Origin of the sequence: Pseudomonas sp. NPDC086112 (genome assembly GCF_044746425.1) — a bacterium.
Lineage (GTDB): Bacteria > Pseudomonadota > Gammaproteobacteria > Pseudomonadales > Pseudomonadaceae > Aquipseudomonas.
This window is the reverse complement of sequence record NZ_JBIVCD010000004.1, coordinates 1-57,671: the sequence shown is the minus strand read 5'-3', so window position 1 is coordinate 57,671 and position 57,671 is coordinate 1. Positions and strand designations below refer to the sequence as shown.

At 59.9% G+C, this 57,671-nt stretch carries 41 protein-coding genes (1 of these 41 running past the window's edge); 16 read left to right on the top strand and 25 right to left on the bottom strand.

Annotated features, from left to right (window positions below; all coding sequences use genetic code 11):
* The 3 genes from ACIPLA_RS04475 to ACIPLA_RS04465 form a co-directional block, all read right to left on the bottom strand.
* Positions 1 to 2,187: the beginning of an Ig-like domain-containing protein gene (locus ACIPLA_RS04475; RefSeq protein ID WP_401172058.1), read on the bottom strand. Its footprint begins 6,015 nt before the window's first position; the window shows 2,187 of its 8,202 coding nt (coding positions 1-2,187); the start codon lies at positions 2,185 to 2,187; the stop codon falls past the left edge of the window.
* 50 nt (positions 2,188 to 2,237) lie between these two features.
* Complete coding sequence (locus tag ACIPLA_RS04470; RefSeq protein ID WP_123498424.1) at positions 2,238 to 3,074, bottom strand: sulfotransferase; 837 nt, start codon at positions 3,072 to 3,074, stop codon at positions 2,238 to 2,240.
* A gap of 157 nt (positions 3,075 to 3,231) precedes the next feature.
* Positions 3,232 to 4,803: a glycosyltransferase family 39 protein gene (locus tag ACIPLA_RS04465; protein ID WP_401171812.1), complete on the bottom strand. Its 1,572-nt coding sequence runs from the start codon at positions 4,801 to 4,803 to the stop codon at positions 3,232 to 3,234.
* Positions 4,804 to 5,049: 246 nt separating this feature from the next.
* Between ACIPLA_RS04465 and ACIPLA_RS04460 the strand changes: the two genes are divergently transcribed.
* Together ACIPLA_RS04460 and ACIPLA_RS04455 are read left to right on the top strand one after the other, a co-directional pair.
* Positions 5,050 to 5,637: a phage tail protein gene (locus tag ACIPLA_RS04460; protein WP_218399301.1), complete on the top strand. Its 588-nt coding sequence runs from the start codon at positions 5,050 to 5,052 to the stop codon at positions 5,635 to 5,637.
* A gap of 55 nt (positions 5,638 to 5,692) precedes the next feature.
* Positions 5,693 to 6,004, top strand: a complete 312-nt coding sequence (locus ACIPLA_RS04455; RefSeq protein WP_218399302.1) for a DUF6916 family protein — start codon at positions 5,693 to 5,695, stop codon at positions 6,002 to 6,004.
* A 76-nt stretch (positions 6,005 to 6,080) separates the two neighbouring features.
* On the opposite strand, the gene tauC is transcribed toward ACIPLA_RS04455, so the two are convergent.
* The 6 genes from tauC to ACIPLA_RS04425 all read right to left on the bottom strand — a co-directional run bounded on the left by tauC (position 6,081) and on the right by ACIPLA_RS04425 (position 13,522).
* Complete coding sequence (tauC, locus tag ACIPLA_RS04450; protein ID WP_401171807.1) at positions 6,081 to 6,914, bottom strand: taurine ABC transporter permease TauC; 834 nt, start codon at positions 6,912 to 6,914, stop codon at positions 6,081 to 6,083.
* Positions 6,911 to 7,705: a taurine ABC transporter ATP-binding subunit gene (gene tauB, locus ACIPLA_RS04445; RefSeq protein WP_401171804.1), complete on the bottom strand. Its 795-nt coding sequence runs from the start codon at positions 7,703 to 7,705 to the stop codon at positions 6,911 to 6,913. The genes tauC and tauB overlap by 4 nt, the downstream gene beginning before the upstream one ends.
* A 16-nt stretch (positions 7,706 to 7,721) precedes the next feature.
* On the bottom strand, positions 7,722 to 8,699 hold the full coding sequence (gene tauA, locus ACIPLA_RS04440; RefSeq protein ID WP_192346438.1) for a taurine ABC transporter substrate-binding protein: 978 nt from the start codon (positions 8,697 to 8,699) through the stop codon (positions 7,722 to 7,724).
* Between the two features lie 238 nt (positions 8,700 to 8,937).
* The gene (gene gshA / locus ACIPLA_RS04435) at positions 8,938 to 10,521 is read right to left on the bottom strand and encodes a glutamate--cysteine ligase (RefSeq protein WP_401171800.1); all 1,584 of its coding nucleotides are present in this window, start codon (positions 10,519 to 10,521) and stop codon (positions 8,938 to 8,940) included.
* A 293-nt stretch (positions 10,522 to 10,814) separates the two neighbouring features.
* Positions 10,815 to 11,198, bottom strand: a complete 384-nt coding sequence (locus ACIPLA_RS04430) for a PaaI family thioesterase (RefSeq protein WP_401171797.1) — start codon at positions 11,196 to 11,198, stop codon at positions 10,815 to 10,817.
* Complete coding sequence (locus tag ACIPLA_RS04425; RefSeq protein ID WP_218399307.1) at positions 11,198 to 13,522, bottom strand: Tex family protein; 2,325 nt, start codon at positions 13,520 to 13,522, stop codon at positions 11,198 to 11,200. Before ACIPLA_RS04425 ends, ACIPLA_RS04430 begins: the two co-directional genes overlap by 1 nt.
* Before the next feature lie 361 nt (positions 13,523 to 13,883).
* On the opposite strand from ACIPLA_RS04425, the gene ompR reads away from it, so the two are divergent.
* Together ompR and ACIPLA_RS04415 are read left to right on the top strand one after the other, a co-directional pair.
* Complete coding sequence (ompR, locus tag ACIPLA_RS04420) at positions 13,884 to 14,624, top strand: two-component system response regulator OmpR (protein WP_007903084.1); 741 nt, start codon at positions 13,884 to 13,886, stop codon at positions 14,622 to 14,624.
* 114 nt (positions 14,625 to 14,738) lie between these two features.
* Positions 14,739 to 16,052, top strand: a complete 1,314-nt coding sequence (locus tag ACIPLA_RS04415) for an ATP-binding protein (RefSeq protein WP_401171792.1) — start codon at positions 14,739 to 14,741, stop codon at positions 16,050 to 16,052.
* Positions 16,053 to 16,155: 103 nt separating this feature from the next.
* Here ACIPLA_RS04415 and rimK read toward each other — a convergent pair whose 3' ends face one another.
* Both rimK and ACIPLA_RS04405 read right to left on the bottom strand, forming a co-directional pair.
* Positions 16,156 to 17,061 (bottom strand): 30S ribosomal protein S6--L-glutamate ligase, encoded by a 906-nt coding sequence (gene rimK / locus ACIPLA_RS04410; protein WP_007903081.1) that lies wholly within the window; start codon positions 17,059 to 17,061, stop codon positions 16,156 to 16,158.
* Positions 17,058 to 17,519 (bottom strand): ATP-dependent zinc protease, encoded by a 462-nt coding sequence (locus ACIPLA_RS04405; RefSeq protein ID WP_173667533.1) that lies wholly within the window; start codon positions 17,517 to 17,519, stop codon positions 17,058 to 17,060. The genes rimK and ACIPLA_RS04405 overlap by 4 nt, the downstream gene beginning before the upstream one ends.
* Positions 17,520 to 17,751: 232 nt before the next feature.
* Between ACIPLA_RS04405 and ACIPLA_RS04400 the strand changes: the two genes are divergently transcribed.
* The 3 genes from ACIPLA_RS04400 to ACIPLA_RS04390 all read left to right on the top strand — a co-directional run bounded on the left by ACIPLA_RS04400 (position 17,752) and on the right by ACIPLA_RS04390 (position 21,008).
* A complete protein-coding gene (locus ACIPLA_RS04400) occupies positions 17,752 to 18,159 on the top strand; it encodes an RNA-binding S4 domain-containing protein (RefSeq protein WP_007903079.1) in 408 nt (135 codons plus the stop codon).
* 225 nt (positions 18,160 to 18,384) lie between these two features.
* Positions 18,385 to 19,287 carry an Hsp33 family molecular chaperone HslO gene (gene hslO, locus ACIPLA_RS04395; protein ID WP_218399308.1) on the top strand — a complete coding sequence of 301 codons (903 nt, stop codon included), beginning with the start codon at positions 18,385 to 18,387 and terminating at the stop codon, positions 19,285 to 19,287.
* Between the two features lie 179 nt (positions 19,288 to 19,466).
* A complete protein-coding gene (locus tag ACIPLA_RS04390; protein ID WP_401171787.1) occupies positions 19,467 to 21,008 on the top strand; it encodes a phosphoenolpyruvate carboxykinase in 1,542 nt (513 codons plus the stop codon).
* A gap of 134 nt (positions 21,009 to 21,142) precedes the next feature.
* On the opposite strand, the gene ACIPLA_RS04385 is transcribed toward ACIPLA_RS04390, so the two are convergent.
* Positions 21,143 to 21,508, bottom strand: a complete 366-nt coding sequence (locus ACIPLA_RS04385) for a DUF1493 family protein (RefSeq protein WP_218399309.1) — start codon at positions 21,506 to 21,508, stop codon at positions 21,143 to 21,145.
* 235 nt (positions 21,509 to 21,743) lie between these two features.
* Here ACIPLA_RS04385 and ACIPLA_RS04380 point away from each other — a divergent pair, with 235 nt between their 5' ends.
* Genes ACIPLA_RS04380 through ACIPLA_RS04370 form a run of 3 tightly spaced genes read left to right on the top strand, consistent with a single transcriptional unit; the run spans position 21,744 to position 23,958 of the window.
* Complete coding sequence (locus tag ACIPLA_RS04380; RefSeq protein WP_401172055.1) at positions 21,744 to 22,592, top strand: MarR family transcriptional regulator; 849 nt, start codon at positions 21,744 to 21,746, stop codon at positions 22,590 to 22,592.
* Entirely contained in the window at positions 22,589 to 23,290 is a 702-nt protein-coding gene (locus ACIPLA_RS04375) for a hypothetical protein (protein WP_192346424.1), read from the top strand. Before ACIPLA_RS04380 ends, ACIPLA_RS04375 begins: the two co-directional genes overlap by 4 nt.
* Positions 23,287 to 23,958 carry a PP2C family serine/threonine-protein phosphatase gene (locus ACIPLA_RS04370; protein ID WP_192346422.1) on the top strand — a complete coding sequence of 224 codons (672 nt, stop codon included), beginning with the start codon at positions 23,287 to 23,289 and terminating at the stop codon, positions 23,956 to 23,958. Before ACIPLA_RS04375 ends, ACIPLA_RS04370 begins: the two co-directional genes overlap by 4 nt.
* A 98-nt stretch (positions 23,959 to 24,056) precedes the next feature.
* Here the strand turns inward: ACIPLA_RS04370 and ACIPLA_RS04365 are convergent, their stop codons facing one another.
* The 3 genes from ACIPLA_RS04365 to ACIPLA_RS04355 form a co-directional block, all read right to left on the bottom strand.
* Entirely contained in the window at positions 24,057 to 24,353 is a 297-nt protein-coding gene (locus ACIPLA_RS04365) for a hypothetical protein (protein WP_192346420.1), read from the bottom strand.
* Positions 24,354 to 24,691: 338 nt separating this feature from the next.
* Complete coding sequence (locus ACIPLA_RS04360) at positions 24,692 to 24,859, bottom strand: hypothetical protein (protein WP_401171782.1); 168 nt, start codon at positions 24,857 to 24,859, stop codon at positions 24,692 to 24,694.
* Positions 24,860 to 24,940: 81 nt separating this feature from the next.
* Positions 24,941 to 25,234, bottom strand: a complete 294-nt coding sequence (locus ACIPLA_RS04355; RefSeq protein WP_008076544.1) for a hypothetical protein — start codon at positions 25,232 to 25,234, stop codon at positions 24,941 to 24,943.
* 311 nt (positions 25,235 to 25,545) lie between these two features.
* On the opposite strand from ACIPLA_RS04355, the gene ACIPLA_RS04350 reads away from it, so the two are divergent.
* The 4 genes from ACIPLA_RS04350 to ACIPLA_RS04335 all read left to right on the top strand — a co-directional run bounded on the left by ACIPLA_RS04350 (position 25,546) and on the right by ACIPLA_RS04335 (position 30,321).
* Positions 25,546 to 26,040 (top strand): polysaccharide deacetylase, encoded by a 495-nt coding sequence (locus ACIPLA_RS04350; protein ID WP_123498167.1) that lies wholly within the window; start codon positions 25,546 to 25,548, stop codon positions 26,038 to 26,040.
* A gap of 285 nt (positions 26,041 to 26,325) precedes the next feature.
* Positions 26,326 to 28,260, top strand: a complete 1,935-nt coding sequence (locus tag ACIPLA_RS04345; RefSeq protein ID WP_123498165.1) for an ATP-dependent DNA helicase RecQ — start codon at positions 26,326 to 26,328, stop codon at positions 28,258 to 28,260.
* 226 nt (positions 28,261 to 28,486) lie between these two features.
* The gene (locus ACIPLA_RS04340; RefSeq protein ID WP_401171777.1) at positions 28,487 to 29,713 is read left to right on the top strand and encodes a 3-hydroxyacyl-CoA dehydrogenase NAD-binding domain-containing protein; all 1,227 of its coding nucleotides are present in this window, start codon (positions 28,487 to 28,489) and stop codon (positions 29,711 to 29,713) included.
* Positions 29,714 to 29,889: 176 nt separating this feature from the next.
* Complete coding sequence (locus tag ACIPLA_RS04335) at positions 29,890 to 30,321, top strand: thioesterase family protein (RefSeq protein WP_218399312.1); 432 nt, start codon at positions 29,890 to 29,892, stop codon at positions 30,319 to 30,321.
* Positions 30,322 to 30,390: 69 nt separating this feature from the next.
* On the opposite strand, the gene ACIPLA_RS04330 is transcribed toward ACIPLA_RS04335, so the two are convergent.
* From ACIPLA_RS04330 to ACIPLA_RS04295, 8 genes are all read right to left on the bottom strand, one after another.
* Positions 30,391 to 30,882: a glycine zipper domain-containing protein gene (locus ACIPLA_RS04330; RefSeq protein WP_218399313.1), complete on the bottom strand. Its 492-nt coding sequence runs from the start codon at positions 30,880 to 30,882 to the stop codon at positions 30,391 to 30,393.
* Positions 30,883 to 31,220: 338 nt separating this feature from the next.
* Complete coding sequence (locus ACIPLA_RS04325) at positions 31,221 to 32,087, bottom strand: ABC transporter permease (protein WP_218399314.1); 867 nt, start codon at positions 32,085 to 32,087, stop codon at positions 31,221 to 31,223.
* 19 nt (positions 32,088 to 32,106) lie between these two features.
* Complete coding sequence (locus ACIPLA_RS04320; protein WP_218399315.1) at positions 32,107 to 32,967, bottom strand: ABC transporter ATP-binding protein; 861 nt, start codon at positions 32,965 to 32,967, stop codon at positions 32,107 to 32,109.
* A gap of 5 nt (positions 32,968 to 32,972) precedes the next feature.
* Positions 32,973 to 33,998 carry an ABC transporter substrate-binding protein gene (locus ACIPLA_RS04315; RefSeq protein WP_218399316.1) on the bottom strand — a complete coding sequence of 342 codons (1,026 nt, stop codon included), beginning with the start codon at positions 33,996 to 33,998 and terminating at the stop codon, positions 32,973 to 32,975.
* A 15-nt stretch (positions 33,999 to 34,013) separates the two neighbouring features.
* The gene (locus ACIPLA_RS04310) at positions 34,014 to 34,925 is read right to left on the bottom strand and encodes a TauD/TfdA family dioxygenase (protein ID WP_218399317.1); all 912 of its coding nucleotides are present in this window, start codon (positions 34,923 to 34,925) and stop codon (positions 34,014 to 34,016) included.
* A gap of 301 nt (positions 34,926 to 35,226) precedes the next feature.
* Entirely contained in the window at positions 35,227 to 36,594 is a 1,368-nt protein-coding gene (locus tag ACIPLA_RS04305; RefSeq protein WP_063341962.1) for an HlyD family type I secretion periplasmic adaptor subunit, read from the bottom strand.
* Positions 36,584 to 38,740, bottom strand: a complete 2,157-nt coding sequence (locus ACIPLA_RS04300) for a type I secretion system permease/ATPase (protein WP_050682105.1) — start codon at positions 38,738 to 38,740, stop codon at positions 36,584 to 36,586. Before ACIPLA_RS04300 ends, ACIPLA_RS04305 begins: the two co-directional genes overlap by 11 nt.
* A gap of 39 nt (positions 38,741 to 38,779) precedes the next feature.
* On the bottom strand, positions 38,780 to 40,132 hold the full coding sequence (locus ACIPLA_RS04295) for a TolC family outer membrane protein (RefSeq protein ID WP_008074875.1): 1,353 nt from the start codon (positions 40,130 to 40,132) through the stop codon (positions 38,780 to 38,782).
* A 359-nt stretch (positions 40,133 to 40,491) separates the two neighbouring features.
* Here ACIPLA_RS04295 and ACIPLA_RS04290 point away from each other — a divergent pair, with 359 nt between their 5' ends.
* Both ACIPLA_RS04290 and ACIPLA_RS04285 read left to right on the top strand, forming a co-directional pair.
* Positions 40,492 to 54,327 carry a retention module-containing protein gene (locus tag ACIPLA_RS04290; protein WP_401171767.1) on the top strand — a complete coding sequence of 4,612 codons (13,836 nt, stop codon included), beginning with the start codon at positions 40,492 to 40,494 and terminating at the stop codon, positions 54,325 to 54,327.
* 147 nt (positions 54,328 to 54,474) lie between these two features.
* On the top strand, positions 54,475 to 54,813 hold the full coding sequence (locus ACIPLA_RS04285) for a tryptophan synthase subunit beta (protein ID WP_192346399.1): 339 nt from the start codon (positions 54,475 to 54,477) through the stop codon (positions 54,811 to 54,813).
* A gap of 156 nt (positions 54,814 to 54,969) precedes the next feature.
* Here ACIPLA_RS04285 and ACIPLA_RS04280 read toward each other — a convergent pair whose 3' ends face one another.
* Positions 54,970 to 55,242, bottom strand: a complete 273-nt coding sequence (locus tag ACIPLA_RS04280; RefSeq protein WP_401171764.1) for a DUF6124 family protein — start codon at positions 55,240 to 55,242, stop codon at positions 54,970 to 54,972.
* Between the two features lie 480 nt (positions 55,243 to 55,722).
* Entirely contained in the window at positions 55,723 to 57,669 is a 1,947-nt protein-coding gene (gene lapD / locus ACIPLA_RS04275) for a cyclic di-GMP receptor LapD (protein ID WP_401171761.1), read from the bottom strand.
* Positions 57,670 to 57,671 lie beyond the last annotated feature (2 nt).

The following is a 57,671-nucleotide window of genomic DNA, read 5'->3' as shown; positions in this document are numbered from 1 at the left end:
CAGCGAGGTTTCGCCGACTCTCAGCGCCGTGTCGGTGAACACGATGCTGGCGGTCGGGCGTACGGTGTCGACCGTGTAGTTATTGGAGTTGGTGGTGCCGACGCCGGCGGTGCCCAGAATGTTGATCACACCGGTGTTGTCCAGAGTGATGACGTTGCTCGTATCGGAAATGCTGGCGGACGGGGTGAACGTTGCTGTCCAGGTAATGCCGCCATCGCCGCTGCTTACCGCGGTCAAGGTGCCGTTGGCGATGATCAGATCCGCATTGGTGAGACCGGTCACCACCTCGGAGAAGGTAATGGTCACCAGGGACGTTTCGCCGATGCTCAGTGTAGTGTCAGCGACCACAATGGTCGCGGTCGGTGGCGGCGAATACGCGGTGTTGAGTACACCACCGTCGTTGTAGATGGTCGCGACAGAGGTCGGCGAGGTGCCGGTTGTACCTCCGCCCTGCGCGGTACCGCCGGCACCACTGGCCGCGGCATTACCGGCCAGGGCCGCGAAGTTGGCGGCTGTGATCAGCAGCGTGCCTTTGTTCCAGATCGCACCGACGCCACGGCCACCAATGCCGCCATTGCTGGCATTGCTGCCTTGGCCACCACCACCGCCCCCACCGCCGCCGGCACCAATGTTGTTGCTGATGGTCGAGGTGCCGACGATGGTGATGGTGCCGCTGCTGGCGTTGTAGATCCCGCCCACCGCGTTGCCGCCGGCGCCACCCACCTTGTCCCAACCGGCCCCGCCGCCACCGCCGCCAATGGAAATCGTGCCATTGGTGGCCGTCGCACCGTTACCGCCGTTGCTGTAATAGGAAACGCCTACGCCGCCAGCCCCGCCAGTGGTGGTACCGCCGCGACCGCCCATGTGGGTGGCGTCATAACCGCCGCCGTAACCACCGACACCGCCGCCGCCCGCCTGACCGCCCAACGTGCCGGTGCCCGGCCCTGCCGAACCGCCATGCCCGCCGCCCTGGCCGCCCAAACCACCGCCACCACCCCCCCCACCGCCGTAAAAAGCGCCGGTGACGCCGCCGCCGCCACCGCCACCGGAAGCGCCGTTGGACGTCACGCTGACGTTGTTCAGGGTCAGAATCCCTGCGTTGAAAATCCCCCCGGCCATCGAGCCCGTGGCACCGTAGCCACCGTTGCCACCGTTGCCCGACACCAAGCCACGGGTGATCACCAGCCCATCAAGCGTCACGATGCTGCCAGACGACACTTCAATCACTCGGGTCCTGTACTGACCGTCGAGAATCACGTCAGCCGCACCGTCGTTGTTCAAGTCGCCATCAACGGTGATGTTCTTGTTGATTAGCAGCTCGGACGTCAGCTGCACCGTCATGCTGCCGTTGAAGGTGACAATATCGCCGTTCTGCGCCGAGGCTATGGCGGCACGCAACGAACCGACGCCCGTGTTGGCGTTGTTGGTGGCGGTCCAGGTGGCCAGACCCCACTGATAGTCGGTCATGGCCGTGGTCGAGAGGACATTGGCGCTTTCAATGTTGCCGGTGGCAATTTCCAGATCCCAGTCGCCACCGAGCCCGGTGCGATCGCTGGAGGCGGCTACATCGCGGCCGGTCAATTGAGCCAGCGAGTCGATAAAATTCAAGCCTCGCTCGCCTTCGGCGGTGTAGCAGCCGTAGATCAGGATGTCGCCGCCAACGTTCATGTCCTTGCCGATTTCCGCCAGTACCGCGCTGCGGGCCGCGACGTTGTCGGCCGACAGATAACTGTTGCCCAGCCACAAATCGCCCGCGTTGCCGTGGGCGATAATCTGCACCGAGCTGATGCCCTGATGGCCGTCCAGATAGTCAGCGATTTGTTGCAGGCCATCTTTGCTGGCATCCAGCTGAACCACCTGGGTACCGGGAGCAATACCCTGAAGCAGAGTGCCAGCGTCCTTGACCCGCGAATCGACGAACACCACGCTCTGCCCCGGCACCGCGGCGGGTGCTGGCGCCGGTGTGGCATCGGCCTGGCCGTGGGTGTCCTTGCTGGCGACCGGTTGATCGGCCGTTGGTGCCTTGACCGCCTCGGCGGTGGCATGGCTGTCGGCCTGGGCAGTGTCGGCGACCGTGGCGGCCACCGCGCCATCGAACAGCATGCGCGGCTCCAGGGACATGATCATTGGCGAGGCCAGCGCTCGTGCGCCTTCGGTAACCCGCGACTTGCCTTTGCTCCACCACATGCTGCTCACCCGGACTCGAACTTTCTGAGGCATCAATGAAAACGCCGCGATCAACTGATCGCGGCGTCGGCCTTCATACGAATGACATTGGCGGCGCTGGCTGAGCCATCGAGCCAAAAAGACAACTCGGCGTACTGCTTGAACAGGTCCGGCGGCAGGATCGTTCGCCTGGATTGCAATTGGACCTTGGCCTTCACCTTGTGCAGCCCTGAGAGGCCAAGAGCCTGGTCGAATTCCGGGGCGTCGTAAGCCAAATGATCGAAGTCATGTTCGAACCAGGGTTCGCCAATGAAATCGTAGACCAGGCGCATCACCCGCTCAGGCGCCTGGCTCAGCAGGTCGTAATCGATGATCAGCAACGAGTCGGCGTGTTCGCCGTAATAGGCTTCCTTGAGGGCGGCCCAGGAAAACCCCACCAGCCGATTGCGCTGGGCCAGGGTTTCGCAGCGGCTATAGACCGTGTTGCGTTCGACCGCATCACCGAACAGCTTGGTGTTTTCGAAGGGGTTGGCGCGGTACAGGCGCTCGATGCTGTCCATGACCCAAGCGACATTGCGCACGCAGGCAATGATCTTGGCTTGAGGGAACAGATCGCTGATCGCCGGCAGGCGCGAACTCCACAGGCGGTTCGTGTCGAACACCACCGGTTTGTCGGCCTTGTCGGCGTAGTAAGAATCGAACAGGCCGCGCAACAGACGGCGACGCAGGTCGGTGTCGATCACCGCACCGAATTCGCTGCCGGCGCTGCATTGTTCCAGAACACCGGAAAAGAGCGCACCCACGGGGCTGGTCATGCCGGCATGGAAGCGCGGATTCTGCAAAAGAATCGCAGAAAGCAGGGTCGAGCCTGAGCGCGGCAAGCCGGAAATAAAGTGAAAGTGCTGCATCCATTCACCCGTCATAAGTCCTTTTGTATGACGAGCGTAGACCATGAATGGTGTTGCGACTAGTGGTGCTTTGATATCAAATCGGAGCTAAATCGACTGGAAAACACGCCAGATATAACGACCTGAAAGATGAATCGTTTTAGCTCTGAATGACGGGCTACTTCAGCACATACAAGCGTGCCTTCGCGCCTCCAGCCTGGGTCTCGCTGACGCGTTGCCAACCCTCGGGCAAGGGAGCGAATTCGTCCGGCACATCGACAGTACCGATCAACCACACTCGACCATTGCCTTTGGGCAAGCCGCCGAGGTTATCCAGGTAAATGTCATTGGTCACCAGCGTGCCGAAACCGTAAGCGTTCGGCCGGCCCGACCTGCCATCAGCCAGCGGTGGCGTATAGAGCATCGGTTTGGCGTCAGTCCGGTTGTAATAGACATAACTCAGGTACCAGAGCATGTCGCTGGTGACAATCCGGTCGCCGGGCGTGAAGTGTTGGTTCACGTAGTTGACCATGACGCTGATCTGATCGTCGGTGTCCACCGTGGCATTGTTCTTCAGGCCCACCAGTTCGACGCCGACAAACATCATCAACACGGCCAGCGCCACTACCTTGAAGTCCGCGTACAACCGATCGATGGCCAGCGCCACAAGCATCGGCAAGCCCAAGGCATAAGCGCTCAGGTAGCGTTCGATGAATACCGGCGATATGAACGACACCGCAAATACCAGCAACAACGGGAGAACGGTGTAAATCAGCGCCAGCGCACTGCCACGGAAAACACTGCGATCGCGCGCCAGCGCCACGCCCGCCAATGCCAGCAGCGCCAGTGGCAACGCAATAAAAATCAGTGTGGGCAGGCTCTCGCCATCGTCCTGGATCAGGAACAACCAGATCATTGAAGGCAGTGAGCCGAGCGTGACGGACGCCTCCCACCCCACATCGCCATTGGCTTTGAGCTGATCCATGTGCTGCACCAGATCGAACAGATTGGGCAGCCATGGCAGGTACAACGCCACAATCGCCACATTGGCCAGCCACCAGCCAGAGCGCTGAATGTGCCGCAATCGGTAGCCTGGCTGCACACGGATCAATCCCAGATACAGCCAGTGACACAGCACGCACAGCGCCGTGAAGTAATGGGTGTAGAACGCAGCACTCATCAGCAGGGTGTACATCACCAGATAGCGCGTGCGTTGCGGCCGCCTGATCCAGTACATCAAGGCGATCGTGGCGCCGATCAGCCACAGGCCCAGCAGCGAATACATCCGCACTTCCTGGCTGTAACGCACCGCCGTGGGCAGCAGCGCCAGCAGGACCCCGGCCAGCAACGCGGCGCGGCGGGTCGCGAGCAGGTCCACCAGCCAGACGCCGAGTCCCACCATGGCAATCCCCGGCAGCGCACTTAGGCAGCGAATCGAAAAAATGCCGTCGCCGAACAGGCCAATCCAGCCGTGCAGAAGCATGAAATACAGGGGTGGATGCACATCATGAGCCGCATGTTCCCAGATCCCGGCCAGGGAATACTGGCTCAGCAACAGGCTAGACCCTTCGTCGCCCCAGATCGCCGCCGCTGTCAGGTCGTAAAAACGCGCCAGCGCGGCCAATACCAGGATCGGCAACAGCCAGTGCTCCCGCGCCCATTGCAGCAAGCGACGGACAGCCGCCCACAACCCCGGCATCGCATGCGGGTCCTGGGTATCGCCCAGCGATGTTTCTCTGCGCGCCTCCATTACCTCCCCTTGCAACGGCCATGTGAAAACCGAAGCTTCCCCAGCACTGTAGGACAGGCGCGAGCCCGACGTCGATGCTGGCCTTGCGACGGACGACGTCCGGCAATCACTCCGATCAGCGTCTACGCTTTGGCGTGGCGTGACCCAGCCACGGAGATGAAAGGAGTCGGCTGATCAGCGCGAACTGCCCGGTTAACCGGGCCTGCAACGTGACGTATCAGACACTAACCTGAGGGATGAGGAACCATGGAAGTATTCATCGGCACTATTCAGTCTTTCGCCTTTAACTTCGCGCCCAACGGCTGGGCCCTGTGCAACGGCCAGACGCTGAGCATCGCGCAATACAACACAGTTTTCGCACTGCTGGGAACCTACTACGGAGGCAATGGCACCACCAATTTCATGCTGCCCAACCTGCAAGGTCGCATGCCAGTCGCCATGGGCAACGGCTTGGGCCTGACCCCGCGCGTCATCGGCGAAGCCTCCGGGACCGAAAACGTCACCGCGACCATCACTAACCTGCCCAACCACACCCACGCCTTGTCCGGGCTCACGGCCACCACCACCCTGCAACTGGCCAGCCCGGCGAGCAACCCGGTCACCAACCCGACCGCCACCAACGCCTACATCGGCGCCTCCGGCGGCGGGCCGGGCTCGGCGAGTATTTACTCCGATCAGCAAGGTGCCGCGGCCGTACCGCTCAAGGGCGTGGCCACTACGGTAACGGGGGAAATCTCGTCCGCCGGCAACGGCTTGCCCATGGAGGTGATGAACCCGTTCCTGGTGCTCAACTTCAGCATCGCCCTGAACGGTCTTTTCCCTTCGCGCAACTGAGGGTCTGGCCGGGGGATGCAAATCCCCCGGCCACTTTTGCTGATGGAGTGATGCCATGCTGCAACAGGTTCAAAGCCAACACTTTCAGGCACTGCTGGGCAAGACGGGGACGCTGCGGCTGCCCGATGGCAGTGAACTGCCGATCCATATCGACACCCTTGCAGAAACGCCCCGCTCACAGCTGCCAAACAGCGAGCGCATGCCATTCAGCGTCGGGTTCAATAGCCTGCAACCCACTGACTTTGTCGATGGCTTGTGTGTGATGGAACTGCCGGAACTGGGCCGGGTGAAAGACATTTTCGTGTCGAGGGTCCCCCCGATGGGGCGGGATCCACAGCTGGGCTACTTCTACATCGCGTTCAATTAAAGAGCGACGCAGATCCTACGCGAGATTGTGGTGGGCTCAACCCCAGGGCTTGCCCCTCGCCATAGACCCGCTCTACTCAGTGAGCCTGACCATGCCACGGCACCAGTTTGCGTTGCAGAGCACGCAGGCCCATTTCCATGGCGAAAGCGATCAGCGCGATCACCAGAATCCCCAATACCACCACATCAGTGACCAGGAATTGCGCGGCCGATTGCACCATGAAGCCCAAACCGCTGGTGGCGGCGATCAATTCAGCGGCCACCAAAGTCGACCAACCCACACCCAGGCCAATCCGCACGCCGGTCAAAATGTCCGGCAAGGCACTGGGCAGAATCACATGCCGAATCAACTGCGCCCGAGTCGCGCCCAACGACTGGGCGGCGCGCAATTTCGCCGGGTCGACGGTGCGTACGCCAGTGGCGGTGGCTATCGCGATCGGCGCGAAGATCGCCAGGTAGATCAACAAGACTTTCGACAACTCACCGATACCGCACCAGATCACGATCAGCGGTAGATAGGCCAGCGGTGGAATCGGGCGATAGAACTCGATCAGCGGGTCAAGAATGCCGCGAGCGATGCGGTTGTGGCCGATGGCAATGCCGACCGGCACGGCGGTCAGCACGGCGAAGCCCAGGCCCAGGCCTATACGGCGGAGGCTTGCGCCCAAATGCTGCCACAAGGTCGAATCCATGTAGCCAGTGGTTACCAGCAGCCAGCCTTTTTGCAGCACGGCGGACGGCGGCGGCAGGAACAGCGGTTCGATCAAACCTGTGGCCGTGACGGCCCACCAAATGGCAACGAGAGCGACCAGTGTCAGCATGCTGATCCAGCGTGTGTTCAAACTGCGACGCAGCGCAATGACCGTCGAGCTCGACTTCACCGTCGCGGCGGGAATTTCATAGGTGCTCATGCGCGCTCCTGCCGCTGGACGGCACTGCGTTGGGAGAACACTTTGGCGAGCACGTGTTCGCGGGTTTCGATAAAGCACGGATCGGACTTGATCGAACGTGCCGACTCACCGGCGGCATAACGCTGACCGAAGTCCAGGCTCAGACGCTCGACGATTTGCCCGGGGTTGGGCGCCAGCAGAATCAGATCCGTGGCGAGGAACACCGCTTCTTCAATGTCGTGGGTAATCAGGAACACCGGTTTGGCGGTGCGCTGCCAGACTTGCAGCAACAGCTCCTGCATCTGTTCACGGGTGAAGGCGTCGAGGGCACCGAAGGGTTCGTCCATCAGCAAGACCCGAGGGTCTGCTGCGAGGGCGCGAGCGAGGCCGACACGTTGCTTCTGCCCGCCCGAGAGCTGCCAGATTCGGCGATTTTCGAAACCGGAGAGGTCCACCAGCGCGAGCATTTCCCGGGCACGGATTTCGCGTTTATCCCGGGCGACACCAGCCAGTTCCAGACCGAAGCCGACGTTGGCCAGCACGTCCTGCCAAGGCAGCAGGGCGTCGTCCTGGAACACCACGCCGCGCTCGGCGCTCGGGCCTTTGACCGGCACACCGTCAAGGGTGATGCGCCCGGAACTGGGTTCGACAAAACCGGCAATCAGGTTCAACAGCGAGGTCTTGCCACTGCCGGACGGGCCGAGGGCAACCAGCAACTGCCGGGGCCCCAGGCTCAGGGAAATATCCGCCAGCACAGGTTCCGCTGCGCCGGGATACTGTGCGCAGATGCGCTCCAGCTGTAGCAAAGCCATCGCGGTTAACTCCCGATCAATTGGTGATGTATTTGGCGCTGACGTACGGCGCGTAATCCGGCAGCACGGCCTCGACCTTGCCCTGTTCCTTGAGGAACACGGCGGTGTCGGTGATGGCCTTGGTGGTCGGCGCGCCGAGGGTGAGCACCTGATCAGCCGCGAGCGGGAAGACGTTGCCTTGCAGCAGCAATGGAATGTCGCTGGCCTTGGCACCGGAGAGCTTCACCAGTTTGTCGACATTGCTTTGGTTGGCGAGCCAGGCTTTTGGATCTTTGCGGTAGTCGGCGTAGGCATCGAGGGTCACTTTGGCGAACGCGGTGACGATTTCCGGGTGCTTCTCGGCGAAATCCTTACGCACGATCCAGGCATCGAAAGTCGGTGCGCCGAACTTGGCCAGTTCGCCCGAGGTGATCAGCACTTTGCCGTTTTCCTTGGCCACGCCGAGGGCCGGGTCCCAGACGTAGGTGGCGTCGATATCACCGCGTTTCCATGCAGCGATGATTGCTGGCGGCGCGAGGTTGAGCACGGTGACTTTCGATGGATCGATGTTCCAGTGTTTCAGCGCGGCCAGCAGGCTGTAGTGGCCGGTGGAAACGAACGGTACGGCGATTTTCTTGCCGATCAGGTCTTGCGGGGTCTTGATCCCGGAACCGTCTCGCGCAACCAGCGCTTCGGCGGCGCCGATCTGGGTGGCGATGAGGAAGGTTTCTACCGGAACTTTGCGGGTGATTGCCGCCGTCAGGGGGCTGGAACCGAGGTAACCGATTTGCACATCGCCGGAAGCGATGGCGGCGATGATGTCGGCGCCACTGTCGAATTTTCGCCAATTGATGTCGGCCTTGATGGCCTTTTCGTAAGTGCCGTCGGCCTGGGCAACCTTAGCCGGGTCAACGGTGGTCTGGTAGGCGACAGTCACGTCTGCCGCCTGAGCCAGGAAACTCGCCGCAGCCAGAGACGCGGCTGCCAGGAGGCGAAGAGGGGAAGTCAGTTTCATTGGGAAGCTCCTTGTCAGACGGCCGAGTGTCGGCGTGAAAAGGAGACTAAATGATATAAGAACCGGAAAATAAATAACTTTTTAGAATTAACTTATGAGCGGAAAATTCTAAGGGAGACCGTGGTGTCGCCTTCGCGGGCAAGCCTCGCTCCTACAGGTTTTATATGTGTCGCATGATTTGGCACGACACTGTAGGAGCGAGGCTTGCCCGCGAAAAGGTCCGAAGGACCTTCAGAGATTAGTTGCTGATCGCCAGAATACTCGCCTGATACGACCCGACAAACACATCGAAATCGCCGACTTCGTTCTGTTCCAGCTCTACCTGCTGAGCCAGCGACGAACGTGCCAACTCTTCAAATTTAGCCTGTTCTTCGCCTGAAAGTGGCTCGCTGCGGAAAAACTCTGCATGCACCTGACTCTGACGCAAGGAGAACTGAGCAAAGCTTTCCTTGTGCTCGGCCATCGCCGCCAACACCTGAGCCGATGGCGTCAGGGACGAGTCCTTGACCTTGGCCAGCTGTGCGTCCAGTGCTTTGCTGTGAGCTTCGCCGCCATGGCTTTGGTCCAGTAACGCCGCCAATGGCGCAATCTTTGCCAGCAATTCGCTTGCCCATTCCTTCAGGTCTACCGGGTGCCCGTCGCGTTGCAACTGCAGGTCCGGACGACGACCTTCCTTGACCACGCTGAGGAAGTTCGACGTCGCATTGCCGCAGCTGGTGCTGGTCAGCAGCGGACTGTCGTTCAGCGCGCAATACAGCAGGAACGCATCGAGGAACCGTGACTCGGTGAGGTCGATGCCCATCGGCAGGAACGGGTTGATGTCCAGGCAACGCACTTCGACGTACTGAATGCCACGGGCCACCAGCGCCTGGATCGGCCGTTCGCCGGTGTAGGTCACGCGTTTCGGACGGATGTTGGAGTAGTACTCGTTTTCGATCTGCAGGATGTTGGTGTTGAGCTGAACCCACTCACCATCCTGGTGTGTTCCGATCTCGACATACGGCGGATACGGCGTGGCCACGGCTTTGCGCAGGCTGTCGGTGTAGCTGGTCAGATCGTTGTAGCACGGCGTCAAACCGGCTTGGGCGTTGCTCTGGTAACCCAGATCGCTCATGCGCAGGCTGGTGGCGTACGGCAGGTACAACGTGTCCGGATCCAGCTGTTCCAGCTGATGCGAGCGACCGCGCAGGAAACCGGCGTCCAGCGCAGGCGAGGCGCCGAACAGGTACATCAGCAGCCAGCTATAGCGACGGAAGTTGCGGATCAGCGCGATGTAGGCCGACGACTGATAGTCGCGATCGGTGCCGACAAAGCCTTCGGCCTCTTTGAGCAGCGGCCAGAGCTTTTCCGGCAGGGAAAAGTTGTAGTGGATCCCGGCGATGCACTGCATGGTCTTGCCGTAACGCAGCGCCAGGCCCTTGCGATAGACGTACTTGAGCTGCCCGATGTTGGAGGTGCCGTAATAAGCGATCGGGATGTCTTCCTCGGCCGGCAACGGGCACGGCATCGATGGACTCCACAGGTATTCGTTGCCGAGCTTGCTGTAGGCAAACCGATGGATCTTATCGAGGCTCGCCAGGGTGTCCGCCGGGTCTGGCAGGGCTGGCGTGATGAATTCCAGCAGCGACTCGGAATAGTCGGTGGTGATTTGTTCATTGGTCAGCGCGGAACCCAGTTCTTCGGGGTGCGGCGTTTGCGCCAGGCGCCCTTCGTCTGTCACGCGCAGGCATTCACGTTCGATGCCGTGAAGGCACTGTTCGAGCAGAGAGAGGTTAGCGCGCTCGCCGAGCAGAGCCAGGCGGCGGTTGAGAAGTTCGCTCAAGTTGGATTCCTTCACGCGTCAGTCGCCCCAATATGGGGGTGGGCAAGACGGTCTACAAGGGTGAAGTTAAAACTGGCGTTTTCGCCTGGTTTTCGGGCCGCACTGGCCTGCTGTCAGCCAGCCAGGGATTGATCGCCGCAATCCCCTGTGGGAGCGGGCTTGCTCGCGAAGAGGGCGTGTCCGTCAACACTGAAGTTGCCTGATACACCGCCTTCGCGAGCAAGCCCGCTCCCACAGAAAACTCCGACGCTGCAGTCACAGCGCCGAAATTAACTCAAATTGATGATTGGGGGCTACAGGACAGCGAACGTGCCTTGTGCTTTTGCGACCAGTTTGTCGCCTTGCATCACATCGGCTTCGACCACCAGCGTGCGGCGGCCCGGATGGATTACCCGTGCCGTGCACATCACTTCACCGTCGGAGACGGCGCGGATGTAGTTGATCTTGCACTCGATGGTTGCGCTCTGCTGGTCAAAGCCGTGGGTGCTGGAGCAGGCCAGCCCCATGGCAATGTCCACCAGACTGAACAAAGCGCCGCCGTGCAGTTTGCCGCCGCGATTGCGCAGTTCTGGCGCAAGCACCAGGGCGACTTGCGCCACCCCGGTTTCCAGGCTGTGCAAGCGACATCCCAGCAGCTTGAAAAACGCGCTTTCGGTCAAGCCGGCCGGGATCTCCATCAGCGTTTTTTCAACTGTTTGGCGTTAGCGAACAGCGAGGCCATGGCGTTGTTGGCCGGGGCTGCTGCCGTGGTTTCCTTGCGCGGTGCAGTGTTCTGGGATGGGCGTGGTGCCGAACCCGGACGCGCGCCACGGGCACCGTCGATTTTCTCGCCCGGTGTGTCGCTCATGCGCATCGACAGGCCAACGCGTTTGCGCGGGATATCGACTTCCATGACCTTCACCTTGACCACATCACCGGCCTTCACCGCTTCGCGCGGATCCTTGATGAACTTCTCCGACAGCGCGGAAATATGCACCAGCCCGTCCTGATGCACGCCGATGTCGACGAAGGCGCCGAAGTTGGTCACGTTGGTGACCACGCCTTCGAGGATCATCCCCAGTTGCAAGTCCTTGAGGTCCTCGACGCCTTCCTGGAACTCGGCGGTCTTGAACTCGGGACGCGGGTCGCGACCGGGTTTTTCCAGCTCTTGCAGGATGTCGGTGACCGTTGGCAGACCGAACGTTTCGTCGGTGTACTTCTTCGGATCGAGACGCTTGAGGAAGCTCGCGTCGCCGATCAGCGAGCGAATGTCGCGGTCGGTTTCAGCGGCAATGCGCTGCACCAGCGGATAGGCTTCCGGGTGAACCGCGGACGAATCCAGCGGGTTGTCGCCATTCATTACACGCAAGAAACCCGCAGCCTGTTCGAAGGTTTTTTCACCCAGGCGCGCAACTTTCTTCAACGCCGCACGGGTTTTGAACGCGCCGTGCTCGTCGCGGTGGCTGACGATGTTCTGCGCCAGGGTCGCGTTGAGGCCGGAGATGCGCGCCAGCAGCGCCACGGAAGCGGTGTTGACGTCGACGCCGACGGCGTTCACACAGTCCTCGACCACCGCGTCCAGGCCGCGCGCCAGTTTCAGCTGCGACACGTCGTGCTGGTACTGGCCGACGCCGATGGATTTCGGATCGATCTTCACCAGCTCGGCCAGCGGATCCTGCAGGCGACGGGCAATCGACACCGCCCCACGGATCGACACGTCGAGGTCCGGGAATTCCTTGGAAGCCAGTTCCGACGCCGAGTAAACCGATGCGCCGGCCTCGGAGACCATGACTTTGGTCATCTTCATGGCTGGGTATTTTTTGATCAGCTCAGCGGCGAGTTTGTCGGTTTCACGGCTGGCGGTGCCGTTGCCAATGGCAATCAGGTCCACCGAATGCTTGGCGCACAGGGCCGCCAGAATTGCGAGGGTCTGGTCCCATTTGTTGTGCGGTACGTGCGGGTAAACCGTGGCGTGATCCAGCAGCTTGCCGGTGGCATCGACCACGGCGACCTTGCAGCCGGTGCGCAGGCCCGGGTCGAGGCCCAGGGTGGCGCGCGGGCCGGCCGGGGCCGACAGCAGCAAGTCGTGCAGGTTGTGTGCGAACACGTTGATTGCTTCGGTTTCTGCGCCGTCGCGCAGCTCGCCCAGCAGGTCGGTTTCCAGATGGGTGTACAGCTTGACCTTCCAGGTCCAGCGCACCACTTCGCCCAGCCATTTGTCGGCAGCACGGTTCTGGTTCTGGATGCCGAATTGCTGGCCGATCATGCCTTCGCACGGGTGCATGGTGCCCGGCAGTTCATCGCCGACTTTCAGCGCGGAACTGAGAATGCCTTCGTTGCGGCCACGGAAAATCGCCAGCGCGCGGTGCGATGGCATGCTTTTCAGCGGTTCGTCGTGTTCGAAATAGTCGCGGAACTTGGCACCTTCCTCTTCCTTGCCAGCAATCACGCGGGCACTGAGGGTGGCTTCCTGCTTGAGGTAGTTGCGCAATTTGTCCAGCAGGCCAGCGTCTTCGGCGAAGCGCTCCATGAGGATGTACTTGGCGCCTTCAAGGGCGGCTTTCACATCGGCCACGCCTTTTTCGGTGTCGATGAAACGCGCGGCTTCGGCTTCAGGGTTCAGGGTCGGGTCGTTGAACAGACCGTCGGCCAGCTCGCCGAGGCCGGCTTCCAGGGCGATCTGGCCCTTGGTGCGGCGCTTCTGCTTGTACGGCAGGTACAAGTCTTCGAGACGGGTCTTGGTGTCGGCGAGTTTGATGTCGCGTTCGAGTTGCGGGGTCAGTTTGCCCTGCTCTTGAATGCTGGCAAGGATGCTGATCCGCCGTTCGTCGAGTTCTCGCAGGTAGCGCAGACGCTCTTCCAGATGACGCAACTGGATGTCATCGAGGCTGCCGGTCACTTCTTTCCGGTAGCGGGCGATGAAGGGCACCGTGGAGCCTTCATCGAGTAGCGCGACGGCCGCTTCGACCTGTTGTGGGCGTACACCGAGTTCCTCGGCGATGCGGCTGTTGATGCTGTCCATAAAACCACCTGACAAATTGTGAAAGCAGGCTCGCAGGCGCAGAGATAAAGGCTCGGCGAGTCTGGTTGAGCGGCCTGGCGAGCGCCGCTACCTGAGCCAACAGGCTTCCCGTTGACCCGTGAAATCGAACAATTACTGCCAGTGCCATGAAAAAAAAAGCGGCTGCTTACAGTAACGATCAGACGTTGCCTGACACAAAAGGCCGCGCATTATAACCAGCGTTCTATCCATTCGGGGGCATCGCGGGTTGTAGGCACAATGCCCGGTTTTCTGGCGGTGAAGGAAAAATCTGCTAACAATGCACACGGTGCGTATAACGGCAGCTACGCCATAATGCGCGCCGAGATCAAAGGAGCATCCAATGAGCAGCACTGCAAACATTGCTGAAGGCGAAAAAATTCTTATTGTTGACGACGATCCCGGGCTGAGCAGCCTGCTGGAGCGCTTTTTCGTCAGCAAGGGCTACCGTGCCCGCGCCGTCCCGAACACGGAACAAATGGACCGCCTGCTGGCGCGTGAAGTGTTCAACCTGGTGGTCCTCGACCTGATGCTGCCCGGCGAAGACGGCCTGACCGCTTGCCGCCGCTTGCGCACGGCGAACAATCAGATTCCGATCATCATGCTCACCGCCAAGGGCGATGAGCTCAGCCGCATCAAGGGCCTGGAACTGGGCGCCGACGATTACCTGGCCAAGCCGTTCAACCCGGACGAGCTGATGGCTCGGGTCAAAGCGGTTCTGCGTCGTCAGGCGGCACCGGTGCCGGGCGCCCCGGGCAGCGAAGACGAAAGCGTGACCTTCGGTGACTACGAACTGTCCCTGGCCACCCGCGAACTCAAGCGCGGCGACGAAGTGCATATGCTCACCACCGGTGAGTTTGCGGTGCTCAAGGCGCTGGTCATGAACGCGCGTCAACCACTGACCCGCGACAAACTGATGAACCTGGCCCGTGGCCGCGAATGGGATGCCCTTGAGCGTTCCATCGACGTGCAGATTTCCCGTCTGCGCCGGATGATCGAGCCCGATCCATCCAAACCACGCTACATCCAGACTGTCTGGGGCGTGGGTTACGTGTTCGTTCCGGATGGCGCCGCCACGAAGTGATCGGTGATTTGTAGGAGCGGGTCTTGCGGGCAAGGGATCAGATGACCTTTCCCGCAGACCCGTGATCCGCAATATGCGAGCATGCTCGCTCCTGCAAGTGTGTAGCGGTTACTCATGAAAACCCCTGTTTGGTTCCCCCAGAGCTTCTTCTCCCGCACCCTGTGGCTGGTGCTGATCGTCGTCCTGTTCTCCAAGGCGCTGACCCTGGTTTATCTGTTGATGAACGAAGATGTGCTGGTGGATCGCCAATACAGCCATGGCGTCGCCCTGACGCTGCGTGCCTATTGGGCCGCCGATGAAGAAAACCGCACCAAAATCGCCGATGCCGCGACCCTGATCCGGGTGGTGGGTGCCGGTGTGCCAGAAGGCGAACAGCACTGGCCCTACAGCGAGATCTATCAGCGACAAATGCAGGCCGAACTGGGCGCCGACACCGAAGTACGATTACGCATGCACTCACCGCCGGCGCTGTGGGTGCGCGCACCCAGCCTGGGCGATGGCTGGCTGAAAGTGCCGTTGTATCCGCACCCATTGCGCGGCCAGAAAATCTGGAATGTGCTCGGCTGGTTCCTCGCCATTGGCCTGCTGTCCACCGCCTCGGCGTGGATTTTCGTCAGCCAGCTCAATCAACCGCTAAAACGCCTGGTCTATGCCGCGAGGCAACTGGGTCAGGGCCGCAGCGTGCGCCTGCCGATCAGCGATACACCGAGCGAAATGACCGAGGTTTATCGCGCCTTCAACCAAATGGCTGAAGACGTCGAACAGGCCGGCCGCGAGCGAGAACTGATGCTGGCCGGGGTCTCCCATGACCTGCGCACGCCCCTGACCCGTTTGCGGCTGTCCCTGGAACTGATGGGGGCCCACAGTGACCTGACAGACGACATGATCCGCGACATCGAAGACATGGACGCGATTCTGGATCAGTTCCTGGCCTTCATTCGTGACGGACGTGATGAGTCGGTGGAAGAAGTGGACCTGAGCGAGCTGGTTCGCGAAGTTGCCGCGCCGTATAACCAGAACGAAGAGAGAGTGCGCCTGCGCCTGGAACCGATCCAGCCGTTCCCGTTGCGTCGGGTGTCGATGAAACGGTTGCTGAACAACCTGATCGGCAATGCTCTGCATCACGCCGGCAGCGGCGTTGAAGTGGCAGCTTATGTGTCTGGAGATTCCAGTGCGCCGTATGTGGTATTGAGCGTCATGGACCGTGGCGCGGGAATCGACCCGTCGGAGCTGGAGGCGATCTTCAACCCGTTCACCCGTGGCGATCGGGCCCGGGGTGGTAAGGGGACCGGGTTGGGGTTGGCGATCGTGAAACGGATCGCTTCGATGCATGGCGGGAATGTCGAGCTGCGCAACCGCTCCGGTGGTGGGCTGGAAGCGCGGGTGCGGTTGCCGCTTGGGTTGATGTTGCCGAGGGATGCGGTTTAACGGCTTTAAAGATCGCAGCCTCGCTTCGCTCGACAGCTCCTACGGGGGATCGTATTTTCCTGTAGGAGCTGTCGAGCGAAGCGAGGCTGCGATCTTTTCAGACTCAACCCTTCCCTTTGGTCCGAGTCATATTCGGCCCGCCATTCTTCTCCAGATGCTCAATAATGATCCCCGCCACATTCTTCCCGGTGGTGGTTTCAATCCCTTCAAGCCCCGGCGACGAGTTCACTTCCATCACCAGCGGGCCATGGTTGGAGCGCAGGATATCCACCCCCGCCACCGCCAATCCCATGACCTTCGCTGCACGCAACGCGGTCATGCGTTCTTCCGGTGTGATCTTGATCAGGCTCGCACTGCCACCGCGATGCAGGTTGGAGCGAAACTCACCCGGCTTGGCCTGGCGCTTCATCGCCGCGATCACCTTGTCGCCGACCACAAAGCAACGAATGTCCGCGCCGCCCGCTTCCTTGATGTATTCCTGAACCATGATGTTTTGCTTCAGGCCCATGAAGGCCTCGATCACCGATTCCGCCGCCGTGGCCGTTTCACACAGCACCACACCGATGCCCTGAGTGCCTTCCAGCACCTTGATCACCAGCGGCGCCCCGTTGACCATCTCGATCAAGTCGGGAATGTCATCCGGAGAGTGGGCAAAGCCGGTGACCGGCAAACCGATCCCCCGGCGCGACAGCAATTGCAGCGACCGCAGTTTGTCTCGCGAACGGGCAATGGCTACCGATTCGTTGAGCGGAAACACCCCCATCATTTCGAACTGGCGCAGCACCGCGCAGCCGTAAAATGTCACCGATGCACCGATCCGCGGAATCACTGCATCGAAACCCTCCAGCGGTTTGCCACGGTAGTGGATCTGCGGCTTGTGGCTGGCAATGTTCATGTAGGCGCGCAAGGTGTCGATCACCACCATTTCATGGCCACGCTCTATACCGGCTTCGACCAGACGACGGGTGGAATACAGACGCGGGTTCCGCGACAGCACAGCGATCTTCATGCAACACCTGTGGAGAAGGTAGATACCGGGAACACCGGCTTGTCTTGTACATATTTGATGCCCGGATTGACCACCAACTGGCCGTCGATCAGGGCTTTGGAACCGAGTAACAGGCGATAACGCATGGACTTGCGGCAGGCGAGGGTGAACTCGACCCGCCAGACCCGATCACCGAGGGCCAGGGTGGTGCTGACCACATAGCGCATCTGCGCATGGCCATTGGAGCTTTTAATGGTTTTCCTCGTTACCAGCGGGGCTTCGCAGCGCCGGTGCCGCAGTTGCACCACCGTGCCCAGGTGCGCAGTGAAGCGCACCCACTGTTCCCCGTCGCGCTCGAACGGCTCGATGTCGGTGGCATGCAGGCTGGAGGTGCTGGCGCCGGTGTCGATTTTTGCCCGAAGGCCAGCGACTCCCAAATCCGGGAGCGCCACCCACTCGCGCAGACCGATAACGGTCAAATGGTCAAATGTCTTCAAAAGTGCTCAACCGGCAAAAACCGCTCAGACCGCGTGCGGCCGAATTCGCGGTATTCACGCAGAATAATGGGTAAAAGGCGACAGATATCTACTGCCCGAATTTCCATCCCTCAATGTGCGGGGGAATGCCTGCATTCTAATCCACAGCGTGGCGATTCATGGCACGACAGAAACGGTAGTACAGTTCATCGATATTTCAGAATGAGGTCATCCAATGGCACAAAAAAGCGAAGAGGACGACAAGGTCCGTCTCGATAAATGGTTGTGGGCCGCGCGTTTTTATAAAACACGTGCCTTGGCCAAGGCTGCGATTGAGAGTGGCAAGGTGCATTGCCGGGGCGAGCGCTGCAAGCCAGGCAAGGAGCCGAGGGTCGGCGATGAGTTTCAGATTCGCACCGGCTTCGAGGAGCGCACGGTGGTGGTCCAGGCGCTGTCGATTGTGCGCCGTGGCGCGCCAGAGGCTCAGGCGCTCTATGCTGAAACCGAGGCCAGCATTGCCAAACGCGAGGCGGCTGCGGCCATGCGCAAGGCCGGGGCATTGGGCGTGAGCACCGATGGCAAACCGAGCAAGAAGCAGCGCCGGGATCTGTTCAAGTTTCGCGGTAACAGCAACGACGAGTAGTGACCGTCGTTTGGCGCAGACTTGCAATCGCGCACCTGTGCAGCCATATGGGTGTACTCGACAGCGGCAAAACGAAAATACCGTTCGTCGAAAACCGAGGTTTGACCTTGCTTGGAACAACCCCGGATTGTTCATAAAATGCCCTTACGGCTGAACGTTGCCCGCCCAAAAATGCGGAAATGACGCGATTTTTCTTTTTTGTCACCCTTTCAGATACCCAGACCTATGACCCATCTATCGGATAACGACTACACCCAACGCTTCATCTTCGATGACAGCGACACCCGCGGCGAGCTGGTTGGGTTGGAGCGTAGCTATGCCGAAGTCCTCGCCAAACACGCCTATCCGGAGCCGGTCGCACAACTGCTGGGCGAGTTGATGGCCGCGGCAGCGTTGCTGGTTGGCACCTTGAAGTTCGATGGCTTGCTGATTCTGCAGGCCCGTTCCGAAGGCCCGGTGCCGTTGCTGATGATCGAGTGCTCCAGCGAGCGCGAAATTCGTGGCCTGGCTCGTTACGAAGCCGACCAGATTGCCCCGGATGCGACCCTCGCCGACCTGATGCCCAATGGTGTCTTGGCGCTGACAGTCGACCCGACTCAGGGCCAGCGCTATCAGGGCATCGTCGATCTCGACGGTGAAACCCTGGCCGATTGCTTCACCAACTACTTCGTCATGTCCCAACAAACCAATACCCGCTTCTGGCTCTACGCCGATGGCCGTCGTGCCCGTGGTCTGTTGCTGCAGCAATTGCCTGCCGACCGTCTGAAAGACGAAGAAGAACGCGCCGCCAGCTGGCAGCACATCACCGCCCTGGCCAGTACCCTGACGGCCGATGAATTGCTGAGCCTGGACAACGAAACCGTGCTCCATCGTCTCTACCATGAAGAGCAAGTACGCCTGTTCGATGTGCAGAAACTACGTTTCCGTTGCAGCTGCTCTCGGGAACGCTCGGGCAATGCGCTGGTCAGTTTGGGTCTGGAAGATGCTCAGAAACTGGTCGTAGAACATGGCGGCCGTATCGAGATCGATTGTCAGTTTTGCAACGAACGTTACCTGTTCGACGCAGCCGATATCACCCAATTGTTTGCTGGTGCAGGGGTCGATACGCCGTCAGATACCCGTCACTAAAACGTTTCAGCGCAGGTAAATTCACTGCTTAACGCCGGAATAACGCCGTTCTGACGGGAGGACCCTACACTTTTTGGGCTTTTCTGGCATAATCCGGCCCACTTTTTTCGCGGTAGTAGTGCACGACTTTCTACTACAAAACGTTTGGAGCACTCGGCCACTGGCCGACGGGGAACCTCATGACGCAAGCCAATAACGCCGTGTACACCGATCTGAGTGTTGATGATCTGGTTAAAGAAGCCCTGAATCGCGGTGAAGGCGAGCTTGCCGATACCGGCGCGCTGGTTGTTCGCACCGGTCACCGTACCGGCCGTTCGCCAGTCGATCGTTTCATCGTTGAAGAGCCGACCACCCAGGACGCCATCGCCTGGGGTCCGATCAACCGCAAGTTCCCGGCCGACAAGTTCGATGCCCTGTGGGCTCGCGTCGAGGCCTTCAACAACGCGCAAGAGCATTTCGTTTCCCACGTGCACGTAGGTGCTGCCGAAGAGCACTACCTGGCCGTGAAGATGACCACCCAGACTGCCTGGCAGAACCTGTTCGGTCGCTGCCTGTTCATCAACCCGGCCCAGTACAACCCGGCTGGCCGTGAAGAGTGGCAAGTTCTCAACGTTGCCAACTTCGAATGCGTGCCAGAGCGTGACGGCACCAACTCCGATGGTTGCGTGATCATCAACTTCGCCCAGAAGAAAGTGCTGCTGGCGGGCATGCGTTACGCCGGCGAAATGAAGAAAGCCATGTTCTCGGTGCAGAACTTCCTGCTGCCGGCCGCCGATGTGCTGCCGATGCACTGCGCTGCCAACATCGGCGAAGCGGGCGACGTGACCCTGTTCTTCGGTCTGTCGGGCACCGGCAAGACCACCCTGTCCGCCGACGAAAGCCGTTACCTGATCGGTGACGACGAGCACGGCTGGGGCGAGGGCGTGGTGTTCAACATCGAAGGCGGTTGCTATGCCAAGTGCATCGACCTGTCCGAGAAGAACGAACCCGTCATCTGGAAAGCCATCAAACACGGCGCAGTTCTGGAAAACGTGGTGTTGGACGACGCCAAGAAGGCTGACTACGCCGACGGCAGCCTGACCCAGAACAGCCGCGCCGCCTACCCGCTGGAGCACGTCGAGAAGCGTTCCGAGAAGAACCTCGGTGGCGAGCCAAACGCTGTGATCTTCCTGACCTGCGACCTGACCGGCGTCTTGCCGCCAGTGTCGATCCTCAGCGAAGAACAAGCGGCCTACCACTTCCTGTCCGGCTACACCGCTCTGGTGGGCTCGACCGAAATGGGTTCCGGCAGCGGCATCAAATCGACCTTCTCCACCTGCTTCGGCGCACCGTTCTTCCCGCGCCCGGCCGGCGAATACGCAGAGCTGCTGATCAAACGCATCCGCGGCTTCGGCTCCAAGGTCTACCTGGTCAACACCGGCTGGACCGGCGGTGGCTACGGCGTCGGCAAACGCTTCAACATCCCGACTACTCGTGGCGTGATTGCTGCCATTCAGAGCGGCGCGTTGGTCGGTGCCGAGACTGAGCACCTGGACACCATCAACCTCGACGTGCCACTTGCCGTGCCGGGCGTTGAGACTGGCCTGTTGAACCCACGTAACACCTGGGCTGACAAGGCTGCTTACGATGAAGCTGCTAAAGCGTTGGCTGGGTTGTTTGTTGAGAACTTCAAGAAGTTTGATGTAAGCGACGCGATCAAGGCTGCTGGGCCGAAGTTGTAAGTATCGGTAGTGGTTTGAGGTAAGAGAAAGCCGCCCTTTGAGGGCGGCTTTTTTGTGGGCGCGATTCGGACCATCAGAAATACAACTGCCATTATTCCAGCTGAAAAAGCGCTAAACAGCCAGAATAATGCCACTTACGCGTTCGAACAGATGCCTTCCAACTCCTGCGTATCCCACCGTTGGACCTTGATCGCTCGATAGAGCATGCCAATAGTCAACGGCACCTTGTCACCGCGCCCCTTCGCCCGACGCTTGAGAAACACATCAAACCCTTCCGGCTGAAAGTAGCGATAGGCATCGTAATCCACGAAGTCGATCCCGAACTGCTCCTCCAGCGCTTCCATCAAATGCCGCGCATCCGCACCGTCACAACCCAGGTCGAAGTTGATCGAGGTGCTGAGGCTGAGCATTTTGCGTTCAGGCAGGCCGAGTTCTTCGTGCAGCAGCTGCATGAGCAGGTGCATGGTGTGGTCGTCGGGGAAGTTGGGGGCGAGGTTCATGGTGCTGTCCGTGGAGTGCATGCGATGGGGGATGATTGCATGGACTTGAGCATGACGGCATTCGAATGGCTCAGTCGTTTCAGAAGCTGTTACAGCTTTGGGAAATCTCCCACACCACGTCCTACATCTTCGTTTTTTCGCATTTGTTAGCGTGAGAGCCTTTGCGTCAGCTAGTGCGCGTGGGTGCATAGGTGTCGTGCTGTTACAAAAATGCCTTGACTATAAAAGTTTACGCATGCGACAAGTGTCCACGTTTTATGGAATGTGGACACTTGGAGTGATTGGGTTCATGAAGAGTCAAGATATTTTTCTTCTGTTCAAAATGGTCAGTCTCCACGCGCAGGAAGAAGGCTTCCAAATGGGGGGGCCAGTTTCGACGCCCGCTATCGGCAGTGCACCGATCCCTAACGTAGGTTTCGCCCTGAATGTGTCTGGAGCAGGGCATGGTGCCTTCGCTGATTCAAAATCCGAGGCTGCTTCTGCCGGCCCTACAGAGCAGGACCAGCACCCGGATTGGGGGGTATTCGGTTCGAACACGGCCGAATGGGGTATGCAGTCGCTGGCAGATTGGGAGGGGTGGGATGAACCTGCGCTGGAAACGCCGATTACCAGTTGGGCCGAGTGCTATTCACTCAGAGCCCTTTCATCCTCACTAGGACTTAGCAAGAGTGAGGTATCAAATTCGATTGCTCGTTGCCGCGAAGCAGGACTTCTGACCAATGATTTTGAAACCTCTCTGCCGAAGGTCAATCGTCGAGCGTTGCTGGGTATTGCAGAGCATGCGCTCAAATATTTTTTCCCTGTGAGGCTGGGTGCAATTGTCCGTGGCATCCCGACGGGCTTTGCCGCGCCGGCGCTGTCCAGGCACCTTAAAAGCGCAGGTGATCTGATTCCCGTCTGGCCCGATCCGATCGGTAGTGAGAGAGGTCAAGCCATTGAGCCTCTGTACAAGACTGTGCCTGATGCCGTGAAGAAGGACCGGACGCTTTATCACTATCTGGCGCTTGTTGATGCGGTAAGGGTTGGAGGACCAAGGGAGAGCAAAGTAGCCATTAATTTGCTGAAGGCAGGTATGGGTTTATGAGTGCGAATGCTGACCACAACTACCAGATGATTGAGTTCGTCGCGCAGGGATTGGGGGATGAGTTTTTATCGGAAGTGGCCTTTGTTGGCGGGTGCACAACCGCAATGCTGGTCACAGATGAAGCTGTGCTCGACGATATTCGCTTCACCGATGACGTTGACTTGGTGATTGAACTTGCGGGTATTCCAGCCTGGGAGAAGTTAACGCAGCGCTTGGCCGCTAAGGGCTTCAAGATCACAGGAGAGGATGAGGTCAATTGCCGATTCCGGTTCAACGACATCATTGTCGATGTGATGCCGTCAGATGCAGCGGTGCTTGGCTATGCCAACCGCTGGTTCGTAGAGGGGCTCGCTCACGCGGTGACGTTCGTGTTACCAGGCGGGACAGCTATTAAGATTTTCAAGCCACCCTATTTCCTGGCCACCAAGCTTGAAGCCTTCAGCGGTCGTGGCGAAGGAGATCCGTATCACAAGGATGTGGAGGATATCGTCATTTTAATCGACGGTCGGCCGGAGCTATTGGAAGAGATTTTGAGCGCTGATGCTGAGCTAGTGCAGTTCATTGCCAGTGGTGTCGGGGACCTGGCCAAACTCAATGGCATTGACTATGCGATTCAAAGCTCAAGCTCCGTGAGAGCCAACCCGGAACGCGGCAAGCTCATTTTTCAACGTATGAAAGAGTTGAGCCGACTAGGATGATCTACGCGACCAGATCCGTAAAAGGGCAGGCCAGGGAAGAAAATCGCGATTACGCTGATGCAGTGTTCGATGGGGTCAGAGGCCTATTCGTTATTGTGGACGGCACATCGAAGGCCGGTAGCGGTCAACTTGCCCAAGGGTTGGTTCAGAGACTGATGGACACCTATCAGTCGAGAGTCGAGCAGGGAAGCGGCGACGATACTCATGAGTTGGCTACACAGTTGATTCGGTCAGTGCTCACTGATCTACATGCCCCACTATTTTCTGAGCTCTGCGGATCAACCAGCTACTTGGTGGCAGTTGTCGCAAACGGCTTGCTGACGATTGCTTACGAGGGTGACTGCGGCTGCGGGATAGTTGATGCGGGGATGGGCATTGGGTGGATAACGACGCCTCATTGCCTGGCCAATTGGAAGCGCGACCGATCACACCGCGAGCTGGCGTGCGATCCAGCGCGTAACCGGATTACTCGAAGCTACAAAATAGGCAAAGCGCCTGATCCGGAGATCGTGATTCGAAATGCTCTGGCAGGTGAGCGGCTAGTTTTTGCTACGGACGGTTTCTGGGCCGATATGAGCGAGGCTTTCCAGGCTGAGGTTTTGAGGACTCCTGAAATTGCTATCACTGACATGGACGATGACGTTACCTGGATTGACGTTCGTTTATAGATGTCTGGCGATTTGTGTTCAGAATTGAAATTACGCGTGTATTCATCGCAGGCAAGCCAGCTCTCACAAGGGCGTGGCTTGCCTGTTAGTGCTTAACGTCAGGCAGGCGCTTTCCAGCCCATCATGCGTTGCTGGGCGACCTGTAGCAGATCGCAGCCATCCTGGGTCAGCAAGAAGAGCGCGTGGGTGATGTGGGGGATGTCTTCTACGTCGCCGTGTTTGAAGCAAACGCAGTGCAAGGTTTTGAGGAGATCGCTGGACGCTCGGATGCGCTGGAGGGCGGCTTCGAGGATGTCCTGGGGGTTGGCCTCTGTGTCGATGATCAGGGGCGGGGAATCGGTGAGGTTGGTTTGGAGTGGGCGGTAACGATCGGTGAGCGGTTTCCATGAATTCATTGTGTTTATCCTCAAATGCATCAAATGAAGCCACCACCATCGTGACCAAGCGATGGGAGGTGGACTGTGTTCAGGTTGGTCAACCGGTGAGGATCACACGCATACCCGGCACGCCCGAAGGCGTCCCAAACACAGCCACCATAAAGCGTGCAGACACTTGAGGTGCCGGCAGCATACAGCGAACGCGTAAGTATGATCCATTCGGGTGACCAAGCCCGAGCCGCTGATTTGGCAGCGACAGTCACGACTATAGGTGTGAGTTGCGGGCAGCGATAGGCGACAAGGTGTCTTCGGTTGTAGGAACGGGATGAAGCTTTGATAGGCCGTTGCTGACGGACTTATCCCTTCCGCAATTTCTCTCGTTTAATTGCCATTACGCGTTTGACTTCTTGATTGGGAATGCAGGGATGAGGGTCGTCGAGGCTGGCTTGTACTTGTGCTCTGAACCATGTGCCGCAGGCCGCTTTATCGAGTTGTCGTTGAGCATCGGATGTTTCGTTTTTCATCAGGCATACCGCGTTATCGTTCATCGCGGGCAAGCCCGGCTCCCACAGGGATCTTCATGTGGTTCTGGATTTGCTCTGGCATCAATTGGTGGTGATTCTCGGCAGTCGCTGCCGGGCAACTTCAAGCAATTCGTGACCATCCTGGGTCAGCAGGTACAGCGCACTGACGATGTTTGGAATGTCTTTCACGTCAGCCTGTTTGAAGCACAGGCAATAGAGCGTTTCGAGCAAATCGCTGGCGGCGCGGATGCGTTGCTGGGCGGCGTCGAGAATCTCGTGAGGATTGGCTTGGGTGTCGATGACCAGCACGGGGGTTTCGCTGTAGCTGGTTTTGAGCGGGCGATAGCGGTTGGTTAACGGTTGGAACGTGTTCATCGAGGTCAGTCCTGTGGGAAATCGGGCAGGCTCGCCGGCGGGCCGACACAGTGTTTTCAGCCGAGTCGGAAACTATAGAGGGCGGCAGCGAGGCGTCGCAATAAGACGTAAATGGACGGGTTTTGTAGGGGGTTTACCGGCGCTATCGACCTTTTCCTACGCACGTTCCGACTATTTTTTAAGCTTTTCCCCCGAGAGGTCGATATTCCTACGGGATTGTCAGGCGTGGCGCACTGAACCTCCGTAGGGTGCGCGCCAGATTTTGTAGGACGTTTCGAAACGTCTGAGTCGACTCTTAAAGGGAATTAGGTATGCAATGGCTACGTATGGCCTCGATTTTGTTGTTATGGGCCGGTGTTTGGCGAATGGCGGGCGCTACCGATGCGGGTCATTCGCTGGCTCTCGAACACACCGGTTGGCCCGATGCCCTGACCACCCAGGCAGATGTCGACACGGCATCCCGCGCCGAGGTGTTGATGGTGGGCAAGGCGCTGCTGGCCAGCGAAGCGCTGGATGAACAGGGTCTGAAACAGCGACTGGGTGTGCAGGCTGTGAAGCTCAAATCGGTCAGACAAGTGCGTGAGGGGTTGTGGGATCGGTTGCTGGTCACCTACCGCAATGCCAGTCAGGATTGCGACGGCGAACTCTTCTGCCCACGTGTGCGCAACGTCGCTGATTTGCGTCAGTTGGCGGCGGCGTTCACGGGCGAAATCAGCCCGGCTTATGCAGTTTGGGCGAGCAAGAGCCGAGTGTTTCATGAGCAGGCGCTGGATGAGCAGTTGCGGGTGGCGGTGTTGGTGCCCTGATTTTTTATTAATGTTTTATTGATGTTTTTTGGGTGATATTGCTGGCCTCTTCGCGAGCAAGCCCGCTCCCACAGTTGACCGCGTTCTTACGTAGGAACTCGGTCTAATGTGGGAGCGGGCTTGCTCGCGAAAACGATCTGCCAGCCGCCCCATTCCCTGCGCCGTGCAGTCTCCCCGACCTATCCGCTGTATCATCCAGTATCGTTTTTACCCCGACCTTTTCTCGACTCGTTGCGTTCGCCGGCTAGGCTTTGGGCTTCGCAGCGGTCAACGGAGTGACAGCTTATGCACAACACCCTGGAACAGGTTTTCGGTTACCCACAGTTTCGACCCGGCCAGGAGGCGGCGGTCAGTGCTGTGTTGGCCGGGCGCTCGGCGGCGGCGATTTTCCCGACCGGTTCGGGCAAGTCCCTTTGCTATCAACTGCCGGCCTTGTTGCTGCCGCACCTGACGTTGGTGGTCTCACCTTTGCTGGCGTTGATGCAGGATCAGTTAGCGTTCTTGCAGCGCCACGGCATTGCGGCGGGCAGTATCGATTCGGCCCAGAGCCGCGATGACGCCAGCGATGTGATGGCCCGGGCAAAGTCCGGCGAGCTGAAGATTTTGATGATTTCCGTAGAGCGCCTGAAGAACGAGCGCTTCCGCCATTTTTTGCAGCAGGTGCCGATCTCGCTGCTGGTGGTGGACGAGGCCCACTGCATCTCTGAATGGGGCCATAACTTTCGCCCCGATTACCTCAAGCTGCCGGACTATCAGCGCCAGTTCAATATCCCTCAGGCGCTGCTGCTGACCGCCACCGCGACACCCAAGGTGATCGCCGACATGCAGGCTAAATTCGCCATCGCCCCTGAGGATGTGGTGACGACCGGTTTCTACCGGCCCAACCTCAATCTGTTGGTGGAACCGGTACGCGGCCAGGACAAGCGACGACGCCTTGTCGAGTGGATGAGCCAGCGTCCCGGCCAGCCGAGTATTGTCTACGTCACCCTGCAGAAAACCGCCGAGCACATCGCCGAACATCTGGGGCGCAATGGCATTCAGGCCGAGGCCTATCACGCCGGTTTGCCGCACGAACAGCGCGAAGCAATCCAGCGGCGGTTCATGGGTGGGCAATCCAATTGCATCGTCGCCACCATTGCCTTTGGCATGGGCATCGATAAAAGCGATATCCGCAACGTGGTGCATTTCGACCTGCCTAAATCCATCGAAAACTACAGCCAGGAAATCGGTCGCGCCGGGCGTGACGGGCAGCCATCCGATTGCCTGGTGCTAGCCAACCGCGACAGCCTCAACGTGCTGGAAAACTTCGTCTATGGCGACACGCCGGAACGGGACGGCATTCGTTGCGTGCTCGACGAGTTGCAAGCCACTGCGCCCGAGGGGCAATGGGAGTTTCTGCTGGGACCTTTGGCCGATCAGAGCAACATTCGCCAGTTACCGCTCAAGACTTTGCTGGTGCAGCTGGAACTGCGCGCAATGATCGCCCCGCGTTATGCCTATTACGCCGAATACCGCTTCAAGTATTTGCAGGAACCCGAAGCATTGCTTGCCCGATTTGAAGGTGAACGAAAGGACTTCGTCTCGGCAATCATCCAGACCTCCAGCCGCGCACGGACCTGGGCCACGGTGAATTTCGATGCGCTGTATGAGCAGTATTCCGCCGAGCGCAGTCGGGTGGTCAAGGCGCTGGATTATTTTCAGGAAAAGGGCTGGGTCGAGGTCGAAAGCAAGCAGATGACCGAGGTCTACAGCCTGCTGCAAGCGGACTTTGATTCCCAAACCCTGAGCGCTGAATTGCACGCCTACTTCACCCAACACGAGCGCACCGAGATCGCGCGAATTCACGCCATGCTGGATCTGTTCGCTACCGACCACTGCCTGGGTTACCGCCTGGCCGAGTACTTCGGCGACGATCACGCACCCCGGCAGTGTGGGCATTGTTCCGTGTGTCACGGTCACGTGGCGCGATTGCCAGCGCCACCGGAATTGCCAGCGCTTGTGGATAAAAATTTCGAGGCGCTGTGTGGTGATTTTATCCACAGGCACGAGCAGCACACGGGCAACCTCCCTTCGGCTGAGCGCGTAACAAGATTTCTATGTGGGATCAGCGTGCCGCTGTTTACCAAGCTCAAGGCGCGCTCGATTCCGGGGTTTGCGGCGTTGGAGGATTATCCGTATGGCGACGTGCGCGACTGGGCTCAAGCGCACCTGCCAAGTTGAAACACCGTCAATGTGTGCGGGCTTGCTCGCGAAGAGGCCATCAGAATCAACATTGATGTTGCCTGACACACCGCTTTCGCGAGCAAGCCCGCTCCCACAGGGATATCGGTGTTTTTGAAAGCTTATCCATCCCCTGAATGTCGCTCATCACAGGAATAAACTTCAAAAAAGCCCGGCGCCTGACTATGGTGAGGACTGTCTTTGGATCGCTAACAAGAGAACAATCATGAGCCAGACACCGTTCGATATTCAGCGCGCCGCCGTGATCGGCGCCGGCACCATGGGCCGTGGCATTGTCATGTGCCTGGCCAACGCCGGGGTGCCGGTGCAATGGGTCGATAACAATCCGCAGATGCTTGAGCAAGCGCTGACCAGCGTGGCTGAGACTTACGCCCACAACGTGCGTCAGGGGCGGATCGATCAGGCCGAGGCGGATGCGCGCATTGCACGGGTAACGGCGGCTGCTGATTACGCAGCGATCCGCGATGTCGATCTGGTCATCGAAGCGGTCTACGAAAACCTCGAGTTGAAACAGAAAATCTTCCGCGAACTCGACGGCGTGATGAAACCTGAAGCGATTCTGGCCAGCAATACCTCGGCACTGGACATCGACGCGATGGCTGCTGTCACTCGCCGTCCGCAACAGGTCCTGGGCCTGCATTTCTTCAGCCCGGCGCACATCATGAAATTGCTGGAGATCGTGCGCGGTGCCCAGACGGAGCCGGCGGTACTCGATGCGGCCTTGGCCTTGGGCCAACGCATGGGCAAGGTCAGCGTGGTGTCGGGCAACTGTCATGGCTTCATTGGCAACCGCATGCTGCATCCGTACGTGCTCGAAGCGCGCAAGATGCTGCTGGAGGGCGCCTTGCCTTATCAGGTGGATGCGGCGCTGCAAGATTTTGGTTTCGCCATGGGGCCGTTCCGCATGTACGACGTGGTTGGCATCGACCTGGAGTGGCGCGCTCGGGAGTTGGCTGGCAAAGGCCAGGATGCGCCGGAGGTTCAAGTGGACAACCGCTTGTGCGAGCTGGGGCGTTTCGGTCAGAAGAGTGGCGATGGGTATTACCACTACGAACCGGGCAGTCGTCAGGCTGAGCACGATCTGGAAGTCGATGCGCTGGTACTGAAAGTCAGCGAAGGGTTGGGGTTCCAGCGTCGCGAGATCGGCCCTGAAGAGGTTCTAGAGCGTTGTTTGCTGGCGCTGGTCAACGAAGGGGCGAAGATTCTTCAGGAAGGCATCGCGGCATCGGCGCATGACATCGACCTGGTCTATCTCAACGGTTATGGCTTCCCGGCGGACAAGGGCGGGCCGATGGCCTGGGCGGATCAGCAAGGGTTGGAAGCTATTCATCTGCGGTTGTTGCAGCTTGAGACCAAGCAGGGCGATCACTGGGCGCCGGCGCGGTTGATTGGTGAACTGGCGGCAGAGGGGCGAGGGTTCGCTGACATGTGATTTTATGTGGCGTTTGTGAAGGCCCCTTCGCGAGCAAGCCCGCTCCCACACTGGATCTCAGACGTACACAAAACCTGTGTCCAATAAAGATTGAATGTGGGAGCGGGCTTGCTCGCGAAGAACGATAACGCGGTTTACACCTTAGACTCGCTGTTCAACCCCAGGAACTGACGCTGATGTCCAACCCGATGCCCCAACGCACCGACTACCCGCACTTCCAGCCCATCACCACTCGCTGGCACGACAATGACGCCTACGGTCACGTCAACAATGTCACCTACTACAGTTTTTTCGATACGGCGGTAAACACCTACCTGATCGAAGTCGGTGGCCTGGATATCCATAACGGCGAGGTGGTGGGGTTTGTGGTGAGTTCGGCCTGCGACTACTTTGCCTCTATCGCTTTCCCGGACCGGATCGAGATCGGCCTGCGGGTCGGCAAGTTGGGCAACAGCTCGGTGCAATACGAATTGGCGGTGTTCAAGGCAGGAGAAGACGAAGCCTGTGCGGCGGGGCGCTTCGTGCATGTGTTTGTGGATCGGACCACCAATCAACCGGTGGCAATTCCTGCCGGATTGCGCGGGGCCTTGGAGCGGCTAGCGGTTTGAGGAGCAAAAAAAATCGCAGCCCGAGGGCTGCGATTTTTTGATCTACCGGTAAACGAGGCGATTCAAGCCTCAGTCGCGATAGTGATGTTTATGCTTGCGATGGCCATAGGCATGACCACGACCTGGATGGCCGCGACGGTAGTAACCACGATCGTCATCATCATAACCACGACGATAGGAACGACGATCATCGTCGTCATCGCTCTTGTTGCCCATGTAGTTACCCAGCGCGCCACCGGCGCCGCCACCTGCTGCGGAGCCGATCAGGCTGCCGGTGGTGCCGCCCACGCTGCGGCCGACCACGTTACCGCCTGCTGCGCCCAACGCACCGCCAATGGCTGCTTCGCCACGGCTGCGTTTGTCTGCGCCGACTGCGCTACCACCCGCGCCGCCCAGGGCCGCGCCAATGGTTGAACCTGTATTGCCGCCTAGCGATTGACCGACGACCGAGCCAAGAACCCCGCCCAATGCGCCGCCCACACCTGCTTCGGTGGTGCCGCCTGCAGAAGCGAAGCCACTGACCAGGCCAAGGGACAACAAGAGAATCGAGGAGAACTTCATAGAGGAACCTCAAGGGGATGACGGCGCGATCCTGAGGCTGTGTCATGGTTGTGACAATAGAAATCCGACGAGTAACACGACTTGAGCACAATTCTATAAGTTACTGTTTTTTGGGCGGAACTTAAGTGTTTTTCGCCGGTCTTTAACTACTTCGCAAAGGCCGTTCTTATACAGAAACGGCCTTTTTTGTGGGCGATTGGAAAGTGCGGATCGAAAAAATTCGTTGAATGTTCTACCGCCATCGCTAGCAGGCTCGCCCCCACAGTGGAGTTTCGGTCGAACACAAATGCTGTGTCCACTTGAAGACCGCGATGGGGCCAGATCAGACACCGCAGAACCTACCGCTGCATCCCCCACCGCTTCACCGTCACCCGCTCCAACGTATCAAACACCAGGTTTTCCACCAGCAACCCAATCAGAATCACCACCGCTAACCCGGCAAACACCTTGTCGGTATACAGCTCATTACGATTCTGGAAGATGTACCACCCCAAACCACCCTTGCCACTGGTAGCGCCAAACACCAATTCAGCAGCAATCAGCGTACGCCAGGCGAAGGCCCAGCCGATTTTCAGCCCGGCAAGAATCGACGGCAACGCGGCCGGGATCAGGATGAACAACACGAAACGGATGCCCTTGAGGCCGTAATTGCGCCCGGCCATGCGCAAGGTTTCCGAGACACCGAGAAACCCGGCATAGGTGTTCAAGGCCAACGCCCAGAGCACCGAATGCACCAGTACAAAAATCAGGCTGTTCTGCCCCAGGCCAAACCACAGCAGCGCCAGCGGCAACAGGGCAATCGCGGGCAACGGGTTGAACATCGAGGTCAGCGTGCTCAGCAAATCGCGACCGAACCGGGTCGACACCGCCAGCGTCGTCAGGACAAACGCCAGAACGATGCCGATCAGGTAACCCTTGAGCAAAACAACCAGCGAAATCCACACCTTGCTCAGCAGTTCGCCGCTGAGCAGGCCATCCCGCAGCGCGCTGGCGGTTTGCAGAAAACTCGGCAGCAGCAGGTCGTTGTTCTGATAACGGGCAACGGCTTCCCAAAGCACCGCGAGCAAAATCAGGATCAGGCTTTTGCGTAGCCAGCCTTGCTGCCAGAGGCGCTGGCCGAGCGGTAATTCACGCTCCAGCGGTACGCTGGTCAGCGGCTGCAAAACCGTTTCGTACTCTTTACGCGCAGATGATGAATGGCTCATCGGGCAATCCTCCAATGGCTCAATAAGCGATGCGAATGTCGGAGAAATCCAGCTCACGCTCGGTTTCCGGGGACTGACCTTCATCGAACAACAGCCGATGAATCCGCCGCGCCGATTCCTGGAACGCCACGCCACCCAAGCTGTGCAAGTCGTATTGATGGCTGTGGACTTCCGCCCGCACCCGCCCCGGATGAGGCGACAGCAGCAAAATCCGGTTGCCCACCACCAACGCCTCTTCGATGGAGTGAGTGACGAACAACAACGTGAAACGCACCTCCTCCCAGAGCAGCAACAACTCTTCCTGCATCTTGCGTCGGGTCAGCGCGTCGAGGGCGGCGAAGGGCTCGTCCATCAACAGGATCTTCGGCTGCATCGCCAAGGCGCGAGCAATGGCCACGCGAGCTTTCATGCCGCCAGACAAGGTATGCGGGTAGGCATCGGCAAACGCCGCCAGACCGACTTTGTCCAGATAATGCAGCGCCCGCTCTTCAGCCTCTTTGCGCTTGAGGGTTTTGGAAGCGAGCAGCGCAAACATCACGTTCTGTTTGACGGTTTTCCACGGTGGCAGTTGATCGAACTCCTGGAACACCACGATCCGGTCTGGCCCTGGCGCATCGACCCGCTGGCCTTGCAGGCGAATCTCACCCTCACAGGGCGGGATGAACCCGGCAACGGCTTTGAGCAACGTCGACTTGCCGCAGCCCGAAGGACCGAGCAGCACAAAGCGGTCCGCCGGATCGATCTCGAAACTGACCTGATGGGTCGCTCGAACCACCCGCGCTGGCGTGCGGTATTCCAGGCTGACCTGGTCGACCGACAGCAGCGCTTGAGCTGCCGCGATCGGCTTGCTGGCCGTGTGGCCTTGCAAAGGGGCGTTCATTTCGGTCAGCTCCCTTGCAGCGGTGTGGTGTCTTGGAAGAAGTAATCCTTCCACGAATCCGGTTTGTTTTTGATCGCACCGACGCGGTAGAGGAACTCGGCCAGCGGGTAGGTGTTTTTCGGCGTGATGCTGAATTCGAACTGCGGGTTGTCGATGATTTTCAGCAACGCTGCGCGGTCGATTTTGGCCTTGGTGACACGGATGTAAGTGTCGGCCGCCGCGCCTTTATCGTTCTGCGCAAACTCGGCCGCTTCAGTCAGCGCGGCGATGAAGGCTTTGTAGGTTTTCGGGTTCTCGTCGCGGAATTTCTCGGTGGCGAACAGCACCGTCGGCGAGTTCGGACCCAGCAAGTCATAGGTGTTCAGCACCACATGCACGTTGGGGTTTTGCAGCGCCTGATCCTGGAACGGCGGGTTGGAGAAGTGCCCACTCAACTCGGTACCACCGGCGATCAGTGCCGCGGTGGCATCCGGGTGCGGAACGGCGATGGTGTACTTGTCGAGGCGATTGAATTCCTTGTCGCCCCATTGCTTGGCCGCCGCGTATTGCAGGAAGCGCGACTGCACCGACACCCCAACCGCCGGCACCGCGATGCGGTCCTTCTCGGTGAAATCGGCGATGGTTTTGACCTTGGGATTATTGCTCACCAGGTAGTAAGGGAAGTTGCCCAGGGAGGCCACGGCTTTGACGTTTTGCTTGCCGTGAGTGCGGTCCCAAATGGTCAGCAGCGGGCCGACGCCGGCTCCGGCAATGTCGATGGAACCGGAAAGCAACGCATCATTGACCGCTGAGCCGCCAGAGAGCTGGGTCCAGTCGACCTTGATGTCGATGCCTTCCTGCTTGCCGTACTTCTCGATCAGGTTCTGATCGCGCACAACGTTGAGCAGCAGATAAACGACGCCGAACTGTTCGGCGATACGGATTTCACCTTCGGCGTGAGCCACGGTCGGCGCCACCAGGCTGCCGGCGAGCAGGCTGAAACCCAGGCCAATGGCCGCAGCCAAGGGTGCAAATGGAAGACGTTTGGACATGGGAATTCTCCGAAATCAGAAAGGCGCATCGCCCTGGATGGTGGTGCGATACAACTTGCGGCGCAGATGGCTGGGGCATCCGGCGGCGAGGTGAATCAGCGAGCGGTTGTCCCAGAACACCAGGTCGTGGGCCTGCCATTGATGGCGGTAAATGTTTTGCGCCAGCACGCTGTGGGCGTAGAGCTCGTCGAGCAATTGTTTGCTCTCGTCTTCCGGCAAACCGACGATGCGGGTGGTGAAGCCCTCGCTGACGAACAACGCCTTGCGTCCGTTTTCCGGGTGGGTGCGGACGATGGGGTGAACCACTTCGGCGACCTGAGCGAGTTGCTCCGGCGTCAGGGTCGGGCGCCAATTGCCTTCGAATTTGCTCTCGCTGTAACGCGCGGTATAGGAATGCGCGGCCGAGCGTCCTTTGACGGCTTTGCGCAGTGCTTCGGGCAGGCTGTCCCAGGCTTTGTGCATGTCGGCGAACAGCGTGTCGCCACCTTCGGACGGCAGCTCCTGGGCATGCAGCATCGAGCCCAGGCTCGGCAGTTCTTTATAGGACAGGTCCGAATGCCAGAACTTGCCGGCATCACCAAGACCGATGGATTGGCCGTTTTCGATGATGTTGGAAACGATGAGAATTTCCGGATGCCCGGCCAGCAGGAACTGCTTGAGCACGTGAATCTGCAACACACCGAAACGGCGGCTGAAGGCGATCTGCTGTTCGGGAGTAATGCGCTGGTCGCGGAACACCACCACGTGATGATCCAGGTGCGCACGATGGACGCGGGCAAAATCCCGGTTGTTGATCGGGCGGGACAGGTCCAGGCCGATGATTTCGGCACCGACGGCGCCGCTGAACGGGCGGATTTCGAAGGATTGCGACGCGATAGCGGCGACGCTGGTTGAGGCAGGCTTTGGAGAAAAAGAGACAGCTGACATAAAAATCACTCCCACGCACGGCGCGCTCAAGGGCACGCATCGATCAGAAACTCACGGAGGTCCCGTGTTGGTTCGTGTCGTGCGGCGCGCCGATTGGTCGGCAGGTACGCAGGGGAATGACTTTATAGGTATAAGAATTTAAATTTAAATACCGTTAACGAATAACGATATGGCTTTTGAGATGTGGTGTCTTTGAGGCCTCTTCGCGGGCAAGCCTCGCTCCTACAGGGAATTTGTGAACGCACCATTCCCTGTAGGAGCGAGGCTTGCCCGCGAAGAGGCCATCAGCCCCAACCGAAAACTACCGCTCGTGCAACGCCTCGGCGCGCGCCCGAATAATCGGCTTGAGCAAATAACTGAGCACGGTCTTCTTACCGGTAATGATATCCACCGACGCCACCATCCCCGGGATGATCAACAACGGCTTCTCATCCGTCCCAAGGTGGCTGCGCTCTGTGCGCAGTTTGATGATGTAGTACGTGGTCTTCTTGTCTTCGTCGGTGATGGTGTCGGCACCGATCTGCTCCAGCTTGGCTTTCAGGCCGCCGTAGATGGTGTAGTCGTAGGCCGTGAACTTCACAGTGGCGTCCTGCCCCGGATGCAGGAACGCGATGTCTTGCGGACGAATTTTGGCTTCTACCAGCAAGGTGTCATCCAGCGGCACGATCTCCACCAGATCGCTGCCCGGCTGGATCACGCCGCCGATGGTGTTCACCAGCAACTTGTTGACGATGCCGCGCACCGGCGATGTCACCAGCGTCCGGCTAACCCGGTCTTCCAGAGCCTTGCCAGTGGCTTGGGCCTTGTTCAGATCGGTGCGTGCTTCGTTGAGTTGGGTCAGGGCTTCACTGCGGAATTTGCCGCGAGTCTCGTCGATCTTGCGCTGCACTTCCTTGATCGCCGATTCGGCCCGAGGAATCGCCAGCGTAGTGGCGTCCAGCTGGCCGCGGGTTTCGACCTCGGCACGCTTGAGTCGCAAAACCTCCACCGGCGATACTGCGCCCTGAGCCACCAACGGCTCGGACATGTTGATTTCCTGACGTTGCAGCGACAACGCGTTGCGGTACTGAGACTGTTTGGAGGTGAACTCACGCAGCTCTTGCTGACGCTGGATCAACTGCTCTTTCAAGCCACCGATTTCATCGTACAGTTGCTGACGACGGCTGATGTACAGCGACTCTTCACTGGCAGCCTGAGTAGGAACAGCCTTGAGCACGTCGGCGGGGAAGTTCAGCGGACGGTCATCGACCTCGGCGCTCAAGCGCTCCACACGCAGCAGCATCGACAGCCGATCGGCTTCGGTTTCACCGACATTGGAGGCAAACCGTGTGTCGTCAAGACGAATCAGCGGCGCGCCGGCCTCGACGATCTGCCCTTCAGTCACGAACAACTCGGAGACGATGCCGCCCTCAAGGTTCTGGATTTTCTGGATCTTCGACGACGGAATCGCCTTGCCGTCGCCCTTGGTGACTTCATCGATCACCGCGAAGTTGGCCCAAAGCATCAAGAATACGAAGAAGCCGATGATCGCCCAGATCGTCAACCGCACCACGCGCGGGGCGTCTTCGATCAGCGCTTTGTTGACCTCGGGAAGGGGCTGGCCTTGCAGCGATGCGGAGCCTTTGAAGTAACGGCGGATGGAATCCTTGACCCCGGACTTAAGCAACACTGATCTGCCCCTTCTTCAACGCTTCCATCACGGCGGCTTTCGGGCCATCGGCGAGTATCTGCCCACGGTCGATCACCAACAGGCGATCCACCAGCGACAACAGCGAAGCCCGGTGCGTTACCAGCACCACGGTCTTGTTCTCAACCACCGCAGCGAGGCGTTGCTTGAGGCGTTCTTCGCCGGTGTTGTCCATGGCGCTGGTCGGTTCGTCCAGCAACAGGATCGGCGGGTTGAGCAGCAGCGCTCGGGCCAGGGCGACGTTCTGACGCTGACCACCGGACAGGTTCTGCCCACGTTCACCGACTTGCAGCTCATAACCTTGCGGGTGCAGACGGGCGAATTCGTGGACGCCGGCCAGTTCCGCGGCTTGCAGCACCAGTTCGTCTTCGACATAGCGCGCGCCCGAGACCAAATTGTCGCGCAGGGTACCGGCGAGCAATTGGATGTCCTGGGGTACGTAGCCGATGTTGTGGCGCAATTCGCTGACGTCGATCTGACGGATATCCACACCATCCACCAGCAATGCGCCGTCGTCCGGTTGATAGAGGCCCACCAGCAATTTGGCCAGGGAGCTTTTGCCCGAGCCGCTGCGACCGATGATGCCGATCTTCTCGCCGGGCTTGATGATCAGGTTAATGTTCTTCAGCGCGGGGTTCTGCTGATCCGGGTAAGTGAAGCTCAGCTGACGGCATTCAATGGCGCCTTGCAGCACCTTGCGGCTCAGTGGGCGCTCGTCGAAATTGCGCTCCTGGGGCAGCTCCATCATCTGATCGACCGAGGTCATGGTCACGCGGGCCTGCTGGTAGCGGGTCAGCAGACCGGACAGTGAGGCCAATGGGCTGAGAGCACGACCGCTGAGCATGTAGCACGCGATCAAGCCGCCCATGCTCAGGTGGCCGTCGATGATCTGGTATACGCCGAAGACGATCATGATCACCCCGGCCAGTTGCTGGATCAGCAAGGTGATGTTCATCGCCAGACCGGACAGCATTTTCACCCGCAGCTCGAGGCGGCTGAGGGTGCCGATGGTCTGCTCCCACTGATACTGGCGTTCGCTTTCGGCGTTGTTGACCTTCACCGCATCGAGGCCGGCGAGGGTTTCGATCAGGCTCGACTGACGCTCGGCGCCCAGGGCCATGGTTCGTTCCATGGTCGCCACCAGCGGCTTCTGCAAGGCATAGCCGATCAGCAAGGCAATCGGGAACGCCAGCACCGGAATCCACACCAGATGCCCGCCCAGAATCGCGATGACCATGAAGATCAGCAGCGTAAACGGCAGGTCGATCAGGCTGGTGAGGGTCAGCGACGCGAGGAAGTCCCGCAGGCTCTGAAACTCATGGATGTTCTGCGCGAAGCTGCCAACCCGCGCCGGGCGGTACTTCATGGCCATGCCAACGATGCGCTCGAACAGCGTCGCGGAGATGATCAGGTCGGTTTTCTTGCCGGCCAGGTCCAGGCACAGGCTGCGCAGGCTCTTGAGGATCAGGTCGAACAGATAAGCGCCCGTGATGCCGATGGCCAGTACCCACAGGGTCGACTCGGCCTGGTTTGGCACCACGCGATCATAGACATTCATCACGAACAGCGGCGCGGCCATGGCAATGATGTTGATCAGAAAACTGGCGGCGATGGCGTCGGCGTACAGCCAGCGCGAACGCTTGAGGGTGTCGCGAAACCACGAACGCGCGCGCGGGATCAGCGTGCCGTGGTTAACGTCGAATTTATGTTGGGGTTGGGCGAAGAAGACTTTGCCGCTGTAATCGTCGGCGAGCAGTTCACGGCTGACACAGACCTCACCACCATCGCTTTCGCTAAGCAGCAGGCGGGCCTGGTCTTCACCGTGCCAGCCGAGCAGCACCGCGCTGCGACCTTCCTTGAGCAGCAACAGCGCCGGCATGGCAATCGCCGGAATTTGCTCCAGCTTGCGCTGCAACACCCGCCCTTGCAGCCCGGCGCGAGCGGCCGCTCGGGGCAGCAGTTCGACGCTCAGGCGTTGTTTGGGTAACGGCAGGCCGGTGGTCAGCATCGCGGCGCTGGCCGGTTTCTGGTGCAAAGTGCAAAGGGCTAGCAGGCCGTCCAGTAACGGATCGTCATGCAGCGCGCGCGGATCATGAATGAGTTGAACTCGACTGACTTCTGATTCCACGCTCGACACTCTTGGCTAACGATTAAAATGAGGCAGGACTCAATTCATCCCGGGCAACTGAACCTTGGGCTTCACGTCGTTTTGCACAACGGATGCCAACGGTGCGACTACGCCCTGACTTTTGAGCAATTCGCCCATGGTCGCCTTGATTCGGTACTGAGTAAATAACTGAATGTTCTTGATCTCGGCCAGCCGACGGGAAGCGCTGAACAGCTCGTTTTCACTGTCGAGCAGGTCGAGCAAAGTGCGTTCGCCGAGGCTGAACTGCTTCTGGTACGCGCTACGCACGCTGGTGCTGCGATCGACATATTGCTGGGCGATCGGCACTTGGGCGTTAGCGTTGTTCAAGGCATTCCAGGCCAGACCCAGTTCTTCGTTCAACACACGCAGGGCATTGTTGCGAATATCCAGCGCCTGGTTCGACAGGTAGGACTTGGATTCCAGATCAGCCTTGTTGCTGCCACCGGCGAACAAATTGAAGCGCATGCGCAGCATGGCCTGCCATTCGTTGCTGTGACCGTTCTGACCGTCAATATCGTTGTCGGCGCTGCGACCCAATTCGGCATCGAAGCGCGGATAGAAGCTCGACTTGGCGGCTTCGTACTGTTTCTCGGCGGCAGCGATATCGGATTCGGCGGAGCGCAGGATCGGGCTATTTTCCAGCATCTGCGCCCGGGCTTCATTCAGGTTGGCCGGCAACAGCGCCATGAAATCGGCGGGCCGCTCCAGTTGATCGGGCATCTGGCCGACGGCGCTGAGGAAGTTGGTTTCGGCATCGGCCAGGTTGGTCTGTTCAGTGATCAGGTTGTTGCGGGCCTGGGCCATGCGCGCGTCAGCCTGATCAAGGTCGGCGCCGCTGCCCACGCCGCGCTGGGTGCGCAACTTGATCTGGTCGAGAATCCGTTCGTGGTTCTTCAGATTGTCTTCAGCCAGGCGCACGAATTCGCGGCGAGTCAATACATCGAGATAGACCTGAGCGACGGTCAGCCCGGTACGTTCCGACGTGCCCAGCAAGGAATAAGCGCGGGAATTAACGGTGGCTTGTTGACGCCCCACTTCGCTGGACGTCGCAAAACCGTCAAATACCATCTGTGACAGACGTAAACTTGACTCGCTACGGTTCAACGTTTCCCAGTGGTTATTGTTGCCAGCGGCGCGAGTGGTGACGCTGTCAGTGCCTTCGCGACCGTAACCACCGAGCAGATCGACCCGTGGCAGGTATCCACCTTTGGCGGCCTTTAACTGATAATCCGCGGCCAATCGGCTGTTAACCCCTGCCTGAATTTCCGGATGAACATCCAGCGCCTGTTGCATGGCCTGCGGGAGGCTTTGCGCCTGAACAAAGCTGGCGGCAAGGGCGAAGGGTAGAACCTTGAACAGGTGCAAACGCATAGTTGGAATTTCCCGGGACTTCTTGTCTTGAATCACTGCAGAACGTGGCGCTGCATCGGATGATGGCAACCGGAATGACCGTATGTCGGAAAGTTCAAAATCGGAACTGGATCACACGCTGCAGGACAGGTCGCCGCTTAAATATCAATGTGACATTACTAGGACGATTGTTTAGGATGGCTCCCCTAAGGTCAATAGTTTGGCATAAAGTTAATTTCGAAAAAATATAGCCAAATTATTGACTATTGCCGCGTCAAAGTTATGCATCAAACATCTTAGAAAGTACGTCCAGCCCCGATCGGCGAACATGCCGAGCGGTTCATGGAGGTCAACTGAACGTGACACCCGGAGAGTCTTCAATGAGCAGTGTTGTTGCCATCGTCAAAAGCATTGTTGGTCAGGTTTTCGCGGTGTCGCCAGAAGGCGTCCGCCGCGTACTCGTTGAAGGCGACCGGTTGTTGGTCGGCGATCAGGTAGACACCGGTGCCGCTGGCGCCATTACCCTCGAACTGGCTGATGGCCGCACCCTGGACCTGGGCCGCGACACTCAGTGGAGCGGCAGCGATCCGGATTCCAGCACCGACCTTGCGCAAGCCACTGCACAAGCCGCGCCATCGGTTGACGAATTGCAACAAGCCATCGCCGCCGGCGTCGACCCGACCACTGCTCTTGAAGCCACCGCGGCCGGCCCTGCGGCTGCGAGCGCAGGCGGCGCTGCCGGTGGCGGCCACAGCTTCGTGGCCCTGGAGGCAACCGCTGCCCGGGTCGACCCGACTATCGGCTTCCCGACTGAGGGTCTCGCCACTGCCGCGTTGGCAACACAAGACACCACCGGCGGCCAGACTGCCGACACCAGCGCCAATGCCCTGCGCGAATCGACCCTGAGCCTGAGCGCCACGCCGACCATCACCGAGGCCGGTGGCGTGCTGGTTTACACCGCGACCCTGACCGAAGCGCCGCTGACCGACCTGACCATCACCCTGTCCAATGGCTCGGTGATCGTGATTGCAGCCGGCCAAACCACCGGCACCGTCAACGTTCCGTTGGCACCGAACGACACGGTTTATAACGACTCGACCCAGATCAACGTGACCGTCACCGGCACCACGGGCGGCAGCGGTATCGTGGTCACCCCGCCGACCGTTCCGGCCGTGACTCAGGTCACCGACACCGTCGACACCAGCACCGTCACACTGTCAGCGGGCTCGACCGTCACTGAAGGTGGCCAGATCACCTACACCGCGACATTGACCAACCCGGCGCAAACGCCGGTCACCGTCACCCTGTCCAACGGTTCGACCATCACCATCGCCGCTGGCAACACCACCGGCAGCGTCAACGTTCCGACGCCGGCCAACGACGTCTACAACAATGGCAGTACCGTCAGCACCACGATTACCGGCGCGACTGGCGGCAACTTCGAAAATCTGGTGCCCAATCCAACCCCGGCCGTCACCACCATTACCGATTCCGCCGACACCACCACCGTCACGCTGACGGCGGGTTCGACTGTCACCGAAGGCGGTCAGATCACCTACACCGCGACCCTGACCAACCCGGCGCAGACGCCAGTCACCGTCACCCTGTCCAACGGTTCGACCATCACCATCGAAGCCGGCCAGACCACCGGCAGCGTGAACGTTCCGACGCCGGCCAATGACGTCTACAACAATGGCAGCACCCTCAGCACCACGATCACCGGGACTACCGGTGGCAACTTCGAGAATCTGGTGCCGAACCCGACTCCGGCGGTCACCACCATTACCGATTCGGTCGACGACACTGGCCTGACCCTGTCCGCCACCGGCAGCGTCACTGAAGGCGGCCAGATCACCTACACCGCCACGTTGACCAACCCGGCGCAGACACCGGTCACCGTCACCTTGTCCAACGGTTCGACCATCACCATCGAAGCCGGTAAAACCACGGGTTCCGTGAACGTCGACACCCCGGCCAATGACGTCTACAACAACGGCAGCACCGTCAGCACCACGATCACGGGCACCAGCGGCGGCAACTTCGAGAACCTGGTACCGAGCACCACGCCGGCAGTCACCACCATCACTGACTCGATCGACAATACCGGCCTGAGCCTCAGTGCCACCGGCACCGTCGTCGAAGGCGGCCAAATCACCTACACCGCCACCCTGACCAACCCGGCCGGCACGCCGATGACCGTGACCTTGAGCAACGGCTCGGTCATTACCATCGAAGCGGGCAAGACCACCGGCAGCGTGACCGTCGATACGCCGTCCAACGACGTCTACAACAACGGCAGCACCGTCAGCACTACGATCACCGGCACCACCGGCGGCAATTTCGAGCAACTGACCCCGAGCACGGAGCCGGCGCTCACTACCATTACCGACTCGAAAGACGACACCGGCCTGAGCCTGTCAGCGTCCACCGAAGTGGCCGAAGGTGGTCAGATTCTGTACACCGCGACGTTGACCAACGCCGCCGGGACTCCGGTCACCGTCACATTGAGCAACGGCGCCGTGATCACCATCGCCGCTGGCGCGACCACCGGCAGCGTGAGCGTCGATGCGCCTGCCGATGATGTTTATAAAGATGCCGGCAAGGTCGAAGTGACCATCGCGGACGCCGCCGGTGGCAACTTTGAGAACCTGGTGACGGACCCGGTGGCAGCGGTCACCGAGGTGACTGACACCCTCGACACTTCGACGGTTAATCTGACGGCGACGTCTACTGTCGCTGAAGGCGGGACCGTGGTTTACACCGCGTCCGTCAACGCACCGGTCACCGGTTCGCCAGTGGTTGTCACTCTGTCCAATGGCCAGACCATTACTATTCCGGTTGGATCGAGCAGCGGTTCTGTCAACTTCGTTGCGCCAAACGATGCGCTGGCTGGTGGAAGCTCGCTGAGCGTCAAGATCGACGATGCGAAAGGTGGTAACTACGAGAAGCTGGAGGTTGACGGCAAGTCGGCGGACACCTCGGTGACTGACACTGCGGACACCACCAATCTGTCGCTGACCGCCAGCGGTTCGGTGGATGAAGGCGGCCAGATCACCTACACGGCAACCCTGACCAATGCGGCCGGTACACCCGTGACCGTGACCTTGTCGAACGGCGCCGTGATCACCATTGAAGCGGGAAAAACCACTGGTTCCGTGACTGTCGATGCGCCGAAGGACGACGTCTACAAAGACACCGGCACCGTCGAAGCAACCATCAAAGATGCGACCGGCGGCAATTTCGAGAATTTGGTTGCCAGCAATACACCGGCGGTGACCACCGTCAACGACACCATCGACACCAGCACTGTTTCGCTGAGTGCCACTTCGAGCGTCGCCGAAGGCGGCACCGTGGTTTATACCGCGTCCGTGTCGGCACCGGTCACCGGCTCGCCAGTCGTCGTAACGCTGTCCAACGGCCAGATCATTACCATCCCGGTCGGCTCGAGCAGCGGTTCTGTCGACTTCGTTACGCCAAACGATGCGTTGGCAGGCGGCGGCTCCTTGAGCGTCAAAATCGACGATGCCAAAGGTGGTAACTACGAGAAGCTGGAAGTCGACGGCAAGTCGGCGGACACCTCGATCACTGATACTTCAGACACCACCACCCTCAGCCTGTCGGCGACCGACTCCGTGGCTGAAGGCGGGTCGATTGTTTACACCGCGACCCTGACCAACGCGGCCGGGACTCCGGTCACCGTCACGCTGAGCAACGGCGCGATCATCACCATCGCGGCCGGTGCAACTACCGGTTCCGTGACCGTCGATGCACCAAAAGACGACGTCTACAAGGACGCCGGCCAAGTCGAAGTGACCATCAAGGACGCTGCGGGCGGCAACTTCGAAAGCCTGGCGACCAACCCGGCGGCTGCGGTCACCGAGGTGACCGATACCCTTGATACTTCGACCGTCAACCTCACTGCGACCAGCACTGTGGCTGAAGGCGGCACCGTGGTTTATACCGCGTCTGTCAGCGCACCGGTCACCGGCTCGCCAGTGGTCGTGACCCTGTCCAACGGCCAGATCATCACCATTCCGGTTGGATCGAGCAGCGCCAGCGTGAACTTCACTGCGCCGAACGATGCCCTGGCTGGTGGCGGTTCTCTGAGCGTCAAGATCGACGATGCCAAGGGCGGCAACTACGAGAAACTGGACATCGATGGCAAGTCGGCGGACACCTCGGTCACTGACACTGCGGATACCACCAACCTGTCGCTGACCGCGACCGGAACCGTGGATGAAGGCGGCCAGATCACCTACACCGCGACCCTGACCAATGCGGCTGGCACACCAGTAACCGTCACGCTCAGCAACGGTGCCGTAATTACCATCGAAGCGGGTAAAACTACCGGTTCCGTGACTGTCGATGCGCCAAAAGACGACGTCTACAAAGACACCGGCACCGTCGAAGCGACCATCAAAGGCGCGACTGGTGGCAACTTCGAGAACCTGGTCGCCAGCGATACACCGGCGGTGACCACCGTCAACGACACTATCGACACCAGCACCGTTTCGCTGAGTGCCACTTCGACCGTCGCTGAAGGCGGCACCGTGGTTTACACGGCGTCCGTAACCTCACCGGTCACCGGCTCACCAGTGGTCGTCACTCTGTCCAACGGCCAGACCATTACCATTCCGGTTGGATTGAGCAGCGGTTCTGTCGACTTCGTTGCGCCAAATGATGCGCTGGCCGGTGGCGGCTCCTTGAGCGTCAAGATTGACGGCGCAACGGGCGGCAACTACGAGAAGCTGGACGTCGACGGCAAGTCGGCGGATACCTCGGTGACCGACACCGCTGACACCACCAACCTGTCGCTGACCGCGACCGGCACCGTGGATGAAGGTGGCCAGATCACCTACACGGCAACCCTGACCAATGCGGCTGGCACACCAGTAACCGTCACGCTCAGCAACGGCGCGATCATCACCATCGCGGCCGGTGCAACTACCGGTTCCGTGACCATCGATGCACCGAAGGACGACGTCTACAAGGACACCGGCACCGTTGAAGCGACCATCAAAGGCGCGACCGGCGGCAACTTTGAGAACCTGGTCACCAGCGATACGCCTGCGGCGACCACCGTCAATGACACCATCGACACCAGCACCGTTTCGCTGAGTGCCACTTCGAGCGTCGCCGAAGGCGGCACCGTGGTTTATACCGCGTCCGTGTCGGCGCCGGTCACCGGCTCGCCAGTCGTTGTCACCCTGTCCAACGGCCAGACCATCACCATCCCGGTCGGCTCGAGCAGCGGTTCTGTCAACTTCGTTGCGCCAAATGATGCGCTGGCTGGCGGCACCTCCCTGAGCGTCAAGATCGACGATGCCAAGGGCGGCAACTACGAGAAACTGGAAGTCGACGGCAAATCAGCCGATACCTCAGTGACCGATACTGCGGACACCACCAACCTGTCGCTGACCGCGACCGGCACCGTGGATGAAGGTGGCCAGATCACCTACACGGCAACCCTGACCAATGCGGCTGGCACACCAGTAACCGTCACGCTCAGCAACGGCGCGATCATCACCATCGCGGCCGGTGCAACTACCGGTTCCGTGACTGTCGATGCGCCGAAGGACGACGTCTACAAGGACACCGGCACCGTCGAAGCAACCATCAAAGATGCGACCGGCGGCAATTTCGAAAACCTGGTCGCCAGCGATACACCGGCGGTGACCACCGTCAATGACACCATCGACACCAGCACCGTTTCGCTGAGTGCCACTTCGAGCGTCGCCGAAGGCGGCACCGTGGTTTATACCGCGTCCGTGTCGGCGCCGGTCACCGGCTCGCCAGTCGTTGTCACCCTGTCCAACGGTCAGATCATCACCATCCCAGTCGGCTCGAGCAGCGGTTCTGTCAACTTCGTTGCACCAAACGATGCGCTGGCCGGCGGCAGCTCCCTGAGCGTCAAGATCGACGATGCCACCGGCGGTAACTACGAGAAGCTGGAAGTCGACGGCAAGTCGGCGGATACCTCGGTGACCGATACTACGGACGCCACCACCCTCAGCTTGAGCGCCACGGATTCGGTCACTGAAGGCGGGTCGATTGTTTACACCGCCACCCTGACCAACACCGCCGGCACGCCGGTCACCGTGACCTTGTCGAACGGAGCGGTGATCACCATTGCCGCTGGCGCGACTACGGGCAGCGTGACTGTCGACGCACCGAAGGACGACGTCTACAAGGACACCGGCACCGTCGAAGCAACCATCAAAGATGCGACCGGCGGCAACTTCGAAAATCTGGCCACCAATCCGGCGCCAGCGGTCACCGATGTGACCGATACCCTCGACACCTCGACTGTGAACCTCACCGCGACCAGCACCGTGGCTGAAGGCGGCACCGTGGTTTACACCGCGTCCGTCAACGCACCGGTCACCGGTTCGCCAGTCGTTGTGACCCTGTCGAACGGCCAGACCATCACCATCCCGGTTGGCTCAAGCAGCGGTTCTATCAACTTCGTTGCGCCAAATGATGCGCTGGCCGGTGGCGGCTCCTTGAGCGTCAAGATTGACGGCGCAACGGGCGGCAACTACGAAAAACTGGAAATCGACGGCAAGTCGGCGGACACCTCGGTGACCGACACCGCGGACACCACCAACCTGTCGCTGACCGCGACCGGTGCCGTGGATGAAGGTGGCCAGATCACCTACACGGCAACCCTGACCAATGCGGCCGGCACACCAGTAACCGTCACGCTCAGCAACGGTGCCGTGATCACCATCGAAGCGGGCAAAACCACCGGATCTGTGACTGTCGATGCACCGAAGGACGATGTCTACAAAGACACCGGCACCGTCGAAGCGACGATCAAAGACGCGACTGGTGGCAACTTCGAGAACCTGGTCGCCAGCGACACCCCGGCGGTGACCACCGTCAATGACACCCTCGACACCAGCACCGTTTCGCTGAGTGCCACTTCGAGCGTCGCCGAAGGCGGCACCGTGGTCTACACCGCGACGGTCAGCGCGCCCGTCACCGGTGCGCCAGTGGTCGTCACCCTGTCCAATGGCCAGACCATCACCATCCCGGTCGGGTCGAGCAGCGCCAGCGTCAACTTCACCGCACCAAACGATGCCCTGGCTGGCGGCGGCTCCCTGAGCGTCAAGATCGACGATGCCAAGGGCGGCAATTACGAAAAACTGGAAGTCGACGGCAAGTCGGCCGACACCTGGATCACCGATACCTCGGACACCACCAACCTGTCGCTGACCGCGACCGGCACCGTGGATGAAGGCGGCCAGATCACCTACACGGCTACCCTGACCAATGCAGCCGGTACTCCGGTAACCGTGACGCTGAGCAACGGCGCCGTCATCACCATCGAGGCAGGTAAAACCACCGGCTCCGCGACCGTCGACGCACCAAAAGACGATGTCTACAAAGACGCCGGCACTGTCGAAGCGACGATCACAGGTACGACCGGCGGTAATTTTGAGAAGCTGGTCGCCAGCGATACGCCTGCGGTGACCACCGTCAATGACACCATCGATGCCAGCACCGTTTCGCTGAGTGCCACTTCGAGTGTCGCTGAAGGCGGCACCGTGGTTTACACCGCGTCCGTCAGCGCACCGGTCACCGGCTCGCCAGTGGTCGTCACTCTGTCCAACGGCCAGACCATCACCATCCCGGTCGGCTCAAGCAGCGGTTCTGTCAACTTCGTTGCGCCAAATGATGCGTTGGCTGGCGGCACCTCCCTGAACGTCAAGATCGACGACGCCAAGGGCGGCAACTACGAAAAACTGGAAATCGACGGCAAATCGGCGGACACCTCGGTTACCGATACTGCGGACACTACAATCCTCAGCCTGAGCGCTACGGATTCGGTCGCTGAAGGCGGTTCCATCGTTTACACCGCCACCCTGACCAACGCCGCCGGTGCACCAGTGACCGTCACGCTGAGCAACGGTGCGATCATCACCATCGCAGCCGGTGCGACTACCGGCAGCGTGACCGTCGATGCGCCGAAAGACGACGTCTACAAAGATGCCGGCCAAGTTGAAGTGATCATCAAAGATGCCGCGGGCGGCAACTTCGAAAACCTGGCAACCAATCCGGCAGCGGCGGTCACCGAGGTGACTGACACCATCGACACTTCGACCGTGAACCTCACTGCAACCAGCACTGTGGCTGAAGGCGGCACCGTGGTTTACACCGCTTCGGTCTCTGCTCCGGTGACCGGCTCGCCGGTGGTTGTCACCCTGTCCAACGGCCAGACCATCACCATCCCGGTCGGCTCAAGCAGCGCCAGCGTCAACTTCACCGCGCCGAACGATGCTTTGGCCGGCGGTGGTTCGCTGAACGTCAAGATCGACGACGCCAAGGGCGGCAACTACGAAAAACTGGAAGTTGACGGCAAATCGGCGGACACCTCGGTTACCGATACTGCGGACACTACAACCCTCAGCCTGAGCGCTACGGATTCGGTCGCTGAAGGCGGTTCCATCGTTTACACCGCCACCCTGACCAACCCCGCCGGCACACCAGTGACCGTCACGCTGAGCAACGGCGCGATCATCACCATTGCCGCCGGTGCGACTACCGGCAGCGTGACCGTCGATGCGCCGAAAGACGACGTCTACAAAGATGCCGGCCAAGTTGAAGTGATCATCAAAGATGCCGCGGGCGGCAACTTCGAAAACCTGGCAACCAATCCGGCAGCGGCGGTCACCGAGGTGACTGACACCATCGACACTTCGACCGTGAACCTCACTGCAACCAGCACTGTGGCTGAAGGCGGCACCGTGGTTTACACCGCTTCGGTCTCTGCTCCGGTGACCGGCTCGCCGGTGGTTGTCACCCTGTCCAACGGCCAGACCATCACCATCCCGGTCGGCTCAAGCAGCGCCAGCGTCAACTTCACCGCGCCGAACGATGCTTTGGCCGGCGGTGGTTCGCTGAACGTCAAGATCGACGACGCCAAGGGCGGCAACTACGAAAAACTGGAAATCGACGGCAAATCGGCGGACACCTCGGTTACCGATACTGCGGACACTACAATCCTCAGCCTGAGCGCTACGGATTCGGTCGCTGAAGGCGGTTCCATCGTTTACACCGCCACCCTGACCAACGCCGCCGGTGCACCAGTGACCGTCACGCTGAGCAACGGTGCGATCATCACCATCGCAGCCGGTGCAACTACCGGCTCCGTGACTGTCGACGCACCGAAAGACGACGTCTACAAAGATGCCGGCCAAGTCGAAGTGACCATCAAAGATGCCGCAGGCGGCAACTTTGAAAATCTGATCACCAGCCCCGCGGCTGCAGTCACCGACGTGACCGATACTATCGACACCTCAACCGTGAACCTGACCGCGACGTCTAGCGTCGCCGAAGGCGGCACCGTGGTTTACACCGCATCCGTCTCCGCACCGGTCACCGGTTCGCCAGTGATCGTCACCCTGTCCAACGGCCAGACCATCACCATCCCGGTCGGCGCCAGCAGTGCCAGCGTCAACTTCACCGCACCAAACGACGCCCTGACCGGCGGCACCTCCCTGAGCGTCAAGATCGACGATGCCAAAGGCGGCAACTACGAGAAACTGGAAATCGACGGCAAATCAGCCGACACCTCGGTGACCGACACCGCCGACACCACCAACCTGTCGCTGACCGCGACCGGCACAGTGGATGAAGGCGGCCAGATCACCTACACCGCGACCCTGACCAACGCCGCCGGCACACCTGTGACCGTCACGCTGAGCAACGGCGCCGTCATCACCATCGAAGCGGGTAAAACTACCGGTTCCGTGACCGTCGACGCACCAAAAGACGACGTCTACAAAGACGCCGGCACCGTCGAAGCAACCATCTCCACTGCCACCGGTGGCAACTTCGAAAACCTGGTGCCAAGCACTGCCCCGGCAGTCACCAGCATCACCGACACCCTCGACACCTCGACGGTTACCCTGAACGCCACCGCGTCGGCAACTGAAGGCGGCACCGTCACTTACACCGCGACTGTCGGTGCGCCCGTGACGGGCAGCCCGGTCACCGTGTCCTTGGCCAACGGTCAGACGATCACCATCGAAGTCGGTAAAACCACCGGTACCGTGACCACCGCCGCACCGAACGACGCATTGGCCGGTCATGCTCCGCTGACCAACTCGATCACCAGCGTCAGCGGCGGCAACTACGAGAATCTGGTAGCGGATAAAACGCCGGTCAGCACCATCGTGACCGACACCGTCGACACCACCAACCTCAGCCTGAGCGCGACCAACTCGGTCGCCGAAGGTAGCCAGATCACTTACACCGCGACCCTGACCAACGCCGCCGGCACTCCGGTGACCGTGACGTTGAGCAATGGCGCCGTGATCACCATCGACGCTGGCAAAACCACTGGCACCGTGACTGTCGACGCACCGAAAGACGACGTCTACAAAGACGCCGGCCAAGTCGAAGCAACCATCACTGGCGCCACCGGCGGCAACTTCGAAAACCTGGTCACCAGCAATACTGCTGCGGTCACGACTGTCACCGACACGATCGACAAAACCGAAGTCAGCATCAGCGGCAGCACCTCGGTCACCGAAGGCCAGACCGCCAGCTACACCGTCAGCCTGACCCACCCGGCGCAGACCGAAGTGACCCTGAAAATCGTCTACAGCGGCACTGCCGCCGACGGTTCGGACTTCACCGGCGTGTACACCGTGAAAATCCCGGCGGGCGCCAGCAGCGCAAGCTTCAACGTCGCGACGCTGGACGACAAGCTCACCGAAGGCACCGAGAACTTCGTGGTCAAGATCGACTCGGCCACCGGCGGCAACTTCGAAAACCTCGCGGTCAGTGCTTCCAACGGCAGTGTCAGCACCTCGATCATCGACAACGATGCCGCGCCGGTTCTCGACCTGGACGCCAACAACTCCAGCGGTGCCACCGGGGCCAACTACAACGTGACCTTCACCGAAGGCACTACCGGCCAAGGCGTCTCAATTGGCGACACCGACCTGAAAATCACCGACCCGGACAGCACGATGCTGACCGGCGCGACCATCGTGCTGACCAACCGTCAGCCGGGCGATGCGCTGAACCTGGGCAACAGCGTCAATGGCATCAGCATCAACGCCAACAGCCAGGACGGCACGGTTACCCTGACCCTGTCGGGCAACGCGACGCTGGCCGACTACATGCAGCAGATCAAAAACATCAGCTTCACCAACAGCAGTGAAGATCCGAGCACCGTGCCACGGATCATCACCGTGACGGTGACCGATGGCAGCAACTACTCCAACACCGCGACCACCACCGTCAACGTGGTGGCCGTGAACGACGCGCCGACCGCCGCACCGGTTAACGTCACCGGCACCGAAGACACCCCGCTGATTCTCGGCTGGTCGACCTTCGGCGTCAGCGATGTCGACAGCGCAACCGCCAACCTGGGGGTGAAAATCACTCAGCTGCCGGGCGACGGCAAGTTGCAGTACCTGGACGGTGCGACCTGGAAAGACGTGGCGACCAACCAGACCGTCAGCAAGGCCGATATCGACGCCGGCAAGTTGCGCTTCACGCCAGATGCCAACGAATCGGGCATCGATGGTTACGGTGGCAGCGGCCTGGGCAACAACCAGGCTGACTACGCGCAGATCAAGTTCCAGCCAACCGACGGTCAACTGCTGGGCAGCACCGGCACGGTGAAAATCGACATCACACCGGTTGCCGACGCGCCGTCCCTGAGCGTCGCGGACAACAGCGTCAAGTCGACCGGCCTGATCAAGGAAGTCTGGACCGGTCTGTCGGGCCTTGGCACCGATGGCAGCGGCGCATCTTCCAGTACGCTGAAATCGGTCATCGACGGCGCGGGTACACCGAACTCCAGTGGCACCGTGACCAATGTGCAGTCCAACGGCAGTGTCACGGCCGGCACCGCCTCGAAAACCTCTGGCCTGATTTACCTCGAAGCCGGCAAGACATACACCTTCAGCGGTACCGGTGACGACAGTCTGTTGGTGACCATCGGCGGTAAAAACGTGGCCGCAATCACTTGGGGCGCGGGCGGTAACCTGAACGGTTCGTTCATCCCGACCACCAGCGGTTATTACACCCTGGACATCTACCACCACAACCAGAGTGGCCCGGGCAGCTATGACGTCAACCTGTCGGTCAATGGCGGTGCGGCGGTCGACCTGAGCAGTGCCGGCGTGCCGCTGTACACCGGCGTGGCGGATCTGGCCGCTTCTGGTGTGACGGTTTCCGATCTGCACGGCACCAATGGCGAAGGCTACTACGACGGCTACAAACTCAACGAAGGCGCCGAAGGCACCAGCGTTCACCTGTCCGCGATCAAAACGGCACTGACCGACACCGACGGCTCCGAAAGCCTGAGCGTGAAGATCAGCGGCATACCGGAGGGCTCGGTGCTCACCGACGGTGCGGGCCATACCTTCACCGCCAGCGCCACCTCCGGTGAAGCCAACGTCACCGGCTGGAACCTCGGGACGCTGACCGTCACCCCGCCGCCGTACTACAACGGCCAGTTCACCCTGACCGTGACATCGACCTCCACCGAAGCCCATGGCGGTTCGGCACCGAGTACCGCGCAGATCCCGGTCACGGTGTACCCGGCGGTATACAACGCCGTCACCGCCACTGCCGCCGATGACACCATCACCGGTACCGACGGCAACGACATCATGGTCGCCGACATCGGCGGGCTGACCGTGGTGCCGGGCACCAACTACAACATCGCCTTCATGGTCGACAGCTCGGGCAGCATGAGCGCTTCTTCGATCAGCGCCGCCAAGGACTCGCTGACCGCGGTATTCAACACCCTCAAGCAAAGCATGGGTGGCAACTCCGGGACGGTGAACATCTTCCTGGCGGACTTTGATAACCAGGTCAACAAATCGGTGTCGGTGAACCTGAACGATCCGAACGCTCTGACCTTGCTCAAATCCGTGCTGGACTCGATGTCGTCCGGCGGCGGCACCAACTACGAGGACGTGTTCAAAACCACGGCCAACTGGTTCCAGAGTGCCGATGCGATGGCCAACACCGGCGCGAAGAACCTCACGTACTTCATCACCGACGGCAAGCCGACCTACTACCAGGGTGGCGAGCAAACCAACCCGACCTTGTTCGGCAATGTGAGGCTCGATGACGTCATCACCACCACCAATTACAAGTTGGGGCAGACATATTCCAGCTACCTGGACAACACTCACTACCTGACCATCGACAGTGCCGGCAACGTCACACTGCAGACTCTGAAAAACTCGGGGCGCTGGAGCAGTTCTGAACTGGGCACCCTCCATGCCGAGGGCAACGGCACCTATGAGCTGTCCTATCGCGATGGCACCGGCTACAGCACCGATTCCACTGCCATCGACAACTCCACCAGCAGCTTCACATTGCTGAGCAGCGTGTCGACGGTGGAAGCCATCGGCCTGAACAAGGACGTTACCCTCGGCGACCTCAAGCCGTACGACTCGGATCAAACGCCACAAACCAACATCGACCCGAAAGACCTGGCCAACTCGATCATCGGCCATACCGAAGCGACGATGCCGGGTGCCGACACGGTCAGCGGCGGCGACGGCAACGACCTGCTGTTCGGCGACCTGGTGAGTTTCAACGGCGTTGCCGGTGAGGGTTATCAGGCCATGCAGGCGTTCGTGGCCCAGCAGACCGGCGTCGACGCCAGCAAAGTCACCACCAGCAACGTGCACCAGTACATCACCGAGCACTACACCGAGTTCGACGTCTCTGGCGCCCACGACGGTAACGACACGCTGCTGGGTGGCGCGGGCAACGACATTCTCTTCGGCCAGGGTGGCAATGACCTCCTCGACGCCGGCAAGGGCAATGACATCCTGCTTGGCGGCAGCGGCAATGACTCGTTGATCGGTGGTCAAGGCAACGACATCCTGATTGGCGGTTCGGGTGCCGACACCTTCATCTGGAAGGCTGGCGATACCGGCAGCGACGTGATCAAGGACTTCAAAGCCAGCGAAGGCGACCGCATCGACCTGCGTGATCTGTTGCAGGGCGAAACCGGCAGCACCATTGATAACTTCTTGAAGATCACCACGGTGGATGGTGTGTCGTCCCTGCAAGTCAGTTCTGGCGGCAAGTTCAACGGCGCCGACGCAGCAGCGGCCGCCCCGGACGTGACGATCAAACTGGAAGGCAACAATTGGTCCAGCGCCAGCATCAACTCGTTGATCGCCGGCAGTGACCCGACCATCAAGGTCGATCACAACAACAGCTGATCAGCAGGCTGACGGCCGCCCAAACCGGGCGGCCGTCACGTTTGCGCCTACCTCACGGGTGACGATTCCGTTGTCGCACCGCATACTCGCCTGCGTTGGCCTATGCTGCTGACAGCACGACGCTGGTCCATTTCCGAGGGATGCTCAATGTTTTACGTGCAACGCGATGCGCAAGGTCAGTTAGTGCGCGTGGAAGCCACGGCCTACACCGAGGCCACGGAAACGCTGCCGGCCGACCACCATGAAATCCAGGCCTGGTTTGCCCACGAAGTGGTTGAGACCAGCCTCAAGCAGCTCAAGCAGAGCGACCTGGAAATGATCCGGGTACTCGACGACTTGATTCAGGTGCTGACCCAAAAAGGCGTGATCCGCGTCACCGACCTGCCGCCGGCTGCGCAAGCCAAGCTGATGGACCGGACCCAGGCCCGTGAAGCGTTGGGCGGGTTGAGTCAATTGATCGATGATGATGAGACGGGGTTGATCTAACGCCCCGCCTTCATTGTTGTTTGTGCTGACGCCTTCGCGGGCAAGCCTCGCTCCTACAGAGTCGTGTTTGTCCACGCGATGGTGCGTTGTCATCCGTCCTGTAGGAGCGAGGCTTGCCCGCGAAGGCGATCTTCAACTCACCACCGTTCCAACCTGCTAAACCTCGGCCCGAGCCTGCATCGGCGGCGATTCAAGGTGATCCAGCGCCCGTTCCACCAATAACTGCACACCATCGGCCAAATGGCTAAGCGCCAGGGCTACTGAACGCCGTGAGCCTTCCACATCATCCGCCAGGTCGGCGGCGATGGCGCTGATGGACAGCAAGTCTTCGGAGGCGTTGGCCAGAAGGGCTTCGGTGTCGATGTCGGGGGAGACGGTGAAGAGGCGGCCTTTGCGGGGCTCAGGCGGATTTGGAGTTACTTTGAACATAAGAAATACCCTAAACAGTAAGTTGGAGCCGTCACCGTTCGCTTGCACGCGAATAGGGTGGCGGCCGTGCGCAGGTGTGCAAGACCGGGACTGTTTAGGACACCCAGCAGATCCGAGGATCTCCTGCGCGCAGCCGCCATAAAGCAGTGAACATCGAAATGCTCATTGAGAGGAATGGCAGCACGCTACCTAAACAGTTTGGTCGGACTTGCACGTCCGTGTCACCGATTATTCAGTGACAAGGCCAGACTAGGCCTGAGTTTTGGCCAAAACAAGTTCACCAACACCGCTACAACTTGAAGGAAATCTCCTAGGAATTTTCTATCAGATCTTTTCCGGTGCCTGTGCTGACGCCTTCGCGAGCAAGCCCGCTCCCACAGTTGATCGGGGCTAACCGCAGGATTGTGGTATGACACAAGTCCAATGTGGGAGCGGGCTTGCTCGCGAAGACGGACTGACTGACACCTCTGCACCAAAACCCTACTGCCAAGGCTTCGGCTCACCAAAGAGTTGCCCCTGAACCCCATACAACCCCATCTCACGAATCACCGCCAACTCCCCTTCGGTCTCGACCCGCTCGGCAATCAGCGGCAAATCAATGCTGTGCGCCGCCCGCTGAATCGCCTCGATGAACAGACGCTTGTCGCTCTCCTGATCAATCGCCCGGATGTAACTGCCGTCGATCTTCAGATACGCCAACCCCAACCGCGCCAAATTGCCGATCATGCTGAAACGTCCACCAAAACGCTGCAGACTCAACGAGAACCCAAGCTCGCGCAGACGCCGCGTCAGCTGTTCCAACACCGCTTGCTCGGGCAATTGCTCTTCGCCGATTTCCAGGGTCAGTCGTTCCCCGAGATTCGAATGCTGACGCAGAATATCGAACACTTTGTTCAGCGCCTGCGGATCCGCCAGTGTCGCCGAAGACAGGTTCAACGCCAGCGACTCGTCATGCTCGGCCATCTGTTCAAGCACCAGTTCCAGCATCAAACGGTCCAGCCGCGCGGTCCAGCCGAAACGCTCGAGCCAGGGCAAGAAACGCCCGGCGGGAATGGTCTGACCTTGCTCGTCGAGCAGACGCGACAGCACTTTGTAATGCAGCACCACCTGCGTGTCGTGGCTGGCCACCACCGGCTGGAAGTACAGCTCGAAACGCTGCTGATCCAACGCCTGATCGAGCAAGGTGTGCCAGGCATGGTGGTCATCGCCAACCCGGGCCGATGCACTGTGATCGAGGCACGCCCAGCTCGGTTCGCCCTGACTTTCCGCCTGGGCCAGTGCCTGATCCGCCAACCCGATCACTGCTTGCGGCGAGTCGCCATGGGCAAACGGCGCCAGCCCGATCGAGGCTACCGAAGCGACGTCCGTGGCGCCCGTCGCATGCAGGCTCGCCAAGGCGCTATCGAGGTTACTCGCCAGTTGCAGCGCTTCTTCGCGCACCAGCCCCGGCGCCAGCACGGCGAATTCACCGCCACGAATGCGCGTGACGAGGTTCTGGGTTTCCGGGTACTTGGCGCACTCACGGGACAACTGCTCGCCAACCGCTTTGAGCAATTCGTCAGTGCGCTGACCGCCCAGCCGCTGGTTCAAACCAGCCAGGTCCTTGACCCGCAGCAGCAGCAAATAGCCGGAACTGGCCTGCTCGGCATTGCTTACTCGTGCGTTCAATTGCATTTCGAAATAGCGCCGGTTGGCCAGGCCGGTCAGGTTGTCCTGATAGGACTCGGCCCGCAGTTTTTCACTGCGTTCAGCCTGTTCCTGGAACAGCGCCTTGAGCTTCTCGACCATCTGGTTCATGGCCTGCACCACCCGCCGCAGTTCCGGGGTGCGCGGCAGTTCCGGCAGGCTGAGGAATTCGCGGCGAGCAATGGCGTGGGATTGCTTGACCATGTAATCGAGAGGCTTCAGTTGCCGGCGCAGCAACAGCGCGCCCAACACCGCACTCACCGCGCCGCAGATCAGCAGCCAGCCGAGGCTGCCTAACGCGCTCTGCCACAACTTGGCCAACGCAAACATCGGATGGCTGACCACCTCGACCCGCGCGGCCTGCTCCCAGCCACGGCTGACAAGCGCGTCGCCACCGGCCGGTTCCAGGCCGATCAGTTTGACGAACCAGTCCGGCACGTTAGTGACCGCCGGGATGCCGCTGCGCTCGACAATTGTCTTGTCATTGGTCAGATCGACCACACGGATGCTCGCGTAATAACCGCTGTCGAAGATCGAACTGACCAGCAGCTCGACCATCGCCGGGTCATCGATGTTCGGTGTCAGAGACAGCGCCAACGCCGTGGCTGCGTCCTGGGCATGGGAGCGCAACTGGTTGACGTACTGGGTACGCGAGCTTTCCAGACTGACCATGAAGCTGCCGGTGAAGGCGACCACCAGGAACAGACAGATAGCGATCAACAGCTGTTTGAACAAAGACATCT

Excerpts from the sequence above, each read along its gene's own strand:
- ACIPLA_RS04470 (WP_123498424.1), bottom strand. The coding sequence starts at position 3,074 with ATGCAGCACTTTCACTTTATTTCCGGCTTGCCGCGCTCAGGCTCGACC.
- ACIPLA_RS04465 (WP_401171812.1), bottom strand. The coding sequence starts at position 4,803 with ATGGAGGCGCGCAGAGAAACATCGCTGGGCGATACCCAGGACCCGCAT.
- ACIPLA_RS04460 (WP_218399301.1), top strand. The coding sequence starts at position 5,050 with ATGGAAGTATTCATCGGCACTATTCAGTCTTTCGCCTTTAACTTCGCG.
- ACIPLA_RS04455 (WP_218399302.1), top strand. The coding sequence starts at position 5,693 with ATGCTGCAACAGGTTCAAAGCCAACACTTTCAGGCACTGCTGGGCAAG.
- tauC (WP_401171807.1), bottom strand. The coding sequence starts at position 6,914 with ATGAGCACCTATGAAATTCCCGCCGCGACGGTGAAGTCGAGCTCGACG.
- tauB (WP_401171804.1), bottom strand. The coding sequence starts at position 7,705 with ATGGCTTTGCTACAGCTGGAGCGCATCTGCGCACAGTATCCCGGCGCA.
- tauA (WP_192346438.1), bottom strand. The coding sequence starts at position 8,699 with ATGAAACTGACTTCCCCTCTTCGCCTCCTGGCAGCCGCGTCTCTGGCT.
- ACIPLA_RS04430 (WP_401171797.1), bottom strand. The coding sequence starts at position 11,198 with ATGGAGATCCCGGCCGGCTTGACCGAAAGCGCGTTTTTCAAGCTGCTG.
- ACIPLA_RS04425 (WP_218399307.1), bottom strand. The coding sequence starts at position 13,522 with ATGGACAGCATCAACAGCCGCATCGCCGAGGAACTCGGTGTACGCCCA.
- ompR (WP_007903084.1), top strand. The coding sequence starts at position 13,884 with ATGAGCAGCACTGCAAACATTGCTGAAGGCGAAAAAATTCTTATTGTT.
- ACIPLA_RS04415 (WP_401171792.1), top strand. The coding sequence starts at position 14,739 with ATGAAAACCCCTGTTTGGTTCCCCCAGAGCTTCTTCTCCCGCACCCTG.
- rimK (WP_007903081.1), bottom strand. The coding sequence starts at position 17,061 with ATGAAGATCGCTGTGCTGTCGCGGAACCCGCGTCTGTATTCCACCCGT.
- ACIPLA_RS04400 (WP_007903079.1), top strand. The coding sequence starts at position 17,752 with ATGGCACAAAAAAGCGAAGAGGACGACAAGGTCCGTCTCGATAAATGG.
- hslO (WP_218399308.1), top strand. The coding sequence starts at position 18,385 with ATGACCCATCTATCGGATAACGACTACACCCAACGCTTCATCTTCGAT.
- ACIPLA_RS04390 (WP_401171787.1), top strand. The coding sequence starts at position 19,467 with ATGACGCAAGCCAATAACGCCGTGTACACCGATCTGAGTGTTGATGAT.
- ACIPLA_RS04385 (WP_218399309.1), bottom strand. The coding sequence starts at position 21,508 with ATGAACCTCGCCCCCAACTTCCCCGACGACCACACCATGCACCTGCTC.
- ACIPLA_RS04380 (WP_401172055.1), top strand. The coding sequence starts at position 21,744 with ATGCGACAAGTGTCCACGTTTTATGGAATGTGGACACTTGGAGTGATT.
- ACIPLA_RS04375 (WP_192346424.1), top strand. The coding sequence starts at position 22,589 with ATGAGTGCGAATGCTGACCACAACTACCAGATGATTGAGTTCGTCGCG.
- ACIPLA_RS04370 (WP_192346422.1), top strand. The coding sequence starts at position 23,287 with ATGATCTACGCGACCAGATCCGTAAAAGGGCAGGCCAGGGAAGAAAAT.
- ACIPLA_RS04365 (WP_192346420.1), bottom strand. The coding sequence starts at position 24,353 with ATGAATTCATGGAAACCGCTCACCGATCGTTACCGCCCACTCCAAACC.
- ACIPLA_RS04360 (WP_401171782.1), bottom strand. The coding sequence starts at position 24,859 with ATGAAAAACGAAACATCCGATGCTCAACGACAACTCGATAAAGCGGCC.
- ACIPLA_RS04355 (WP_008076544.1), bottom strand. The coding sequence starts at position 25,234 with ATGAACACGTTCCAACCGTTAACCAACCGCTATCGCCCGCTCAAAACC.
- ACIPLA_RS04350 (WP_123498167.1), top strand. The coding sequence starts at position 25,546 with ATGCAATGGCTACGTATGGCCTCGATTTTGTTGTTATGGGCCGGTGTT.
- ACIPLA_RS04345 (WP_123498165.1), top strand. The coding sequence starts at position 26,326 with ATGCACAACACCCTGGAACAGGTTTTCGGTTACCCACAGTTTCGACCC.
- ACIPLA_RS04340 (WP_401171777.1), top strand. The coding sequence starts at position 28,487 with ATGAGCCAGACACCGTTCGATATTCAGCGCGCCGCCGTGATCGGCGCC.
- ACIPLA_RS04335 (WP_218399312.1), top strand. The coding sequence starts at position 29,890 with ATGTCCAACCCGATGCCCCAACGCACCGACTACCCGCACTTCCAGCCC.
- ACIPLA_RS04330 (WP_218399313.1), bottom strand. The coding sequence starts at position 30,882 with ATGAAGTTCTCCTCGATTCTCTTGTTGTCCCTTGGCCTGGTCAGTGGC.
- ACIPLA_RS04325 (WP_218399314.1), bottom strand. The coding sequence starts at position 32,087 with ATGAGCCATTCATCATCTGCGCGTAAAGAGTACGAAACGGTTTTGCAG.
- ACIPLA_RS04320 (WP_218399315.1), bottom strand. The coding sequence starts at position 32,967 with ATGAACGCCCCTTTGCAAGGCCACACGGCCAGCAAGCCGATCGCGGCA.
- ACIPLA_RS04315 (WP_218399316.1), bottom strand. The coding sequence starts at position 33,998 with ATGTCCAAACGTCTTCCATTTGCACCCTTGGCTGCGGCCATTGGCCTG.
- ACIPLA_RS04310 (WP_218399317.1), bottom strand. The coding sequence starts at position 34,925 with ATGTCAGCTGTCTCTTTTTCTCCAAAGCCTGCCTCAACCAGCGTCGCC.
- ACIPLA_RS04295 (WP_008074875.1), bottom strand. The coding sequence starts at position 40,132 with ATGCGTTTGCACCTGTTCAAGGTTCTACCCTTCGCCCTTGCCGCCAGC.
- ACIPLA_RS04290 (WP_401171767.1), top strand. The coding sequence starts at position 40,492 with ATGAGCAGTGTTGTTGCCATCGTCAAAAGCATTGTTGGTCAGGTTTTC.
- ACIPLA_RS04285 (WP_192346399.1), top strand. The coding sequence starts at position 54,475 with ATGTTTTACGTGCAACGCGATGCGCAAGGTCAGTTAGTGCGCGTGGAA.
- ACIPLA_RS04280 (WP_401171764.1), bottom strand. The coding sequence starts at position 55,242 with ATGTTCAAAGTAACTCCAAATCCGCCTGAGCCCCGCAAAGGCCGCCTC.
- lapD (WP_401171761.1), bottom strand. The coding sequence starts at position 57,669 with ATGTCTTTGTTCAAACAGCTGTTGATCGCTATCTGTCTGTTCCTGGTG.